This window comes from Mesorhizobium sp. LSHC412B00 (assembly GCF_000503035.1).
Lineage (GTDB): Bacteria > Pseudomonadota > Alphaproteobacteria > Rhizobiales > Rhizobiaceae > Mesorhizobium.
On the sequence record NZ_AYWB01000009.1, the window covers coordinates 1 to 57,671 of the forward strand.

The following is a 57,671-nucleotide window of genomic DNA, read 5'->3' on the forward strand; positions in this document are numbered from 1 at the left end:
CCCCCACTCCGTCGAGCTTCGCTCGACACCTCTCCCCCGATCGACGGGGGAGAGGAAAGGCCCCCTTCCGCAACTGCTGCGGGACGGGCGGGGCAGCGCAAGCTTTCGCAGTTGGCTCGTCATCAGGTACCGGTCGGACGCTTGCCTCCCCCGCCCACACGCGGCATAGATCGGCCATGACAAGCGAACCTTACCGCCCGCGCCGCTCGGTGCTTTACGTCCCCGCCTCCAACGACAAGGCGCTGGCCAAAATCGCGACGCTGGCCTGCGATGCCGTGATCATCGACCTCGAGGACGCCGTTGCGCCCGCCGACAAGGTCGCCGCGCGGGACAAATTGGCCGGCATTTTCGCCAGCCGACCAGTTGCCAATCAGCATGGGCGCCGCTGCGAAATGATCGTGCGCGTCAACGCGCTGTCCAGCGAATGGGGCAACGATGACCTGCTGACCGCGGCGAAATTCGAGCCCGACGGCATCCTGTTGTCCAAGGTCGCCACGCCGCGCGATATCCTCGAAGTCGGCGACGTGCTCGACGACAATTTTGCCCCCGACAGCGTCAAGCTCTGGGCGATGATCGAGACGCCCAAGGCCATGCTCAACATCGGCGCCATTGCCGAACTCGGCCGCGATCGCGCTTCGCGGCTAAATTGTTTCGTTGCCGGAACGAACGATCTGGTCAAGGAAACCGGCATTCTGGCGACGCCTGATCGGCGCTACCTCGTGCCTTGGCTGATGCAGATGGTGCTGGCGGCGCGAGCCGGCGGCATCGACATACTCGACGGCGTCTCCAACGATTTTCGCGACCTCGACGCGTTTGCGCGCGAATGCACCGAAGCCGCCGCCATGGGGTTCGATGGCAAGACGCTGATCCACCCGGCCCAGATCGAAGCCGCCAACCGCGCCCTTGCGCCCGCGCCCGAAGCTCTGGCCGAGGCGCGCGCGGTGAAGGATGCCTTTGCCTTGCCGGAAAATGCCGGCAAGGCGTGATTGCTCTGAACGGCAGGATGGTCGAGCGGCTGCATCTGGCACAGGCCGAAAAACTGCTGGCGAAGGCCGCCGCCATCGGCGCATGATCCGCCCCGAAAAGACGAACTCACGACAGGACCTGACCCATGAGACTTTACCGCTTTCTGTCCGCCCCCGACGATTCAACCTTCTGCCACAAGGTCACCGCGGCGCTGAACAAGGGCTGGCATTTGTACGGCTCACCGACCTACGCCTATGACAAGAAGACCAAATCGATGCGCTGCGGCCAGGCGGTGGTGAAGGATATCGACGGCCAGGAATACGGGCCGGATACGAAGCTGAGTGATTGGTAGGCGAGCTTTGCCAGCCTGTCTAAGACAGCGCTAGGCTGCCTCGGCAATATCAAGACGCACTGTAAGTCCGGCCTGTGTGGCCAGATTGATCAAGGTGTCCAGACTAAAATTCGCGATCCTGCCCCGCAGAAGATCGCTAAGGCGTGGCTGGGTAATCCCGAGCCGGTTGGCTGCTTCGGCTTGGGTAACGTCCCAACTCCGCACCCGCTGTTCGATCGCGATCAGCAAATTGGAGCGCATAGTCATGTTGGCGGACTGAGCCGGGGTGTCTTCCAGCGCATCCCAGACATTTTCAAAGCTTTGACGTTCCATGAGCATGTCTCACTGAATTTGCCTGAACCGCGATGCGGCAAGAGCCAAGTCTCGTTTCGCCGTCTGTTGCGTCTTCTTCTGGAAGGCGTGCAAGACAAAGACGGCGTCACCTATGCTGGCGACGTAAAGCACCCGGAACGCGCCAGCATCGTCTCGGACACGGATTTCCCGTACGCCTAGGCCTATCGTCGTCATCGGCTTCCAATCGCTTGGCTCAAATCCGAGTTGAACCTTGTGCAGCGCCCGTTTCCTTGCGCACCGCCTCTGGAAAAGCCCGGAGCTTGGCAAGAGAATCTCCAAGAAACTCCAGTCGCTTGGTGGGCATACAGACTTTATATCAAAACTTGTATAATTTCACAAGCAGGCTCGCCACCTGAATATCGCACAGCCTTACTCCGCCGCCTCTTCGAGCTTTTCCATATCATCGTCCGACAGGCCGAAATGGTGACCGATCTCGTGGATCAGCACATGGGTGACGATGTCGCCCAGCGTCTCTTCGTTCTCGGCCCAGTAGTCGAGGATGGCGCGGCGGTAGAGGGTGATGCGGTTCGGGCCTTCGCCGGTCTGCGGGTTCCAGCGCTCGGCGATGCCGCGGCCCTCGAACAGGCCAAGCAGGTCGAACGGCGTCTCCAGCGACAGATCGTCCATGATCTCGTCGGTCGGGAATTCGGCGATCATGATGACGATCTCGCCGGTCAGCTTGCGGAAATCGTCGGGCAGATGCGCGTACGCCTCCAGCGCCAGAAACTCCATCTCCTCGATCGAGGGCGAGAGTTCATCGTGCCAGGTGCGGGTCTTGTAGATGCGGGCCATGCTTTGTCCTTTGATCCGGCATATAGGCTTTCCCTCCGGACTCGGCAAATGGACGGGTACCTGGCCAATTCTTTGCGCCGAATGGCTGCGACCAAAGTCCAAGGTTGGCCTCGCCACCTTTGATCAAGGAATAAATTCCTTCTGACTCCGCTTGACTCTTTCGGCACCCTCTGGAATCTATAAGAACATAACAGGAACAATTATGAGAGAAATTGACCGTCATGGCGACATCAGCCGTGGCGCGGGAGACTGTTTTTGCCCTGCGCCGCCAGATCGCGAAGATCGAGGGAACGCTGCCCGAGCGCCTGGCCGCGCCGGCCGGCGAGCGACCTCGTGCGCGCCCTGACAGCGCTATCGGCGGTGCGCCCGAACCTAATGCCGATGTCACCATCATCCGGCGCGGGCTTGCCGTGGCTTCGCCGGATGCTTTCCTGGCCACCGGCGTCGAGCGCCTCGATGCGGCGCTGAGCGGCGGCCTGCCGAAAGCCGCCTTGAACGAAATCCATGGCCTTGAGACCCGCAATGCCGGGGCCGTCGCCGGCTTTGTGCTGTCGCTGGTCAGCCTGATCCTCAGGGGCCAGCCCTTGCCCGTGCTGTGGATCGGCACATCGGAGATTTTTCGCGAGGCCGGCTTTCCCTATGCCAGGGGATTGCAGGGCATGTTCGGTATCGCCCCGGAGCAATTGCTGTTTTCCGAGGCGCCGAAACTCACCGATGCGCTGTGGGTAGCCGAGGAGGCCGCGAAGATGACGGCGCTCGCCGCAATCATCCTCGAAATCCGTGGCAGCCCGCAGCGGCTCGACCTCACCGCGACGCGCCGGCTGCACGCGCGCGCCCAAAACGCCGGCCGGCCGGTGTTCCTGCTGCGCCAGGCCGGCGAAGCCGAGCCGACCGCCGCCCCGGTGCGCCTCATCGTGTCGGCTGCACCAGCGAAATCGCGCCGGACGATCGCCGGGCCGCTTGCCGGCTCGATCGGCCACCCTGCCTTCACCGTCAGCATCGGCAAGAGCCGCACCGCTCTGCCTGGACAATTCACACTGGAGTGGAACCCCGATGAACACGCATTCGAAGAAAGAAAGCCCCGCGAAAAACGGGCAGAGAATTCTGTCGCTGTGGTTCCCGCATCTGGCGGCAGAACGGATCCTGCGCCAGCGCCTGGGACGGTCGTGGCGTTCCCGGCCTTCGGATCATCTGCCGCCATCTCACCCACCGCTCGTGATCAGCCATCGCGACCGCAACGCCCAGCGCATATCGGCCCTCGACGAGCGGGCTGAGGCGCTGCATCTGAAGCCTGGCATGGGCATTGCCGATGCGCGCGCCATGCATCCCTCGATCGACATCGTCGAGGCCGATCCGGACGCCGATCGCCGGCTGCTCGAAGGCCTCGCCGACTGGTGCGATCGCTATACGCCGCTGGTGGCGCTCGACGGTACTGATGGCCTTTATCTCGACGTCACCGGCTGCACGCATCTGTTCGGCGGCGAGCGCGCCATGCTGGACGACATCCTTGCGCGGTTTTTCCAGCAGGGTTTCGATGTCCGCGCCGGGTTGGCCGCGACGCCGGGTGCAGCCTGGGCGGCGGCGCGCTTCTGCGGCAACCGCATCGTTGTCTCCGGCGAGGAGGAAGCGCTGCTCGCCCCCTTGCCGCTGGCGGCACTGCGCATCGAGGCCGATATCCGCGCCAGCTTGGAAAGCGTCGGCCTGCGGACCGCCGGCGCGGTCATGGCAGCGCCGCGCGCGCCGCTCGCCCGTCGCTTCGGCGCGACCTTGCTGTTGCGGCTCGACCAGGCGCTCGGCCGCCTCGACGAGGCGGTATCGCCGCGCCTGCCCGTGGCCCCGCTTTCGGTCGAACGCCACCTGGCCGAGCCGGTCGTGCTGACCGCCGAGATCGAACGGCTGGTGCTCTTGCTGGCGGTGACGCTGAAGGCCGATCTCGAACGCCGCGGCGAGGGCGCAAGGATGCTGGCGCTGCTTTTGTTTCGCGTCGACGGCGCCGTCAGCCGCATCGCTGTCGGTACCTCGCGACCGTTGCGCGAACCCAAGCTTATCCAGCGCCTGTTCCATGAGCGGCTGGCCGCGCTCGAACAGGACATCGATGCCGGCTACGGCTTCGACCTGGTGCGGCTTTCGGTGCTGGCGGCCGCCGGCTTCGACATGCAGCAGGCCGATTTGACCGGCGAGACCGAGGATTACGGCGCCGACATGGCACTCTTTGCCGACCGCATCCGCGCCAGGCTCGGCGACAGTGCGGTGCTGAAGCCGGTCGCCCTCGAGAGCCATCTGCCGGAGCGCGCCATTGCCACCATCCCGTTCTCGGAAGCGCCACAACGCAAAACACCGCTCAGGAAGCCGGGCTCGAAAGACGCGCCGCGCGCAACCATCTTCCCGCCGGAACGGCCGATCCGGCTGTTCCGTTCGCCCGAGCCGATCGAGGTGCCGGCCACCGAAATGCCTGAGGGTCCGCCGATGAATTTCCGCTGGCGCCGCGCGCTCTACCGGGTCGCGCGCGCCGAGGGGCCGGAACGCATCGCGCCGGAATGGTGGCGTGAAACGTCAAGCGATCCGCTCACATCGACGCGTGACTATTTCCGGATCGAGGATGCCGACGGCCGCCGCTACTGGCTCTACCGGCAAGGCCTCTATGGCAACCCGCAGGTGCCGCCGCGCTGGTTCATGCATGGGGTCTTCGCATGAACGCGCTGACCGTCATCCCCTATGCGGAATTCGGCATCCAGTCGAACTTCTCCTTCCTGCGCGGCGCCTCCAAGCCGGAGGAGCTGGTGGTGGCGGCCAAATTCCTCGGCTTTTCCTCGATCGGACTGGCAGACCGCAACACGGTGGCCGGCGTCGTGCGCGCCTGGCAGCAGGCCAAGGTCGAGAAGCTCGCCTATCACCCCGGTTGCCGCCTGGTGTTCGGCGACGGCACGCCGGACATTCTCGCCTATCCGCAGAACCGCAAGGGCTGGGGCCATCTCTGCCGCATGCTGACGCAAGCCAATTTGCGCGATGAAAACGAGAAGGGCGCGACCCTTCTCCAGCGCAGCGACCTGCTCGAATGGGGCCACCTGCTGTCGCTGGCGGTGCTGCCGGATCTCTCGGCGAATGCCGACGATCCCCTGGCATTGGTCCGTCAACTGAAAGACCGTTTCGGCGCTAATTTGCGGCTAGGCATGGCGCCGGATTATCGCGGCAATGACCGTTTCCGCATCGAGCAGGCGGCGGGCATGGCGGACATCGTCGGCGTGCCGCTGATGGCGACCAACGACGTGCTTTATCACAGCGCCGAGCGCCGCTCGCTGCAAGATGTGCTCACCGCCATCCGCCTCAATTTGCCGGTCGCCGAGGTCGGGCTGGAGCTGACGGCCAACGCCGAGCGCCATCTGAAGCCGCCGCTGGAAATGGCCCGTCTCTTCCGCCGCCATCCACGGGCGCTGGCCGAGACGCTGCGCTTTGCCGGCGAACTGACCTTCTCGCTCAGCGACCTCCAGTACAATTATCCCGACGAGCCGACGCAATCAGGGCTTGGGCCGCAGGCCGAGCTAGAGCGTCTGGCCAGGGAGGGGGCCGCCACGCGCTATCCGGCGGGCGTCCCCGCTTCCGTCTTGCAGCGCATCAGTGAGGAGCTCGCTCTGATCGAGCGTCTGAATTATGCGCGCTATTTCCTGACCGTTTACGACATCGTCCAGTTCGCCCGCAATGAGGGCATTCTGTGCCAGGGCAGAGGCTCGGCCGCCAACTCGATCGTCTGCTACTGCATCGGCATCACCGAGGTCGGCCCCGAGCGCATCGACACGTTGTTCGAGCGCTTCATTTCCGAGGAGCGCAACGAGCCGCCCGACATCGACGTCGATTTCGAGCATGAGCGGCGTGAGGAGGTGATCCAGTACATCTACTCCAAATACAGCGCCAAGCGCACCGCGCTGGCTGCCGCCGTCATCAGCTATCGCGGCCGCTCGGCGCTGCGCGAGGTGGCCAAGGCCATGGGCCTGTCGGACGATGTCCGCATTGCGCTCTCCAGTTCGATCTGGGGCTGGTCGACCTCGGAGCTCGGCGAGAAGGAGGCGCATGCCGGCGGCCTCGACCGCAACGAGACCTCGACCCGTCACGTGATCGCCCACGCCAACGAGATCATGGGCTTTCCCCGGCATCTGTCGCAGCATGTCGGCGGCTTCGTCATTACCCGCGACCGGCTCGACGAGATCGTCCCCATCGTCAAGACGGCAATGGACGAGCGCAAGATGGTCGAGTGGGATAAGGACGATCTCGACTCGGTGAAGATCCTGAAGGTCGATATTCTGGCGCTTGGCATGCTGACCTGCCTGAAGCGCGCCTTCACCTTGCTCACCGACCATTATCCGAAGGCCCGGGATGATTACGGCCGACCCTATGTGCTGGCCACCCTGCCGCCGGAAGAGAACGACGTGTACGACATGATCTGCCGCGCCGACACGCTCGGCGTCTTCCAGATCGAATCGCGCGCGCAGATGTCGATGCTGCCGCGTCTACGCCCGCGCGAATTCTACGACCTGGTCATCGAGGTGGCGATCGTGCGGCCCGGCCCGATCCAGGGCGACATGGTGCACCCCTATCTGCGCCGTCGGCAGGGCAAGGAAGCGGCTGAATATCAAAAGCCAGAGCTGGAGGCTATTCTCAAGAAGACACTCGGCGTGCCGCTGTTTCAGGAACAGGCGATGAATATTGCAATCGTCGCCGGTGGTTTCAAACCCGGCGAAGCCGACGAACTACGCCGCGCCATGGCCACCTTCAAGCGCACCGGCACCATCGGCAATTACCGCCAGCGCATGATCGACGGCATGGTCGGCAAGGGATACACCAAGGACTTCGCCGAGCGCTGCTTCAAGCAGATCGAAGGCTTCGGCGAATACGGCTTTCCCGAAAGCCACGCCGCCTCCTTCGCTTTGCTCGTCTATGCCTCCTGCTGGTTCAAGACCTTTTATCCCGACGTGTTCTGCGCCGCGATCCTGAATTCGCAGCCGATGGGGTTTTACCAGCCGGCCCAGCTGGTGCGCGACGCGCGCGACCATGGCGTCGATATCCGCGACGTCGACGTCAATTTTTCCGACTGGGACTGCACCCTGGAGAAAGCCCAATTCGATCCAGGCCGCATCCTGGGGCGCCATGCCGAAATGCGCGGTGTCATCAAGACCCGGTACGCCGTCCGGCTTGGCTTCCGTCAGATCAAGGGCTTGGCCGAGAAGCGTATGGAAGCTTTCACCGCGCGGCGCGGCGCCGGCTATACAAGCGTCAGGGATGTGTGGCTGCGCTCGGGCCTCAATGTCGGCGAAATCGAAAGACTGGCGCAGGCTGACGCCTTCCGCTCGCTCGGCCTCGATCGTCGTGAAGCCTTGTGGGCGGTGCGCGCGCTGGATGGCAAGAGCGCCGCCGAACGTCTGCCGCTGTTCGACCAGCCGGCGATCCGGCTGCGCGAACTCGAGCCCGAGACAAAACTGCCGACAATGCCGCTCGGCGAGCACGTCATCCACGACTACCGCGCGCTCGGCCTGTCGCTGAAGGCGCATCCGGTCGCCTTCCTGCGCGAGCGGCTCGACCGCGCCGGCGTCATTCCCAATGCCAATCTCGGCTCGGTGCGCGACGGCAGGCGGGTCTCGGTCGCCGGCCTGGTGCTGGTGCGGCAGCGGCCCGGCAAGGGCAATGCGATCTTCCTGACGCTGGAAGACGACAAGGCCGTCGCCAACGTCATTTTCTGGGAGCGGACCTTTACCCGTTTCCGGCCCATCGTCATGGGCGCGCGCTTCGTCAAGGTCACCGGCAAGCTGCAGTCGGAATCCGACGTCATCCACATCGTCGCCGAAAAGATCGAGGATTTGACGCCGTGGCTGACGGTGCTGCTGGAAGAGATGACGCCGGCTGCCCGGCCCGACATTGCCACCCTCTCGGACAAAGCTGAAAGGGTCATGCCCAAGGGGCGGAATTTTCAGTAGGCGCAGCTTATTCATCGAATGCGAAGCGACGATGATCCTTCGCGCCCTGCTCTGCCCTGCCGGGCATCTCCCCACACTTGGGGGAGATCGGCGGCTTCGCCATCCAGCCAATTTTTCAACAATAAAGACTGGCGAAGCGGGAGCGACAAGCAATCTCCCTCCTTGTGGGGGAGATGTCCGGCAGGACTTCAGGGCGCTGTCCCGCCAGCCTTCAGCAAACTTCAGCGACGCTCTGATTCAGCCCGGCCCACCCAATCGCGGCGGCGACAGCACGTCTTCCGCCGAAATAGTCCGCGCCTCCGAGGGCAGCATGATCGGGATGCCGTCGCGCACGGGATAAGCGAGCTTGGCAAGCCGCGAGATCAACTCGCCGCGCACCGGGTCCCAGGCCAGCGGCCCCTTGGTCAGCGGGCAGGCCAGCAGCTCCAGCAATTTTGGATCGACATTGACCGACTTGCCGTCACGCCCATCCGCAGCCATTGGATCCCCCTTCAGCCATCGGCTCAGCCCCTATTGCAGGCTGGAACCAAAGTCCTCATTCTCGCGCGCCAGCGCCATTTCGGTGATCGCGATCAGCGTCTCCGCGCGGGCTTTCAGGTCGGGCGCCTCCAGCAGCGCCTGTTTCTCGGCCGGTCCGTAGGGCGCCATCATCGACAGCGCATTGACCAGCATGGTGTTCTCGGCGCGGCTGACGCTTTCCCAATCGGCTTCGAGATCGTTGGCCTGCAGATAAGCGCGAAACGCTTTCAACAGCGCCGGCCGGTCGACCTCGCTTGCCGCCTGGTCTTCGGCAAGATCGGTGAGGAACGGCGCCAGCTTGCATTGCCGGAAAGGCGTCTTCACCGGCAATTCGCTGGTGATGCGGAAACGGCAGACGCCCTGCAGCGAAACCAGATAGCGGCCGTCGCCGCTCTCGGCCATCGAGATGATGCGCCCGGCGCAGCCGACATTGCACAGTTCCGGCTCCCCGTCGGCGCGCAACGCGCCATTGAGGCTGGGCTGGACGATGCCGATCAGCCGCGCGCCGGCGATCGCCTCATCCACCATCTGCAGATAGCGCGGCTCGAAGATGTTGAGCGGCATGCGCCCGCCCGGCAGCAGCAGCGCGCCGGCAAGCGGAAACACCGGAATGGTTGCCGGCAGATCCTTGCCGACCCGGTAAAATGCGTTTCCGACCTGCACCTTCACTCCTCCGACCCGCTTCGGGCGCGATGTTATCGGCCTAATCTGGCGCGGCGGCCGCCGACCGCAAGGCCCGACAGCCACGCCCCGGCAATTTGGCCGGCAAACGGCTCAGGAAAACAGCAGCGACGACAATTTGCGCCGTGCCGCCAGCGTCGCCTCGTCGGTCATGCCCCAGGCCTCGAACAGTTTCAGCAACTGCGCCCTGGCGCCGTCCTCGTTCCACGTCCGGTCGGCTTTTATAATCGCCAGAAGATTGTCGGCCGCCGCATGGCGCTCGCCCTTGGCGTTCTGGATCATGGCGAGGTCGAAACGCGCCTGGTGGTCGCCGGGATTGGCGGCCAGTCGCTGCTCGAATTCAGCTGGATTGCCAAGTGCTGCCGCTTCCGCAGCCAGCGTCATCTTGGCACGCAGCGCGGCAAGTGCCGGCGCATTCTTCTTGGCCTCCGGCGCCGTTGCCAGCAGCGCCTCGGCGCCGTCGCTGTCGCCGGCCTCGAACAGAAGCTCGCCCAGCCCGGCAATCGCCTCGATCGTCTCCGGCGCCTGCGCCAGGATCGCGTCGTAAATGTCGGCTGCGGTCTGCGCATCGCCCGCCGCATGCGCTTCCGCCGCCGCGGCCAGTGCTTCGGCGACGGGCGGCGCGCCATTGCCCTTGCCGCCGACCTTGGTGATGAACTCGGCGATCTGGCTCTCGGGGATGGCGCCCATGAAGCCGTCGACAGGCTGGCCGTCCTTGAAGGCGATGACCGCCGGGATCGATTGGATGCCGAGCTGGCCGGCGATCGAGGGATGATCGTCAATGTTCATCTTGACCAGCTTGACCTTGCCGCCGGCGGCCTTGATCGCCTTTTCCAGAAGCGGCGTGAGCTGCTTGCAGGGCCCGCACCACGGCGCCCAGAAATCGACCAGTACCGGCTGTTTGCGCGATTCCTGGATGACGTCGGCGGCGAAAGTGGCGGTCGTGGTGTCCTTGATCAGCTCGCCAGCGGCAGGTGCTGCGCCGGGTGTCGGGCCAAGTGCCGACTTGGCCGGCTCGGCGCCGCCATATTGCACGGACGTGGTGTACTGGCCAGAATTGCCGCCGAATTGGCCGCCAAACGGATTGTTGTTGTCGCTCATGTCGTCGCCCTTCCGATCGCGCCCAGCGGAGCAGCGCGACGTCCTTAACTAGAGGTCAGTTTTCGCCATCCATGTGGCGATCAAGCCGAGACTTTCAAGATAGCAGCATCATGTCCGGTTGCCTCGACGAATCTGATGAGGTCGGCGGACGCGATCGACGTCGTCGCTTCATTGGTCAGCGGATGCGCGTTGACTGTCGCATGTGCCATCAAATCCTGGTCGAGCACCACCTTGACCCGTCTTTCGGTGTCGTTGATCAGCCCGAACATGGTGACCGCGCCCGGAATGACACCGAGCAGCTCCATCAGCATCTCCGGCTTGCCGAACGACACCCGGCCGGCGGCGCCGATGATCGTGTGGATCTGCTTCAGGTCGACGACCGCCTCCTCGCCGACGCTGACCAGGAAGAAATTGTCCTTCTTGTCCTTGAGAAACAGATTTTTCGTGTGCCCGCCCGGTATCTCGCCGCGCAGCGACTGCGAATCGGCCACCGTATAGAGCGGCGGATGGCGCACGGTCGACACTGATATGCCGAGATCGGCAAGAAAGGCGAAAAGCTCGGCTTCGGTCTTCGGCATTGGTGGTCTTCCCCTGTATCGGCGCGCGGCAAAGCCGTTTACGGCCAATGATGCCGCCGAGACAAGACCGTCATGCGGGAAGTCGATGAACCACCCGCGTGGCCGACAAGGTTCCGCCAAGCGATTTGGCGCGACCAAAAAGCCCGTCATTTCCCTGTTGCAATCGCCGCGCTCTTCAGCCATATAGGCCCGGCTTGCGGCCAAAGGGCCGTGTGAGCGGGTGTAGCTCAGGGGTAGAGCACAACCTTGCCAAGGTTGGGGTCGAGCGTTCGAATCGCTTCACCCGCTCCAGTTTCCTCTAGGGGAATCAAGCGATGAAGAGGCGCCTTTCGGGGCGCCTTTTGCTTTTTCCAGACCGGCGATGTAAGCGCGTTGCGGGACACTTGTTCTCCCTCAGAACCAGGCGCGGGTAGTACGGCGTGGCGCATAATCCCTTGGTTTCCAGTTCGGCGAACGGCGGCAGCGCATCCGAAGCGCTTGCTTGGCTGGCGTTGCGGAACGCCGCGTCCGAATGCGGCTCAGGCTCGCGCTTGGTCGACCCGCAGCCCCTGCGCGCACTCCCGGCGGGACGCAAGTGGGCGCATGAGATTGCCAAGGTAATCTTCGATGGCCTCATGGCAGGAAGCCTGTCGGTGCCGGCACAATTGGCTGCCGGATGGGCGAGGTTCGGCAGCGCAACCACCGCGTTGATCATCGAACTCGGCAAGATCTGGGACAATCCCGCAGCAGCTCGCCGCGTCCAGTACCAGCTTGAGCAAATGCTTCTCGAAGCCGACGATCTTGCCGCGCCGCGCAGGCTGGCGCGAACGCTCGGAGTTCGCGTCGACGCTCGCAATCCGACCGCGACCGAACTGCCGGAAGGCATCGATCAGATCTATGCCCATCTGATGCTGGATGGCCGGATCGAGGCTGTCGTGCAGTTCGGTGCACTCGGGACGGTGACGAGCGATCATTGGATTGAATTGATCCTGGATGTAGTGCCTGCTGAGCGGCTTGCGGGAGGATCGCCTGCACCGCAAAAGGGCGCCGGCGCGACCACGTCAAACACGCCTGCAGCCGAGGTATCGTTTGCCATGGCGGGAAGCGAGCCCGATCAGGACAGCCACTTCGGCAAACTCGCGCAATTGGCTGCACAGGCGCATGACCTGGTTCGGTCGAGCGCTGAACCGTCAGAGCCTGTTACGCCGCGCCGCGCACGGGTCGCGGACAAGCACGACAAGGATCGCACGGCGTTCTGGAACAGCTATTTCGCGACCGAGGATCCCTGGAACTACAGCTCGCTCTATGAGCAGGAAAAATATGAGCGGCAGATCGAGATCCTGCCTGCCGGTCCCATCGGGCGGGCGCTTGAGCTGGCCTGTGCGGAGGGCCATTTCACGCGGCAGCTGGCGCCGCGCGTGGGCCATCTGACCGCAACCGACATCTCCGCCATAGCCATCGAGCGAGCCCGCGCCCGATGCAACAATCAGGCGAATGTCGAGTTCGGCGTACTCGATTTCGCTGCCGACACGCTGCCGGGTGAGATGGATCTGATCTTCTGTTCGGAGGTGCTCTACTATCTGGACGATCTCGCCGAGTTGCGGCGCATCGCCAAGAAATTTGCCGAGGCGTTGGCGCCTGGCGGTAGTTTCATCAGCGCACACGCATTCGTGCTGCGTGACAATGTCGAAAAGACGGGCTTCGACTGGAACACATTCGGTGCCCAGGCGATCTCCGAGACGCTGGCAGCGACCGAAGGCCTGGTGCTCGAGCAATCGATCCAGACCGAGCTCTACCGCATAGACCGCTTCCGCCGCCTATCGCCGGGCGATGTGGCGACGGACCCGGTGATCGATCATGTGCCGATCCGCGCGCCCATCGAAATCGGCGTCGCGCGAAATATCGTCTGGGGTGGGGCGCGAGCCTTGCGCCGCGACGTCGCACGTAACGAGCAGCGCCGGCATATCCCTGTCCTCATGTATCACGGCGTTGCCGATGAAGGTCCGGCCGCGCTCGCTCGCTTTCGGCTCACGCCCGCCGCATTCGCCAGCCAGATGGGATGGCTGCGCGCCAATGGCTTTCACGCCATTGGCTCCGAGCAGCTGGAAGCATCCATCGCCAACCGTCAGCCTTTCGTCGGCCGCCCGGTGCTCATCACTTTCGATGACGGCTTCCAGAACTTCGCCGACCATGCCTGGCCGATCTTGCGCGCCAACGACCTGAACGCGGAAGTGTTCCTGGTGACGGACCTGGTGGGCGAAAGTGCAAAGTGGGACACCGACATCGGTCCGCCGACGCCGCTTATGGGCGCCGGGACGGTGCGACGCCTCGCTGCCGAAGGCGCCTTCTTCGGCAGCCACATGGCGACGCATCGCGCCATAGATGGTCTGTCGAGCGCTGACCTGGCCTCCGAGCTCCTGCGCTCTCGTCTGTTCATCGAACGCTGGACCGGCCGGCCAACCAGGGCGTTCGCGGCCCCCTTCTCCGTCACCGACCGACGGCTTGGCCGGCTGGCTAGGGAGTGCGGCTATCGAGTAGGCTTCGGCCGCAGGCACGGGCCGGCGGACCTCCATAGCGATCTCATCGACCTTCCGCGCATCGAGATTCGCGGCGACCGCTCGCTCGATGACTTTGTCGCCACTGTCGAGGCCGTGCTCGGATAAACGGTGAACTTGTCAGTTCATTATTGGGCGACTTGCGACACGGCTGACATCAGCTCCTTCGGGTTTGGGGCGCCAAACATGTATCGCCCACCCTCCGGGACCTCCGTGAAGCTCCAGCGGACGATCCCCTGCCGGTCCAGCAGGAACTGACCAACCAGTTGTCCGTGTCCCGTGGCCATCATCTGCTCGTCGGCTTCGGTCAGTTCGTAGTGGTCCTTCTTGTCGAGGATTGCGGCGGCTGTCATCGGATCCATGGGACCGGGCAATTCGCCAGGTATGTCGACCCGCATGTCCTGTGCCGCTGCCATCGCGACCTTGTACGGCCAGTTCGTCTCGTTCTCGGTGAATTCGAGATTGGGCAGTCCAAAAGCACGATGTGAAGCGCGTTCCGGGTCCGACGCCGCAAGCAGGTTCGGCATTGGATGGTAGCGGAAATAGAGCCGCGCCCGTTCGATCGGCGTGTTGACCACCGTCAGGCTCTCCACGCCCTTTTCGCGCAGCTCCGGATCGAGACGCGCCTGAGCGGCGATGTGGCGCCGGCAAAACGCACAATGCAGACCTCGAAACAGGCCGACCAGCACCGGTTTTTGCCCGCGAAAGTCGTCAAGCGCAATCTTGCCTTCCTGGGTAATGGCGTCGAGTATCAGGTTCGGCGCCCGGTCGCCCGGTTGAAGCGGTATCAATCCACTAGGCGCGGACATGTCCAACCCCCTATCCCGGCTAGTCGAGAAAAGGCAGCACCACAAGCGCTTCCGGGTCGAGCCCGTGCTGGGCGCATATACCCTGCGCCAGGGAAAAGTAGCGTTCGGCCTCGGCCAGATTGTCGAGGTCGAGATTAAGCGTTGCGAGTCCATCATAGCACGGAAACAGCAGTTGGGGCTCGCCCGTTTCGCGGGCTACCTCCAGTGCTTCGTGGAACAAGCCGATCGCCAGTTCCGGATGGCCGTTGCACTGGTGGATCTGCCCAAGCACGATCAACGGCACTGGCAGGTGCTCGCGCTGGTCGAGCGCCCGGTCAATCTCGATGGCCTTCTCGGCAGCAGGCACGCCCTCCGTTGGACAGCGATCCGTGAAAGTACAACAAGCTACCGCCAGATTGGCGAGGAGGCGCGCCTGGAAACCCAAATCGCCAATACGGCGCGCCACTTCAAGACCGCGCCGACAGACCTCCATCGCCTTCGCCGGATCGATGGTCGTGTAGAGCACCCCGAGATTGGTGTAGCCGCGGCAGGCCGCGCCCAGCAGACCGGCGGCTTCGGCCAATTCAATGCTGCGCTCAACCTCACGCACGGCTTCATGGTTTCGCCCAAGGCGAGCCAGCGCAACAGCCTTGGTATTAAGTGCCTCGGCGGTCACGAGGGTGGCATCATCGGAGACATGTTCCGTTGTCAGAGAGCGTACGCAATCCAGCGCCGCGTCTGCCCATTTTGCCGCGAGAGTGTGATCTCCGCTGCGGAACGCCTGTCGGCCACGTTCTTGCCAGAGATGCGCCTGCTCGATCGGGGCATCCGCTCCATCGAGGAGCGCTGCCGCTTCAGCGTAGCGCGATTCCGCGTCGTCCCGCTTGCCCACGTCCCAAAACAGCCGACCGATCTTGCGCAAAACGCGCGCCGCCGCGACACGATCGGCTGACTCGCGATAGGCCTGCAGCACCGCCTCGTAGTGGCGGTGTGCAATCTCGCGGCGGCCTGCCGGGCCGCTCAAATCGGCAATGCGCTCTGCAATTGCCAGTTTGAGCGGTGTTTGCCCGATCGCGCCCAACGCAGTCAGTGCTCGCTCGTAGAAACGAAGGGCGTCGTCATTGGCGTATATCATGCGAGCGCGATCTCCCGCCGCCTGCAGGTAATGCGCGCCCCTCTCCCGCTCGGCGCTCTGAGCGAAATGATGACCGAGCACGGCCAGATCCTCGAACCGTTCCGGCTTGTCGCCGCACAGTTGCTCCAGGGCGGCACCTACCCGGCGGTGGATGTCGGTCCGGCGTTGCAGGAGCAGATTCTGGTAGATCACGTCCTGCAGCAATGTTTGCGTAAAGCGGTAGCTTTGCGACGAGACCGAGCCTGATCCGGCAACTTCCTCGATGATTTCCGCATCGCAAAGCAGTTCGCAGCCCGCTTCCAGTCGGCCGGGGTCGGCTGCCACGGCTTTCAGAAGCGTGGCATCGAAGCGCGGGCCGATTACCGCGGCTTCCTGGGCCAACCGGCGCACCTCTTGCGGCAGCCGGTCGACGCGAGCAAGCAACATTGCCTGGATCGTGGCGGGGATGCCGGTTGCGACTTCGCCTGCCACGGTCCGCCATTGCTGGCCCTCGCGCACCAATACACCGCGATCGATAAGGCCGCGAACGATCTCCTCCAAGAAAAGCGGGTTGCCGCCCGCGCGCTCGAGGATCTGGTCGAGAAGCCCTCCTGCGGCGTTTACCCAGCTCTCGCCGAAAAGCGCCGCCACCAGGCGGCGTCCGTCATCGCTGTCGAGCGGCGAAAGCCTGAGCGCTGTGTGGCTGACCCGACTTGAGTCGAGTTGGTCGTTGTCCGACGCCGGACGATGCGTGACCAGCAACATCAGCCGCGTGCGTTCCAGTCTGTCCATCACGAAACGCAGTGCCTCGAGCGAGACGGAGTCGGCCCAGTGCAGGTCTTCGACGACAATCAACAGCGGCGACAACGCAAGCCGCCGTTCCATGATTGTGCGGACCGCGTAGAGAATTTGCCGCCGCAGCTGCTCGGGCTCGACATGCTGCAAGGTGGCATCGGGGTCGCCGAGGCCAAGCACATGGTAGAGCAAAGGCATCAGCCGCTTCGCCTCCTCGCCCTGCAGGCCGAGATCGGCAAGCAAGGCTGCGAGCTTGCCCCGCATTTCGTCCCCATTGTCGTTTTGCATCATCCCGGCAGCGCTGCGCACCACTGCACCCAGGGCGCCAAATGATTGTTCACCCAGCGGTGAGCACGTGGCCTGCCGCACGGCGACGTTGCGAAAACGATCCTCGTCGCCGACGCGGGCGACGAACTCCTTCACCAACCGCGACTTCCCGATACCGGCTTCGCCGACGAGGCGGACAAGCTGGGCCGAGCCGCCGCACGCCAAGTCAAGGCTCGCCAGCATTCTGTTGAGCTCCGCATCACGACCTATTATGGGCGCACTGAGGCCGAGCGCCTCGAGCCCGCGCGCTGCACGCGGCGCCGCAAGCGGTGCATCCAGTCGGTGGACGAGCACACTGCCAGCCTTGCCGCGAAAGACGACATCGCCCAGCGACTCGTACGAGAAGGCATGCCGGGTCAGCCTGTGCGTGAGTTCGCCCACCAGCACCTCACCCGGTGCAGCCAGCGATTGCAGGCGTTGCGCCGTATTCACCGTGTCGCCGGTCACCGAATAGGATTTGGCGGTGCCGATGCCCAATCCGCCAGTAACGACCGGACCCGTGTTTATGCCTATGTGGAGCAGCAGCGGCGAGCCGGAGTGGCGGGTGCTTTCACCGAGCCGCGCCGTCCGGGCGATCATGTCGAGAGCGGCTCGAAGCGCACGTTCCGGATCGTCCTCATGCGCGACCGGCGCACCGAATAAGGCGAGCAGAGCGTCGCCGATGAATTTGTCGACGAAACCACCAAAGCCTTGCACGGCCGCCGTCAATTCCTTGAACAGTTCGTTCTGCAGCGCCTGCATGACCTCGGGGTCGAGCTGCTCGCTGAGTGTCGTGAAGCCGCAGAGATCGGCGAACAGCACCGTTACCGTTCGTCGATCGGCGTCGGAGACGGAATGCGGCCCCTCTTCGCTTTCGATGTTCGGCGATGGAGCTCGAGAGGGCTGCGCAATGGTGCGGCTTGGTGTCGGAGCAGGCCGTTCGGCAGCTTTTGCGGACGCACCGACGCTTGCCCCACATTTAGGACAGAACTCGAAATCAGGTGCGCAGGCGTAGCCGCAACTGGCGCATGGCACGGGCTGGCGGCGGCCACACTTCGGACAGAAGGCGTAACCGCCCTCGATCTCGAAACCGCAGCCCGAGCAGTTCATGGACACCTCACCAGAGCATGATGCCGAAGAGTGTGAAGCGGTTTTCGGACGACATCATGCTCTATCTCTTTGACCTTGGGCCATGACGCGTGATCTCGCCACGCTCGTCACGGCCGGGGTATTCACAAGGATGAACCGATAGTCGTCAACCGGCAAGCGGCAGCGCAAATGGGCATCGGTCTGGGTTCGGCGGTGGAGCACTGCCGATACGGGCGGCTGCGTGGCCGTGATTTGCGAAAATTTCCTCGTCCCGCCGTCTTCCTGCTATGATGGAGATGAGGAGGCGACCCATGAGCGAGAACCGTAAGCTGGCCGCAATCCTGGCTGCAGATGTGGTCGGATACAGCCGGCTCGCGAGCGCGGACGAAGATCGTACCTTGGCGCGGTTGCGGGCACTGCGCAGCGACCTGATCGATCCGATCATTGCAGTGCACCACGGGCGGGTTATCAAGCGTACCGGAGATGGGGCACTGGTTGAGTTTCGCAGTGTGGTCGATGCCGTGCGCTGCGCCGTTGAGATTCAAAACGGTATGGTTGAGCGCAATGCCGGCGTACCGCAGGAGCGCCGCATCGAGTTCAGGATAGGCATCCATCTGGGCGACGTGGTCGAAGAGAGCGATGGCGACCTGATGGGTGACGGCGTCAACATCGCCTCGCGTCTGGAGGGCGTTGCGGCGCCCGGCGCCATCTGCCTGTCCGAGGATGCCTATCGCCAGGTCAAGGCCAGGCTTGACCTCTCGGTCAGCGATCTCGGCAGCACACAGCTCAAGAACATCGCCGAGCCGATCCGGGTGTATTCGCTGCAGGTCGGCGCCGGGGCCAAGGTGGCCGTGACCTCGCAAACCCCGACGAGCCCTCCGGCTGCGGCAGCGCCGCCGAAACTGTCGATCGCCGTGCTGCCGTTCGCCAATATGAGCGGTGATGCCGAACAGGACTACTTCGCCGACGGCATCTCCGAAGACATCATCACGGCGCTGTCCAAACTGTCACAGCTCTTCGTCATCGCTCGCAATTCGTCGTTCATCTTCAAGGGCCAGAACGTCCATGTGCAGGATGTCGGCACGAAGCTCGGCGTGCGCTATGTCCTTGAAGGCAGCGTACGCAAGTCGGGGAACAAGGTACGCATCACCGCGCAGCTCATCGATGCAATCTCAGGCGGCCATCTTTGGGCGGAGCGGTTCGATCGCGATCTGACTGACATATTCGCCGTGCAGGATGACGTGACGCAGCACATCGTCGGTGCGCTGGCGCTCAATCTGACCGAGGATGACCGTCTGCGGCTGGCGCCCGAACACCAGCGCAACCCGGAGGCGTATGACTGTTTCCTGCGGGGCCGGGAGCTGTGGCACCGGCTGACGAAGGACACGAACGTCGCGGCCCGCGAGCTCTTGCAGCGGGCCATCGAACTGGACCCGAAATTTGCCTCTGCCCACGCTTTCCTAGCCCTCACGTACGGGCTCGATTACCTCAACAGGTGGGGTGCGTCGGACTCGATGGCGCAAGCGGAAGAGGCAGCAACGCGAGCGGTAACGCTGGATGACAGCGATCCCTGGGCGCACTGGGCGCTGGCATCGGCCAAGCTTTACACACGGCGGCACGATGAAGCCATCGGCGAGGTCGAGCGCGCGATAGCCCTCAATCCGAACTTCGCCGAAGCGCACGTCGCCCGCGGCGAGGCGCTGTATTATTCGGGTAGACCCGCGGAGGCGCTAGAGAGTTTCGCCCGGGGAAAGACCTTGAATCCATACTTTCCGGATGTGCTTCTGCACTTCCAGGCTTTGACATCGTTTCAACTGGGAAGGTACGAAGAGGCCGTCGACCTCTTGCTGCAACGGCTGGCTCGCAACGCTGTCACCGACGTCTCGCGTGCGCTTCTGGCCGCATGCTACGGCCATCTGGGCCGTTTGGAGGAGGCCCATACGGCATGGCAGGACCTGCTTCGCGTCAATCCCGCCTATTCGCTGGAACACCGTCGCAAGGTCTTGCCTTACAAGAACCCTGCCGATTTCGAACTGATGGTAGAGGGGCTCCGCAAGGCCGGCGTGGTGCAATGACGGGCTAAAGCCCGGCCGGATCAGAGGCCCGAGGCCCGGCCGATCTTGCGCCATCGGGCGTTTTCGCGAACCAGTTTCAGGTCATCGGTCGTCTCGGCAAATGTCCGCAACCGGTATTGCCGCAGCAGGTCCGGGAACAGCGCCCCTTCCGGCAGTCCGGCAAGCTGCTCGCGGACCGAGATCTTTTCATCGATGACCCGCATGCCCCAGGCATTTTCCCGAACCTGCAGCTCGGCGGCCAGATCGCGCTCTTCTGGCGCGTTTTCATCAAGCGCAGCCAGCAGGATCGAGTGGAAAAGCGCGACATAGCCAATCTGTCTCAGGCCGCCCACAACCCGCACGCGCGGCAATATGGCAAGGGCAAGGAACATCAGGAACAAGTCCGGCAAAAGCAGGCCGTCCAGCAGTGCCTGCTGGAGATGCGGCCGCTCGAACGGGATGGAAAGACCATGCGGCCTGTCAGGCTCGATCAGCCGCCCGTTCTCGAGGACGAGCTTGCGCACGCGCTGCTCGCGGATGCCCCAGAAATAGTCCGTGGCATTGGGCAGGAACCTGCCAAATGGGCCCGATGCGGCTTCTTGCAAGGCATGGTCGAGACGCCGGCGCCTTGCGGGCTCGAGGAGCAGCCTGGAAAGAAGGCTGCCTTCATCTTCCAGATGCCGCGACACGACAGTCGCGGCCAGCCTATCATCGATGAAAACCGGCCGAGCCATGCCGGAACGATCCCAATCGGCGACCAGATCCTCGTTGAGTTCTGTCAGCGCATCGGCGGCGGTTGCAAACACCTTGTCCTGGCTGGCAAGCAGCGTGCCCAGCCAGCTTCTGGCATCCGTCTCATTGCCCACCGTTTCGAGCGCGCGCCCGTTGAGGGCGACGGGACCGGCCGCGCAGGCGCTTTTGCGGCACAGTTTGTGGCGCCCCATGCCAAACAAATTGACCTTGTCGTCGCCGACATCGAGCCATCCCGGCCCTTCCCGGCCGGTTGTCTCCATGGTCATGGTCGTTCCCATGAAGCAGAAAAAAGCCGACAGCCCGTTTTCGACCGCGCCGAGCCAGGCAAGCAGCAGGGCATCGAAGGTGATGCGATCCATCAGAAGCAGGCAGTGCAGGCCGGACTGGATAACCGGTCTGTGGTCGAATTCGTCGAGGGCCTTGCCGATCGCTTCAGGCTGCACGATCGCACCGAGGCGCTGCTGCAGGACGTCGCGCAGGATCGAGCGGGCAGCAATCGACGGGGCCGATCCAGGCCTTGCCACCGGCCGCCACAGATGGCGGGCATAATCGGAAACCGGTGCATTCCAGTTCTGCTCGATGTCACGCACGACCTCCGGGCAGAGCAGCGACAGCACGGCCAAAATGTCCACCGGAGGGGCAAGGGCAGGGACGGCGGTCATCAGAACCGCAGCCGGGCCATGCTCAGGAGGTCGTGGTACTGCCCGTCGGTAAAACCGGCCTTCACATGCCGGCCTTCGACCTCGAAGCCATGGCTTGTGTAGAGACGGATGGCCGGTTCGTTGTCGGCATAGACAGTCAATTCGACCCGCTTAAGGGCGCGCCAATTGTCGGCCACGTCAAGCAGCGCGCCTAGGATGGCAGAGCCGATGCCTCTGCCGACAAAACCATCGTCAAGGCCGATATTGATCTCGCCGATATGCGAGCGGCGCGGCGAACCCTGCGCGACCAGGCTGCCGTGGCCGACAACCTTGCCGTCCAACTCGGCAACGATCCAGGTGGTTTCCGGGCCGGACTTGGCGATGCGCCGCTCCACCTGCTCCACCATCTCGAACGGCATCCTGAGCGTGCCCCAGCGGAAGCCCGGCATATTGAAGATAGCGCACAGCGCCTCGGCATCGCTTGGCCGGACAGCCCGGAGCTGCGGCTGGATTTTCTCGGATAAGGAGGTCGTGCTGGTCATGGCTTTTCCGGCTACAGCAATTCCAGGAAAAGTGTGAGCGGTTTTCCGTCCGGAATTGCGTCAGAACAAAGGACAGAGGCAATATGCCCGGCACGATGCACCGGACGTCACCTGAAAATCCAGCCGTCTCTGCGACCTATGCCGATTGCGCGGCAAAATGCCGGGGGGCGGCGTAGAGTTTGAGGATACCGCTGACGCCGATCCAGCCGAAAAGGGCGAGCCAGCACAATGTCCCGGCCGCCGTCCAGTCGATCCGGTGCACGGCGGCGTCGGTGATGACGAGGCCAAGGACGGCAAGCAGGCCAACCAGAAACTGCGCCAGGCCGAGCACCAGCAATTCCTCACGCGGCGCACTTCTCCAGACGAGATAGGTGCCGCCTGCACCCGCGAGGAAGATGGCGCTGTAGACCTGGGCGTGGAAGGCATCGATCGGCCATGGCCAGAAGCCACCGAATGTCAGGGGAAACAGCAACAGGCCGACGCCGTAGGCCCCGAGGATCGTCATTTCCACCGGTAGGTAGGCGCGCCATGCGGGGTTCAAGATCACGCCTTTTGCAGAAGGGCGGGCCCTTGCCCGCCACAGGAACAGCCCGGATACCGCGGCTGACGCAAGATAGACCAGAAACCAGAGCCAGGGGGCTTTGCGCTCGAAGTTGAAATAACCGAGATTGATGAACGAAGCCGCCGACACGATGACGGTGAAGATGAAGGCCATGACCAGCACGAGCCTGCCGGGCGACCAGCGATTCCAGACCAGCAGCGCCGCCATCACTGCCATTTCGGCGGTGTAGAAGCCGCCGAGGAAGCGGGCATTGAACGGCGTGACGGCCCAGGGCCAGCGCGGCTTGACCAGCGCAGGCGCGAAAAACAGGCCGGCCCCGACGATCAGGACGATGATGACCCCCGCCGAGAAAAGGCGCAGGGCCGCCGGAAATGGCGGGTTGTCGCGTGTCGGCATGGAGAAACCCCAGAGATGAATGCCCCATGGGCTATCATAGTTTGGAATTCAACAAATGGAAATTGACCTGTCACCAGGCTTGTCCATTCGAATGGCCGTCCGGTCCGTTTAGCAGTATGATGGAGCGTTCGGGTCGAAGATCGGTCCGGCCAACACGCCTAGAGCCGGATGATTTCAGGTCTGTCCGACCTGAAATCTGAATCCGCCTCTGAATCAGGAAGAGCATGATGTCGTCCGAAAACCGCTTCACACTTTTCGGCATCATGCTCTAGCGGCGCAATTTCCGGAGCCTGCACGATGACCGAAGCTCAGGATCTGTTCTCGCTTCTGCGGCAATCGACCGATGTCGATCCGCAGGCAATCGACGCAATCCGGCAAACCATCGCCGAGGGCAAGGACCGCGAACTTTGCCGCATCAATGCGCTCGCCTTCGCCAGCAAGCATGGCCTCGACGAGGAACGCACCATAAGCGCCTTTCTCCATGCGGCGCGGGTGGGCATCTTCGACATTTCCTGGAATGTTCTGTGCCCCGGCTGTGGCGGCGTGCTCGACACCAACGCCACGCTGAAAACCATGCAGAAGGACGAATACACCTGCGCGCTGTGCTCCCAGGGCTATTCGCCGACACTCGACGAGATGGTCGAGGTGACATTCACCGTCAGTCCCCGTGTGCGCAGGATTGCCGCCCACAATCCACACGAACTGCCGTTGGTGGAATATTACCGCCAGATCTACTGGGCGTCCGGGGCCGATCTGCCGGACGAGGATCTGGCGGAAAAGATGGAAGCGTTCTCGCTGGAAGATATCGAGCTTGCGCCCGGTGAAAAGGCGGTTCTGCACATCCAGCTTCCGCCCCAATTCATCATCGTCTTCGAGCCGGTCACACATTCGGCCCAGTTCATCGACGCGAAGGGCGAACCGGCAAAAGAGCGGCGAAACCTCTCTCTGGCCTTCGACCGCGACCATGTCCAGAGCCAGACGCTGGAGATGCAGCCCGGCCCATTGCGCATTTCGCTGGAAAACAGGACCGACACGCGCGTGCTGCCGACGGTCTTCATCGCCTGCCCGGTATTGCATGATTTCCTGGGCAAGCGCCGGCCCTTCGTGACCGCCAAGCGCCTGCTCACCAACCAGACGTTCCGGGATCTCTATCGCACGGATACGCTCGACATCAACCAGCGCCTGAAGATCACCAGCCTGACCTTCCTGTTCACCGATTTGCGCGGATCGACCGAGCTTTACGAGCGGGTGGGCGATCTTTCAGCCTTCGATCTCGTGCGCGAGCATTTCCAGGTTCTGCACGAGATCGTCGCGGCGGAGGCAGGCGCGGTTGTGAAGACGATCGGCGATGCGGTGATGGCGACCTTCGCGACGCCTGACCGTGCGATTGCCGCGGCGCTGCGGATGCGCGACGCCATGCGGGCGCTCAATGACAAAAGCGGGCGCGAGGACCTTCTGCTCAAGATCGGTGTTCATGCCGGCCCCTGCATAGCCGTGTCCATGAACGAGCGGCAGGATTATTTCGGCCAGACGGTCAACATTGCTTCGCGGGTCCAGAACCTCGCCAACGCACAGGCGATCTTCGCCACGCGTGCGGTGGTCGACGACAATCTCACTGCCGATTTGTTGCACAGGAACGCGCTGACGCCCGTGCCGCACGAGGTCTCGCTGCGCGGCATCGAGCGGGAGATTGCGGTTTATACGATCCCCTGAAGAGTTCTCTACCGCTCACACGCGCTTGCAGAGGAAATAACGGTCGGCGGGCTCCGAAGTGGGCGCCGGGAGCTGTTGCAGCAGCGGGTGATCGAGCGGCGTGCCACTGACCGCGAAGCCGCCGACGCGAAGCAGGCTCGCAATCAGATCGGGAAGCCAGGTAGCGGTCACTGCATCGCGATCGTCATAGCCGGTGCCGATGTCGGCATGAACAAGGGCGGCTTCGATGCCAATGAACTTGCGGCCCGTCTCGCGTATTTCGCCGAGCACGAGGTTTTCAGCTTCGGGAATTGAGCTAGTGTGCGCGCCAACTTCGCGGTCGAACACCACGATCCGGCGCCCGGGCAGAAGCTCGCGCAGATGGTGGAATGTCCGGCCATTGCCGAGGCCGAGCTCAAGCACAAGCCCCTCCATCTTCGCCACCTCGGGGCAGATTCGATTGAGAATGTCGCGCTGCGCGGTCATCCTGCTGATGAAATTATCGAGGCGACTCATATGCGATTGTGTGTCCTGAACCAGATCAAGAGATCGGTAACGCCCGCGACAAGAATTGTTCACGGGTGAATCCCGAAGCTGACGCGCTAAGCTCGATTGCGAGTCGGCACATATAGGGGCGGACAATAAACAGTGCAACAACCGTACAGGAGGCCGGCAAGCGACATTCCGGGTGGCGTCGGCGGCACTATGCGTGGCGGAATGGCGATCTCACTTGTAGGGGTCCGCGGCGTCCCGCAAGCCGTCGCCGAGGAAGTTGAACGCCATGATGACGAGGATGACGGGCAGCATCGGCAAAAGCAGCCATGGATAGAACGCGATCACGCTGACGCTGCGCGCCTCTGTGAGCAGGATGCCCCAGCTGGTGATCGGCGCTCTCAGGCCGAGCCCGAGGAAGCTCAGCGCCGTTTCGCCCAGGATCATGCCAGGGATGGAGAGCGTCGCCGTCGCGATCAGATGCGACATGAAGCCGGGAATGAGATGCCGCCTGATGATGCGGCTGCTTCCGGCGCCCATCAATTGCGCCGCCAGAACGTAATCCTCCTCGCGCAAGGCCAGAAGCTTTGAACGCACGGCGCGCGCCAGTCCGGTCCAGTCGAGCAGCCCGAGGATGACGGTGATGCCGAAATAGATCAGGATCGGACTCCAGGTTATCGGCATGATCGCCGCCAGGGCCAGCCATAGCGGAATGCTGGGAATCGATTGCAGGACTTCGATTATCCGTTGGACGATCAGGTCGAAGATACCGCCGTGATAGCCGGCCAGTCCGCCGATGACGATGCCGAGCAGGAAGCTGAAACTGATGCCGACGAGGCCGATAGTCAGTGAAATGCGTGCGCCATAGATCATGCGCGAGAGCACGTCGCGCCCCAGCCTGTCGGTGCCGGCCAGAAACAGCTGCCCGTTTTCGGCAGGACAGACAAAATGCCTGTCACCTTCGATCAGGCCCCAGAACCGATAAGTGTCGCCCTGGCAGAAGAAACGGAGCCGCTGAACTTCGTCGTGGTTCTCGATGTAGTTCCGCTTGAGCGTGTCCATATCCAGCGTCATCTGGCGGCCATAGACGAACGGCCCGACGAACTCGCCATTGTGGAACAGATGCACGTGCTGCGGGGGCGCATAGATGTAGTCCATGTTGCGCGAGTGCAGATTGTAGGGCGCCAGGAACTCGCAGATCAGTATCCCGGAATACAGCACTGCCAGGAATATGCCGGATATAAGTGCAAGCCGGTGTTTGCGGAATTTCCACCACATCAGCCGCAACTGCGATGCCTGAAAGACCTTCGATTGCTCCGGCGTCATCGCCTCGACCGACTGCAGGTCGAAGGGCGCGCCGGAAATGTAGTGTTGCAGTGGAGCACCCGGAGCGGGCAGCGGCGAGTCCTGCTTCATTTGGTGCTGCCACCCTGCAAACGAATTCGTGGATCAAGCAGCGCCAGCGCCAGGTCGGAAATCAGCACGCCGATAACCGTCAGGAAGGCGAGGAACATCAGGAATGACCCTGCCAGATACATATCCTGGCTTTGCAGCGCCTTGATCAGCATCGGCCCGGTCGTTTCCAAAGACAGAACGATAGCCGTGATCTCAGCGCCGGAGATGATGGCCGGCAGGATCGAGCCGATGTCGGAAATGAAGAAGTTGAGTGCCATGCGCAGCGGATATTTGACCAGCGCCTTGAACGGATGAAGGCCTTTGGCGCGCGCCGTCACGACATATTGCTTGTGCAGTTCGTCGAGCAGATTGGCGCGCAGCCGCCGGATCATGCTCGCCGTGCCGCCGGTGCCGATGATCAGGACCGGGATCCAGAGATGGGCGAGGATCGACTTCGCCTTGGCCCAGCTCATCGGCTCGCCGAGATATTGCTGGTCCATGAGATGGCCGATGGAGGTGCCGAACCAGATGTTGGCGAAATACATCAGGATCAGCGCCAGCATGAAATTCGGAATGGCAAGGCCGAGAAGGCCGAAGAAAGTCAGGCCGTAGTCGCCCCAGCTGTATTGATGCGTGGCGGAGTACATGCCTATCGGAAAGGCGATGAGCCAGGTGAAGATGATCGTGACGAAGGAAACCAGCACGGTCAGCCACATTCGGTCGCCGACGACGTCGCGAACCGGCAGCTCATATTCGAAGGAATAGCCGAAATCGCCGTGCAGCATCCCGCCCACCCAGTAGAAGTAGCGAATGACCGGCGGCTGGTCGAAACCATATTCCTTGCGCATCATCTGGATGCGGTCGGAATCTACCGCTTCGCCCTGGGCCCGAAGCTCGGCGACATAGCTGTCGAAATAGTCGCCCGGTGGAAGTTCGATGATGGTGAACACCAGCGCCGATATGACCAGCAGCGTTGGAACCATCACGGCGATGCGCCAGACAAGATATCGAAGCACGCTCAGGAGCCTCCAAGCCAGAATGTGTCCAGCAAATAGACACCGAAATAGGAGGTCGGGTCGTAGCCGTAGAGTGCTTTGTCAGGCAGGTTGCGCAGCCGCGACGATACCAGAATCGGCTGAAGTGTTTCGTTCACCGTACCGATAGAGAACACCTGATCGGTGTAGATCGACAGCATCGAGTTCCAGATTTCGGCGCGCTCGCTGGATTCGGTCGACCCGTTCCAGCGCTTGAGCAAAGCCATTAACTCAACGACTTCAGGAACATCGGGTGCCTCACCCATCTTGCCATGCGACAGATAGTAAGCGCCCCAGAGCGGCCATTGCAGCTGGTCGTCGATGGTGGGGGCCAGCTGGTATGGATTCATGTCGGCGGTCGGCACGCCATTGTCGATGCCCGACGACATCGACATCAGGATCTGGCCGCCAAGCGCACGGCTGCGGAAGATGTCGCGCTGCGAAGTCCGGATGAACAAAGCGATGCCGATCTTGCGCCAGTGATCGGTGATGAGTTCGAGCGCATCGGTTTCCAGCGTGCTTTCGCCGGCCGTTTCCACGATGATCTGCGCCGGGCGTCCATCGGGAAGTAGCCGCAGGCCGTCATCGTCACGGGCCTGAAGCCCGACCTCGTCAAGCAGTGCATTGGCCTGGTCGGGATCGTGGGCGACCCAGGCTTTCGCGAATTCCGGCCGGTAGAGCGGGCTCTCCGGCAAGACCGTATCGGCGCTTTCCTGCGCCAATCCGTAGAAGACGGCCATGTTGATCTCGCGCCGGTCCACAGCGAGCGAAAGTGCGCGGCGCACGCGCACGTCACGCAAAAGGCCACGCCACACCGGGTCGGCACAATTCAGATTGGGCATGAGCGCCAGCCGCGAACCCTGTGTGCGTTTCCACAGATGCATCTTCACCGGGTAGCGCTTCTCCGCGTCCTTCAGGAAGGAGTAATCGCTGAAGTCGATTCCCATGCATTGCAGGTCGCTCTCGCCCGCACCGGTCTTGGCGGAGATGATCGCCGACGAGCTGACATTCATGATGATCCGGTCGACATAGGGCAGTTGCCGGCCGTTCTCGTCTGTTCGATGAAAGAACGGGTTGCGCTCGAAGATGAACTGCTCGGCCGGCGGCTTGGTCCGGTTCTGCCAGGGGTCGAGTGTCGGCAGATCCGGGTTCTCCGGGCGATACTGCCGCGACATGCGGATGTGCAGCAGCGTCCATTTTGCGGTCCGGTTCTCCTTCATCAGGCCGGCGAGCCGGAATGGATCCTGATATTTCTTGTGGAACTGCTTGAGATAGGCGGCTGGCAAAACAAGCGGTGTCGGCGAAGCAGCGGCAAGTTTGGGCAGGAAGTCGGGATTGGGCGCGTCCCAACTGTAGCGCACCGTCAACGGATCGACGATCTCGAAACGTGGCGGCTTGCCGTCCGCCAGCAGGGCAGGGGCGAGCCCCCCTTGCGAAAGCTCATCGTTCAGCCAGACATCTTCCCAGCAATAACGAAAATCCTCCGGCGTCAGCAGGCTGCCGTCTGACCATTTATGGCCTTCACGAATCTTGAACGTGAAGACGCGATCATCCTTTACGTCGAAACTTTCGAGAATGTCGGCCTGAAAGTTAAGCTTTTCGTCATAGCCGACCAGCCGGGAATACCCGTAGATCGTCATCATCCGGATATCTTTCTGGCTGCCGATGATCGTACGCAGCGTGCCGCCATACTGGCCGGGCTGCCGGCCCATCGCCGCGAGGTTCAACGCGCGCGGGCTTTTGGGCAGGCGCTCCGCGAGTGGCGGCAGAGCCCTGGCTTTCAGCTGCGGCTGAAGAAAATCCGGCTCCAGATCGCCGGCGCGCGCCGTGCCCGGCAGAAATGCCGAAGCCATGAGACCAAGGACAGTGCGGCGGCTGATCAATGGCGTAACTCGCTGACATCGGCCGAACGTCGGGCCAGCACGAGATGGCCGCCGCCGAGATCGAGCGGCGACAGCATATCCTCTTCGCCCTCGTCGCGGAATTGCGGGCCCCATGCGCTGGTGTCGGAAGCGCCGCCGAGCTTCAGCGTCTTGAAATCCATCGGCCGGTCGAGATCGGGGAAGGGGACTGCGGCGAGCAGCGAGCGCGTGTAGGGGTGGATCGGTTTCCTGAGCAGAATTTCGCGCGGTGCAAGCTCGACGATACGCCCGCCGCACATCACCGCGATGCGGTCCGCCATGTAGTCCACCACCGCGAGATTGTGGGATATGAACAGGTAGGTCAGGCCCAGTTCCTTCTGCAGGTCCTTCAGAAGGTTCAGGATCTGCGCCTGCACGGAGACATCGAGCGCCGAAACCGGCTCGTCGCAGATCAGCAGTTCAGGCCCCAGCGCCAAGGCGCGCGCAATGCCGATACGCTGACGCTGCCCGCCGGAGAAGCTGTGGGGATAACGCTGGATGAAGCGCGGATCGAGCCCGATTGCCTGCATCAGGCTCTTGACTGTGGCTAGCCGGGACGCGGCATTGCCACGTTGATGGATTTCCAGCGGCTCGCTCAAGATGTTTTCCACGGTCATGCGAGGCGAGAGCGACGAGACCGGATCCTGGAAAACCATCTGGAGTTTCGCCCGCAGCAAGCGCAGGGCGTCTCCCTCGGCTTCCAGGACGTCGATCGGTCCGTCGCGGCCGTTGAAGATCACGGAGCCGCCGGTAGGGGTGACGGCCCGCATCAGGATCTTGCTGACGGTGGTTTTGCCGCAGCCGCTTTCGCCAACCAGGCCCAGGCACTCACCTCGCCTGATGTCGAAGCTGACGCCGTCCACGGCGCGAACTGAGGTCTGATGGCTCCCGCCGAACCATCCGGAGTTGCGGATGGTGTAGACCTTTTTCAGATCCCTGACCGACAGCAGAATGTCGTCCGGCCCCTTCGCTTCCGGCGCCGTCTGCTTGCCCAGCAGGGTCCCGACATTCACCGGCACCTCGCGGAGCGCCTTCAGCCTTTCGCCAGGTTTCAGGTCGAAATGCGGGACGGCTGCCATCAGGCCCTTCAGGTAAGGGTGGCCTGGCCGGCGGAATATTGCCTCCACAGGGCCCGCTTCCATGATCTCGCCATGGTACATGACCACCACCTCGTCGGCGACATTGGCAACCACGCCGAGGTCGTGTGTGATCAGCAGCATTGCCATGTTGAGCTTGGTCTGGAGTCCACGAAGCAATTGCAGGATTTGCGCCTGGATGGTGACGTCCAACGCCGTTGTCGGCTCATCGGCGATCAACAGAGCGGGCCGGCAGATAAGCGCCATGGCGATCATGGCGCGTTGCCGCAATCCTCCCGAAAGTTCGAACGGATACATGTCGTAGGCGTGCTTGGGATTGGGAAACCCGACGAGGCCGAGCATTTCCTCGGTCCGTGCCTTGCGCTCCGTCCGGTCCATGTGCGTATGAATCTGCAGGGATTCGCTGACCTGGTTGCCGATCGTGTGCAGCGGCGACAGCGATGTCATCGGCTCCTGAAAGATCTTGCCGATGCGGCTGCCTCTCAACGCCCGGATTTCGGGTCCGTCTCGCGGCATCTGCAGGATATCCTGCGTCGTGCCGGGCTTTTTGGGATCGGAAAACAGGATACGGCCGCGAACATGGGCCGTGTTCGGCAAGATGCCCATCACGGCCTGGCTGAGAACCGATTTTCCGGAACCGGACTCACCGACAAGCGCGGTGACCTTGCCGGGCAGGACGCGAAGATTTGCCCGCCTGACGGCATGCAACGGTCCCCCGACAATGGCAAAAGAGATGCCAACATCCTCGATCCGCAGCAGATCAACGCCTGCATCCATTCCCACACCAGCCCCAATCTGGCGCCTCCCGACCGGCCCCAAAAAGCAAGACTAGCGCATTGTCAGCGCAGAGCAACGTGGATTCGAAACGAATTCCCCGGCGACCGGCGGCCGGACAGCATACCAGGGCGTCCAGATCGGATGGTGGTGACTACTGGAGCTTCCTCCGGTCGCCCGCCGACAGCCGCGCGGCATCGCGATGAAGCAGCATGACCTGCTCGGCGTCCGATATCCGATCGTGAAACGGCTGCAGCGCAGCGTCTTCATCGAGTGCGAGAGCACCCGACAGATCGGGTGAAAGCACCGTCAGCTTCTGCTTGCTGCCCGCCAGTTCCTCCTCGCCGAGCGTCAGCCAGCTGTTGGCCCCGCAATAGCCGGCGAAGTCCTTGCTGGCGAGAACGCTGTGCGGATATTTCTTAGTCAGGGTCTGGAGACGCTGGACCTCGTTTACAGCCGAGCCGAAGACGGAGAATGTGAGTCGGTCGGTAAGCCCGACATTGCCGAACATCACATTGCCGACATGAAGGCCGATACCAAATTTTATGTCGCCCAGTCCTTGCTCTTTTCTGCGCAGATTGAGCTCCATCATGCGCATGCTGGCCTTGTGCGCAGCCGCAAGAGCAGCCTGGCAGGCGATCTCTGACTGCGCCCGGTGCCTTTCGCAGGGGTAGACGGCAATGAATCCATCCCCCAGGAAACTCATGATCTGCCCGCCTTTGCGATTGAAAGGTGCTGCGATGGCATCGAAAAACTGGTTCAGCGTATCGATATAGACTTCGCGGCCGGAGGTTTCGGCGAGCCTTGTCGACCCGCGCATATCGCCCATCACCAGCGCGGCCCGGATTGTGTCGCCCTCGCCGCGCTTGATCTGGCCGTCCAGCACGCGCCTGCCGGCGTCACCGCCGAGATACGTGGTCATCATGTTGTCGGCGAGCTTGGTGAGCACCGCCATCTTGCTTGCTATAGCGAGATGGTTCTGGATCCGCAGCAGCGCCGAAATCATGCTGTCGCTGAAGCCTGAAGCACTGTCGGTGGACCAGGACCCCAACATGCCCTGACTTGTATCGCCGTTGAAGGGATGGACGAAAGCCATGTAATCGGTGACGCCCATAAGCCTGAGCTCATCGAAAACAGGAAACTCCGACCGCACCGACGGGTCGAGCCGGCGCCGCAGATGGTCGAGCTTGTTGCTGAGCAGATGGTAGTATGGGCTGGTCAGGAATCTGTCGGAATGGACGCCGTTCTCACTCCGGAAGCCTTCCACTTCCAGGCCTTGGCCGCGAATCCAGGTGAAACCGAGCGCGTCATAAAGCGGATGCAGCATCGAAAAGCTCAAATGCACCCGCTTCAGCGGCAGGCCGGCAGCAGCCAGCCGTTCACAAAAACCCTTGACCAATGTTTCCAGGTCGTCGCCCGCCAGCGCCGATTGGGTCAGCCAATCGGCAACCTTATCCATGAGAATGTTGGAAATTTCTGTTTGCGCTGTGCTCATGCTATCTCGAAACCCGTCGAAGACGAGCCATCTCCTTTGATCCGCAAAATTCTCGAAGTCAATGAAGCCGGCTTCGGGGGCAGAAGCCGGCGAAGAATATCCCGAATGACTGTCCTTGCAGGAAGCAAGCAGACGTCGACCGCACAAATCACCTGCAACACTATGTGGCGAGGCTGCCGGCGAAGTGCAATCCCGATCCTGACATCGCGCAAATAATTGGTCGGCTCAGGCACCGTCGGGCTCGCCGGGTCCCAAGAACCATGGCCGCGGCGCATTGCGGAAAATCGATTCCCCAAGCCGTCATCAGACCGGCGCCTTCGCCTTCAGGCTTGCGGCAGCCATTGCATAGCCGCCGGCGGCGCCATCGATGAAGTGAACATGATCGCGCTGCAGCGGCGAGATGACGAGGCATGTCATCAAGGCCGACTTCTGGCGGTGCAGGCCATAGTTGCAGATGCCGGCCTCTTCCGCTTGTTTCAGCCGGTTCTCGATCCGCTGCAACACATCCGCGTCGACGTCGATGGTCATCTTCAAGCCGTCGTCGAACTTGCGGAAATCCGAATTGCTGGCCACCTCGCGCTTGTAGACCTTCGGGTCGAAACCGCCGATCGTCCAGCCCAATTTGTCGGTGACGGCCGTAAGCGTCATCAGGAAGGTCACCCACAGCTTGGCCAGCCACCGCCGCCCCGGCGGCGCCGTGGCCCGTGCCTCGACATCGAGACCGGCGGGCAAGAGACTATAGGCCGGACCGTCCACCGGCACCGGGTGGCCATCGCGCTCCTGCCTGCCGGCAAGGGCGATGATGTCGGAAGCCAGAAACTGGAAACCACGCAAGTCGCGCGATGCCCCGGGCACGGCTATGATCGAGACAATTTCGCCATGCCGGGCTTCGATCGGGTTCCAGCGGCAGGAGAGGCCGGTCAGATCCGGCCGCGCGCCGGCCGGGGCGGGGTCGACGCGGTAGCGCCCGGCTTTCATTTCGGCTTCCGCCCAACTGCCGCCGCCGCCGGCGAACATGGCATAGAAGGCTGCTTCGGAGGCCTGGAACCTCGCCACGCGAACGTCGAGGCCTTGCGCTCTTATGTCCTTTATCGGCACGATTGCGGCACGCAAGGTCAGGTCCAGTTCGTCCGCCACCCATCTCTGGACAGAAGCCAGCGCGTTACGGGCGATCTCCAGCGCCGAGCCGGGAAACGCCACGAGCGCGCCGTCGCCGCCGAAGACGAAGGGAAGATCTTGCCGGCCCAGTGCATTGAGCAGCGCCGAAATGACGCTGGCGCCGGCCATATTGACGGTTTTGTAGCGCCCGGCTTCGATCGCCTTGGTCGAGCCGACGATGTCGGCGGTGGCCAGCGCCCAGCCATCGGGGAGAGGCCGATAGTTGTCGATATCGGCAACGCTTTCGAACTTTGCGAAGACCGGCAAAGAAGCGACGAACGGGTCGGACGCGACAGCTGTTTCCATAAGCATCAGATAGCACATTCCAGCGCTTGAAGGTGAAGTCGATCATGCCTCGAAATTGACTTGGGCAGGCTTTGCGATGATAGGATCGCGCGATGCGAATTGCCTTCTACGCCCCGCTGAAGTCGCCCAATCATCCCGTTGTCTCCGGCGACCGCCAGATGGCACGGATGCTGGTCCAGGCGCTGCAGCATGGCGGGCATAGCGTCGAACTGGCATCGGAGTTGCGCTTCTATCTACGCCAGCCGGAACCGAAAAGTTTCGATGCGCTCATGATCGAGGCCCGGGACGAAGCCGCGCGACTGACAAGGCTTTGGGACCGTGACGGCAAGCCCGATCTCTGGTTCTCCTATCATCCCTACTACAAGGCGCCCGACCTGATCGGGCCCGAGCTGGCGTTGGCCTTTGCCGTCCCCTATGTGACGGCCGAAGCCTCCTATTCCGAACGGCGCAACGCCGGTTCGTGGGCCGATAGCCAAGCATTGGTCGCGCGAGCCATCGAACAGGCGGCGCTGAACATCTGCTTCACGCAAAGGGATCGCCAGGGGCTGGCGGATGCTGTCCCCCACGCCGCTCTCGGTATGCTTTCACCCTTCATCGACACATCGGCATTCCACGAAATGCCGGTACTGGATTATCCGACGCGCCTCGTGACCGTCGCCATGATGCGCCCGGGCGACAAGGTCTTGAGCTATCGCATGCTGGCGCAGGCGCTCGGGTTGATCGGCCATCTCCCCTGGACGCTATCGGTCGTCGGGGACGGACCTGCCCGTGACGAGGTAAAGGCGCAATTCGCCGGCTTGCCCGCCGACCGTATCGAATGGCTTGGCGCCATCGAGCCTGCCGCCGTGCCGGATGTCCTTTATCGCGGGGGAATCTACGTCTGGCCGGGTTACGGCGAGGCCTATGGCATTGCCTATCTTGAAGCACAGGCCGCCGGCCTTCCGGTGGTGGCTCAGGACATTGCCGGCGTGCCGGAGGTCGTGCGGCATGGCCAGACCGGGTTTCTCACCCCGCCGGGCAATGTGGGGGCGTTCGCTTCGGCCATCGCAAGGCTTCTGGCCAATAATGACGAAAGAACCATCATGGCTGCAGAGGCCAGACGTTTCGTTCTCGAAGAACGCTCTCTCGGTGCTGCAAAGGCCCGTCTGGCGGAACTTCTCAAGATGATCCCGTTGTCATGACGTCCGACCCGATTTGGCAGCCTCTGGTGGACGAGCTGGCGCATCGGCAACGGTGGGGCCGCAAGGCAGAGTTCTGGCTGCGCGACGACGACGCCGTGGATCCGACGCCGGCGCTCGATCGGTTGCTCGACCTCACCGGTGACTTCGCGGTTCCGGTCACTCTGGCCGTCATTCCGGCCCAGACCGACGGGAAGCTTGTCGTCCGGCTTGACGCCGCGCCGCATGCCACGGTCGCCATTCATGGCTGGGCGCACCGAAATCATGCGCCCGAGGGTCAAAAAAAGCAGGAGCTCGGCGCGCATCGGCCACGCGAGGTGGTGCTGGATGAGCTGGCCGGCGGGCTGTCGCGTGTAACCGGCCTGCACGGCGCACGTGCGGTTCCGATGCTGGTGCCGCCCTGGAACCGGATCGACGCCGGCCTGGTACCCGACCTCGGATCGATAGGATTTGCGGCATTGTCGGTGTTCGGGCCGCCAAGGCCGGCTTCCTTGGCGGTCATCAACAGCAATGTCGACATCATGGATTGGCATGGCACGCGCGGCTGCCGCGATCATGGTCTGTTGGTTCAGGCCATCGTCGCGCAATTGCAGCGTGCATTCGACGGCGGCGAACCGGTCGGCCTGCTCACCCACCATCTCGTCCATGATGAATCGGCATGGCTTTTCCTCGAACGGCTGTTCACGATCACCGCGCGGACCGAAGCCTGCGCATGGCTTCCGATCAGCACATTGACCGAACGCAGCGCCGGAAAATAGCTCAGCGCTTTTTGTTCACTGAAGTTGGGAATGTGAGCGTCTGGCCATCCCGCGCCGCAAAAGCGCCGGCAAACCTGTCCTTGGCCAGTTTCTCCATCTCGTCCAGCTCATCGTCGGTGCGTGCCGGATCGTGGTGAAACAGCGCAAGCCCGCGCGCGCCGGCCGCCTCGCAGAGCTTGACGCCCTGTTGCCATGTCGAGTGCCCGTTGCCGCGGTAGCGCTCCATTTCCTCCTCGGTGTAGGTGCAGTCGTAAATGACGAGGTCGGCATCTCTGATCAGGCCGAGCACCGCCTGGTCGAGTTTGCCCGGCTCGTGCTCGGTGTCTGTGATGACCGCCACGACGCGGCCCCCCCATTCGACCCGGTAGCCGATGCAGCCGCCCGGATGGGTAAGACTACCGGTTCGTACAACAACTCCTTCGCGTGGCCGAAGCAGGTCTCCGGATGCGAAATCGCGGCAGTCGAGGCTCGCCTTGCAGACACCGAGTGTCACCGGAAACCATGGCGGCCGAATGAATTCATCGACCATCTGCCGCGTCGTCATGCGTCCAGCCAGATGCCCGGACCAAAGCGTAACTTTGATGCCTCGTTCATAAATAGGCTTGAAAGCCGGCAGCCCGATGATGTGATCGTAATGGCAATGGGTGAAAAACAGGTCGAAATCGGTGACGCCCGCCGCCCGAAGCGTCCTGCCGGCAGGCCGCAAGCCGGAGCCCGCGTCGAACAGAAGCGTATGCTTGCCGCATTGCATCTCGATGCAGATCGTGTTGCCGCCATAGCGAGCAAATTCTGGCCCCGACACCGCAATGCTGCCGCGCACGCCCCAAAACCTGACAAGGAAGAAATCGTCGTCCATGCACCCTTTCGCCCATCGTAGCCAACCAACTGCTGCCAGAGTCGTTCCAGGAAAGGTGTGACACGGTTCCGGAAACTGCATCAAAACAAAGAAACAGAGCGGCTCGCCGCTTTAGTGCAACTGTGAATCGCTCTCGGCCGTTCGTGCGTCGATCAGGTCCGCGGTCGTACTGCTTAGCCTATCGGCAAGAACCCGCAATATCTCGATGGTCATTTCGGGAAACTCCTTCATAAGCCTCAGGAAATGGTCCTTGCGGATTCTCAAGGCCTCCAGCTCACTTGCCGCTTTGACGGTGGCAGTACGGGAGCTGTTGCACAATATGGCAATCTCGCCAACGATCGAATTTGGCAGCAATTCAGCAACTTTGATCGGCCCATTGTCGGAATCGACCAGAATATCCGCGCTGCCCGAAAGGATGACATAGGCGGCGTCTGCCTCGTCGCCCTGCCGGAAAAGAATCTGGCCGGCACTGTAGTTCACGCGATCGGACGTGAACGCGAGCAGCTTGAGCTTTGTCGGCTCGATGCCAGAGAACAAGGGAACGCGTTGCAGCATTCCAACTTCATCCTTGAGCAGCATTGTCGCAAACCTTCCTGAATTCGCGTTTGCCAGACTATGACACAAGTTCCTTGAAGATACCGTTTCCCGCCAAGAGTGTCTCGTGTGTTCCGTCTTCCACCAATTGGCCTGAGTCAAAGACCACAACCCGATCGAACATCGCCGCCATTGCCGGATTCGTCACCACCCACACAATTGCCGGCGAATGGCCGTCGCGTCTGGCTTCGTCGAGCACATTCCGCAACACTTTGTCCTGCACGCGCTGGTCGAGCGCCGACAGCGGCCGATTGAGAATGAGGAAATCGGGACGCTTGAGCAAGGCGCGGGCAACATCGAGCTTCTGTCGCTGTCCGCCGGTCAGCCGCCTGCCGGCGGCGCCGACGTTGAAGTCCAGGCCGACATCCAGAAGCTCGGCATAAAGTCCCAGTTCGTCAAGAATATCATAGACGATGGAGCGAATACGGTCCGGCGCGTCGGGATGGTTGTTGCCGACACGCCCGAACAGGACGTTGTCCATGACGGTGGCCGCGGCGATGTATTTGGCAGGATCAAACCGTTCGACAGCTTTCTCCAGCTCGGCCGGCAGGTTTTCATAGAACTGGTTGCGTGCAGCGATGATCTTGCTCATCAGCTCGTCGGTCAACAGGCCGAAGCGATGCCGGGGCTCGATATAGGCAAAGCTTAAGGTGACCATCATGGCGCGGTCGTTCTCCGAAACCGCATCGTAGGGGCGATTCTTGAGCCGTTGCAGCAAGGTTTCGTAGGCGGGTATCTCCTCGGCGCTCATGAAGGCGAGCTGCTGGAAGAACTGGTGTTCGGGCGGCAGGTCGGCAAACAGCTCGATCGCCTGTTCGGCGATCTCCATGCCCATTTCGTAGAGCGTGCGGTCGAGGCCGGCTTGCTTCAGCACGGAAGCAAAATAGGGATTGGACGCCAGTGCCTTGTGAGCCAGTTCGGGGCCGGCCGCAGCGCCGAAGAGCAGGTTCTGGCCGATCGTCGCTTCCTTGTTGTAGGCGCCCGGTTCAAAAGGAACCACCAGCGCGCTCAGGCCTTCTTCCTCCAACCGGGTTCGCAGCGCCGCACGCAGTTCGACGATCCGCCCGGCGAGCTTCGTGTGGCGCTTGAGGTCGGCCGAAGAGCGCAAGCCAAGATCCAGAATGTCGCGCGACAGAAGAACCGCGTCGAGCACCCGGCGCACGGCTTCAAAGAGGTCGTGCGGGCCGGTGGCGCCGGCGGAGGCATAGTTGATCCAGTCGCTGCGGATATCGAGATCCGGATTGCCCGACCGGCGCGCCTCGTCGATATTCCAACGGTGCTGGTCCGCCGCGGCGCCGTCATATGTCACCGATGTCAGCGGCGCATGCTTCAACCCGTAGAGCAAATTGTCGCGCAGGCTTGCCTGGAACAGGAAAACATCCGACGAAGCGTAGGACATGCGCCGGCCGGTCACGGCTTCGGGGAGATCGAGCAAGTCATCGGAGCCCGAAACGATCCTTCCGCTATCCGGCCAGGTCAGCCGCGCAAAGGCTTCCGCAAGCGCCTCCGCTCCCCCTGTTGCGGTGCTGACCAGCGCCACCGTCTCACCCGGCTTGACCTCGAGCGAGATGCGATTGAGGAGCATTGCGCCGCCATCGTCGGCTATCGACAGGCTGATCGCCGACAGCGGCTTGGTCATCGGATCGGGATCGTCGATCGTCAGTGCTCCGATTTCCGGCGCGATGATATTCTCGACGGTGAACTGTTCGACGACCTGCTGATATTTGACCTGGACATCCTGCCGGTCCTGATCCCAGTCGATCAGTTCCTTCATCGGTCCGGGCAAGTCCTTGTAGGCGCCAATCACGGCCACGAGCTGGCCGACATCCAGCCGCCCCTGGATGACCAGATAGCCACCGATCATGTAGAACAGAAAGGGCGTGAGCTGCGCGAGAAAATTGTTGAGGAACTTTACCATGAATTTCCATTGGTAAAGATCGAAGCGGATTTTGAAGATGAGCCCGAGCCGGGCTGCTATGTCGGCGCGCTCGTAGTTCGACGTATCGTGGACGTGAACCGCGCCGATGCCGTCGACGATTTCGCCAACCCGGCCTGAAAGCGCGCGCGCCGTCAACTGCCGCTGGCGCCCGAGCACGAGCAGCCGCCGCCGCATTCGCGGGATAAGCACGATCTGGATCGCCACGATCACGACCGCTATCATTCCGAGCCAGACGTTCTGGACCATGATGAACAGCATGGCCGTCAGCGCCTGGCCGCCGAGCAGCACCGGCTGCAGGAAGGCATCGCCAATGAAGCCGCCCAGCGGCTCCACCTCGTCCTTCACCATGGTCGCCACTTCGGCGGATTTCACCCGCTTGAAGTAAACCGGCGGAAACCGCAGCACACGATCGACCAGATCGAAACGAATACGCCGCAGCATGCGTTCGCCGAGCCGGCCCTTGTAAGTGTTGATGTAGAGCTTGAACAAGCCGTTGATGACGACCAGCAAGAGGAACACAAGGCTGAGCGCAAGCAGGGTGGAGGTGCGGTCCAGTTGAAAACCGGAGAAGAACTGGACCTCGCCGATGAACGGCAGGTTATAGTGCAACCGCATGAATGGCAGGGTCGCGCCCGGTTGCTCGAACCCCTTGCCCTGGATCGGGCCGTTGACGATCAGCTTCGGCAGGTCGAACGACATGAAATACGGGACCATCGAAAGCACGACGATCATCAATATCCAGAGCTGCTGCTTCCTGGTGTGCGTCCAGATATAGCGGGCTAGGCTGGTTTCCATATGCGATTGTCAGTTTGAAGGATGCGGAATGTAAAGGCACCTGCTGGCAAATGGTGTATCGGCCATGTCTTCGCCGCCAACGACGAGCTCAAAGCGGCAGCTGCGCGCCAGGCGGATGGGCGCCGATGGTCCGGACAAATGCAATCGGCCTCCTCCGGTCAATGGCGAAACGGGTTGCGGCACAGTCGCGTCCGCAAGTCGAACAGGCTTGCAAGAGGCAAGATTGCGTTGTGTCGCCCGAAATCCCAACATAGAAGACGAATATGATGGATGTCACGCAACCACGCAATGCCGGCATGGGTGGGCATGAGCAAGCCCTGGACCTCACGCGGGGAATTGCCGCCTATGTCGACCACCCTCTCGTGGCCGGGCTGGCGCGCGTCATCGCCAAGCATCCGCAGGCCGATATCGCCAATGCCTTCAACCACAAGCAGGTCGCCTGCAAGATGTGGGCGCTCGACAGGCTGTTCGAAAGCGACGGCGGCCGGTTCGAACGCATATGGGTTCTGGGTGGATGGTACGGCGTATTGCCGGCGATGCTTTTCAACGACGCCCGCTTCGACATCGGGGCGATCGACAGCATCGACATCGATCCCGAAGTCGGCGCGGTCGCCCGGACACTCAACCGGCAAGCCGGCGAGCGGTTTCAAGCACTGACGGCAGATATGTACGCACTCGACTATGGCGCCGGCCGACCCGACCTGGTGGTCAATACGAGCTGCGAACACATAGCCGATCTCAGCGCCTGGCTTGCCCTGCTTCCGCGGGGTACGAACGTGCTGCTGCAGTCGAACGACTATTTCAGCGAGCCGACGCACATCAACTGCGTGGCGTCACTTGCAGCCTTCGAAGCAATGGCGGCGCTGCGGCAGATCAGGTTCTCCGGCGAATTGCCGACAAAAAATTATACACGCTTCATGCTGATTGGAACTGTTTGAAGCGCTCGCGCAGGATTTGCGCCGAGCGCCGCGCCCCTTCCAGATCGAGACGATGCGAGGCTGGCGGCGGTCCCGCAAGCGCCTGCTCGATCGCATGCGCCAGACCTTCAGGCGTCAGGTCCTGTTCCGTCAGCACCGTTGCAAGACCGAGCTCTTCGAGCATCAGAGCGCGACGCGTCTGCTCGGTTTCCCCGCCGGCTGCAAATGGAACGAGCAGCGAGCGACACCCCGCGCGCATGACATCGCAGACCGTGTTGTAACCCGCCTGCGAGACCGACAGGCGGGCGCCGGTCAGCAGGCTGGCGAAATCCTCGCGGAACCGGAAGATGGACAGGCGTGGGGAGGCATCGCGTGAAATCGCGTCAAACTCGTCCTTCGGCAGGTTTGGGCCGGTGATCAAACACCATGTCCAGGCGTTGTCGGCATTTCGCGCCGCCGCGACGGTGGATCTGACAAGGCTCTTTCCGGCCGCCCCGCCGCCAACCGACACCAGAACGTCGAAGCGCTCTGAGGCCGCTTGCGCCGGCGGCGCAGCAACGAGCCCGGTGTAGGCGACCTCGGCCCTGATCGCCCCAGCCAGCGGAAATGTCTTGTCGATGGTTGCGAAAGCCGGATCGCCATGGACCATGACAAGATCGAAATGCCTGTTGACGAGATCGACCGTTTCTTCGTTTCGGCTCGGCTTCACGCGCTCCTGAAGGATGTCGCGGACGGACGCCGCCAGCAGCGGTCTGGGCGATGTCGCTTCGATGGCCTCGATCAGTGGCAAGAGTTCGAAACGCATCTGCCGGCGTCCAAAGGGAAACGCCTCGATAATGACGATGTCGGGCCTGTAATCCCGGAAAGCCTGCAGCAGCATCTCTGAGCGCCGCCTCTTGAAATCATCGTCGATGGCTTTGCCCTGCAGGTCGACAAGTCCGGAAAATCCTTCGTCACCGGAGGTGACAGGCGGCAGGGTCACGGATTTTACACCCGATCCCGGAAATCCCGCGATCGGCGCTCCGCCGGTCACGACGGTGACGTCGAACCCGTCATCGACCAGAGCCGCCGCAATGCGGCTGGCGCGCGCGAGATGGCCGATGCCGAGCAGGTGCTGAACATAGAAGAAAGCGCGCAGCCGCTTCATTCGGCGGCCCGCCACTCCCGCTCGAACAGTTCCTTGAGCTGTCCAATGCCTGCCACATGGTCGAAATTGCTTCGCACGCGCCGCTCCGCGGCGTCGCCGAGGCGGGCGCGCAGGACGGGATCGCGGATCAGGCGCTCCAGCGCCTGTGCCAGGGCAGTCGGGTTTTCCGAGGGAATCAGCAGCCCGGTTTCATCCGACGACAAAAGTTCCGGCACGCCGGAAATATCGGTCGACACGCAGGCAAGCCGCTGGCTGGCCGCCTCCACCAGAACATTCGGCAGGCCGTCCCGGTCGCCGTCCGCGGTGATCCTGCAGGCCAAAGCGAAGATGTCGGCGCTGCGGTAGTGCTCAAGCACCTCCTCCTGCGCCAGCGCGCCTTTCCAGGAGACGCGCCCCTCCAGCCCGAGCCTTTGCGCCAGCGCCTTCAGCCGGTTCAGTTCCTCGCCGCCACCGATATGCTCGAAACACCACGCCAGATCGCCAGGCAAGAGGGCAAGAGCCTCCAGCAACGTATCATAGCCTTTCTTTTCAACGGCGCGTCCGACACTCAAGATCATGACCGGTTCGGCCGGCGCCGAGCCGTCACGCTGTTTTCGCGCCTCGCCGAAACTGCCGAAGCGGTCAAGGTCGAGCCCATGATAGCTCAGATGCACGGACGAACTGCCGTTGGCGAGTTTTTTCAGATGGTCGAAGCCGGTTTTCGTGCACGTGACCGTCCAGCGCGCCGAGGAAAGCTTGCCGGCCAGATCCCAGTCCGCCGACGTCCAGATGTCCTTGGCATGGGCTGAGCAGCTCCAGGGCAAGCCACGAAGCTGGCTGGCATAGCGCGTCACCGATGCCGGCGTGTGCGCGAAATGGGCATGCAGCCATCCGGCATCTTGCGGCCATTCGGCCGCCAGCACCAGCGCTTGCCCGAAGCGGCGCGCGCGATTGCGCGTAAAGTCGCGGCGGATATCGGCAGCGAGCGATTTGAGCGCGCGCCAGAAGCCAGGCCGCGGCAGACAGGCAAACAGCGATCGAACCACGCGCAGCGGCTCTCTGTGCAGATATTCCGGCAGATAATGGACGGGGGCCTTGATCTCGTCATGCACGGGATGACGTTTTGCGTCGGTCGGCCGCCTGAGCGCGAAAAGTATCAGGTCCAACCCCGCACGCTCCAGACCGAGCAGCTCCTGCGCGATGAAGGTTTCCGACAGCCGCGGGTAGCCCTTCAGAACCACGACGATCTTGCGGTGTTGCAACTCAGTTCATGCCTTCAATGACCGAAAGGTGATGGCCGGCCCGCCGGTCGAGCAGTTCCGCGACGATTTCGGAAATATGAGGCAGCCCTTCCAGCGTCAGATGCGCATTGCTCTGCGATGGGCGGGGCCGGCCCGGCAAAACCTGCAGCGCATCGGCAAACCGCTGGGCATCCTCGGCTTCCTCAGGCAAAAGCATCTCGATGAGGCCGAGTTCGGCTGCGCGCCGTGCCCGGATCAGCTGTTCCTCGCGCGGCGTGACGCGCGGCACGATCAGCGCCGGCTTGTCGAAAGACAGTATCTCGCAATAGGTGTTGTAACCGCCCATCGCCACCACCGCCTTGGCGCCGGCAATCAGCTCTTCCATCCGGTTGTCGAATTCGATGATCTTGACATAGGGGATCTTGGCCCCCTTCCGGACCAGCTTGTTGCGCTTGCGCGCCGGCATGTAGGGCCCAAGCACGATCAGCGCCCGGTGCTGCAATCGCGGATCCTGCTGATAGGCCTCGATGACGTTGTGGATCAGGTCGGCGCCGTCACCGCCGCCACCGGTGGTAACCAGGATATAGTCGCCCTCGGGCCGGTGGCCGGGCAACTGGTTCTGCTGCAGGCTCCGTTGCAGGAAACCGACGAACTTCATCTTTGCCCTGACCGCCGGCGGCACCTCCAGGCCGGTCAGCGGATCGTAGAAATCCGGCGGGCCATAGACCCAGACCTTGTCGTAGAACAGGCCGATCTTGCGCATCACATCCCTGCGTGCCCACTCCGCTTCGAGCAAATGCGGCGCGTCCATCACCTCGCGCAGGCCAAGCACGAGCGTGGTGCCCCGCGTCTTGAGGTAGGACAGCGTATCCTCAATCTCTCCGCGCAGCCCCAGCGGTTCCTTGTCGACGATGAAGATATCCGGCCGGAAGCTCTCGGCCGTGTGGCGGATAATCGACTGCCGCATCCTTAGCGTCTCGTGCAGATCGATGTCCTTTTCCAGCGAGGTGTATTCGCCGTTTCGCAGCTTGATGACGCTGGGGATCTTCACGAAGTCGACGCGGGCGCGGTAGTCGAAGGCGCCGGCGATGGTGGCGCCCGAAATGATTAGCACCTGAAGTCCGCGGAAATCCCCGACCAGCGAATGCGCGATCGTTCGGCAACGCTGCAAATGGCCGAGCCCGAACGTGTCGTGGCTGTACATGAGAATTCGTGCGTCTTTTGCGTGCTGTGTCATTGTGAACGTCTTTTAGAATTCTCGCCGGACCGTGGGCAACCCCGCAGGCTTCGAAACCATTCTCGCGGGTCTATCGACCTGTTTTGAAACATGGGGGCGAGAGGTACGCAACGGCATTCTTCACCAGGTCACGAATGCCAGGGGCGCTGATTGTGGCGCCATGCCTTGTCTTCGCCGACGATAGACGGCCCGAGCACAAATCTCTGTCATGAGGCTTGACCCCGTGGAATTAAATGCCCTGCGGCCTGAGGCAGGCAAAGCGCACATTGCGAAAAATCAAGGGCGACCAAGGCGAAACGAGGCTGCCGCACATTGTGAGGAGAACCCGCACCTTGGGAAAATGCTTCATAATCCATCGAAACACAACGGCCGCCAGAGGCCGCACGTTGCGGCCTTTTATCCTGCCATCAGCCTTGGCCTGTGGCAAGCGTCCGGTCCTTGCACCGTTGAAGCTGGTGCAATCTCGCGTCATGCCGGCTTCCTCCGTCATGTGGAGGATAGCTGCGGCCCCAATGAGATTCGTCAGCCAGGCGACCCATTCGCCAGATCCGTCACAAAGCTTTGCGTGAACACGCCGGCCGGAAGGACGGCTACGCCAACCTTGCCCTTGTCGTCCTCGGCGTTGCCAGCAGCAGACTTGTCTCGCTGCCGGTTATCCCCGGGATGAGCCGTATCCGCCTAAGCACCGCGTCGAAATCGGTGAGCGACGCCGTTCCGAGTTCGACCACCAGGTCCCAGCGGCCATTGGTGGTGTGAATGGTCGAAACCTCGGCGAGGCCGCCGAGCGCCCGGACCACGCGGTCGGCGGCATGGCCCTCGATCTCGATCATCATCACGCCGCGTATCCGCTGGTCGACCGCGTCGGCGCGCAGCACCACCGTGTAGCCGATGATCTCGCCCGTTTTTTCCAGCCGCTCCATGCGCGCCCTGACCGTGGCGCGCGACACCCCGAGATCGACCGCGAGATCGGAGATGCTGCGCCGGGCATCATGCCTGAGCAGCGTGACCAGCCTTTCGTCGAGCAAGTCCATGATTCTATCCACTTTGACCAAGCTGACTTATCGGATTGATAAATCATTCTTCTCGAAATGCCAATTTCGCCTGTTCATTCTGCCGGGCCGGGATGGTTCATTCCACGCATCAACCGCCCAATCAATTTACAAGGACAACAAGAACCATGCGCTGCAGGATCGTTGGCGCGCCGGTGCAGGACGGCGCCGGCAGGATGGGATGCGAGATGGGGCCGAGCGCGCTGCGCACGGCCGGGCTTGCCTCGGTGCTGTCGGAACTCGGCCACGAGGTCGAGGACTGGGGCGCGGTGCAACCGGCCGCCGTGCGCGCAATCGTCCACGGCAATCTCGCGCTGAAGGCCCTGCCGGAGATTTCCGCCTGGACGGCGGCAATTGCCGAGACCGCCTATGCGGCTTCGCGAGACGCCATGCCGATCTTCCTTGGCGGCGACCACGCGATATCGGCCGGCACGGTGTCGGGCATAGCCCGCCGCGCCGCCGAACGCGGCCGGCCGCTCTTCGTGCTGTGGCTCGACGCACATCCCGATTTCCACACGCTCGATACCACCGTCAGCGGCAATCTGCACGGCGTGCCGCTCGCCTATGCCAGCGGCCGGCCGGGCTTCAACGGTTATTTCCCGGACCTGCCTGTCGCCGTCGACCCTGCCCACATCTGCGTCATGGGCCTGCGCAGCGTCGATCCGGCGGAGCGCCGGGCGCTGAGCGAAGCGGGGGTTACCGTGCACGACATGCGCACCATTGACGAGCACGGCGTTGCACCTTTGCTGCGCGCCTTCCTGGCCATCGTCGAAAAGGAAAACGGCCTGCTGCATGTCAGCCTCGACGTCGACTTCCTCGACCCCTCCATCGCGCCGGCCGTCGGCACCACCGTGCCCGGCGGCGCCACCTTCCGCGAGGCGCATCTGGTGATGGAGATGCTGTCCGACAGCGGCCTGGTCTCCAGCCTCGATCTGGTCGAGCTCAACCCGTTCCTCGACGAGCGCGGCCGCACCGCCACGCTGATGGTCGACCTCGCCGCCAGCCTGATGGGCCGCCGCATCATGGACCGCCCGACCCGCAGCCATTCCGGAAGCATTGCATGACCCAGCCTTCCCGCCTTGCCATCGTCCCCTTCGTCAGCGTCGACCGCATGATGAAGCTGGTGCTGACCATCGGCGTCGAGCGGTTCCTCACCGAACTCGCCGCCTATATCGAGGAGGATTTTCGCCGCTGGGAGCTGTTCGACAAGACGCCGCGCATCGCCTCGCACAGCCATGACGGCGTCATCGAACTGATGCCGACCAGCGACGGCCGGCTATACGGCTTCAAATATGTCAACGGCCATCCCAAGAACATGCGCGAGGGGCGCCAGACCGTCACCGCCTTCGGCGTGCTCGCCGATGTCGGCTCCGGCTATCCGATGCTGCTCACCGAAATGACGATCCTGACGGCGCTGCGCACCGCGGCGACCTCCGCTGTCGCGGCCAAATATCTGGCGCCGAAAGGCGCGCGCTCGATGGCCATCATCGGCAATGGCGCCCAGTCCGAATTCCAGGCTGTCGCCTTCAAAGCGCTGCTCGGCATCGACCGGCTGCGGCTCTACGACATCGACCGCTCGGCTTCGGAAAAATGCGCCCGCAACCTCGCCGGCAAAGGCTTTGACATCACCATCTGCGCCACCGGCCAGGATGCTGTGGAAGGAGTCGACATCATCACCACGGTGACCGCCGACAAGCTGTCCGCCACCATTCTGACCGACAACATGGTCGGTTCCGGCGTGCACATCAACGCGGTCGGCGGCGACTGCCCCGGCAAGACGGAACTGCACCGCGACATCCTTTTGCGCTCCGACATCTTCGTCGAGTTCTCGCCGCAGACGCGCATCGAGGGCGAAATCCAGCAGCTCCACGCCGACCATCCGGTGACCGAGTTGTGGCAGGTGATGACCGGCAAGGCGGAAGGCCGCAAGACGGCGGAACAGATCACCTTGTTCGATTCCGTCGGCTTCGCCACCGAGGATTTTTCCGCACTGCGCTATATCAGAGACCAGCTTCAGGCCACCGGCCTCTACGAGGAGCTCGACCTGCTCGCCGATCCCGACGAGCCGCGCGACCTCTTCGGCATGCTGCTCAGGGCAGCGCTGCAGCCGGCAGCCGCCTGAGGGGCTTCAGCCGCGCAACGGCGCGCAGCTCTCCCGTTCGACGAGCACCGGGGTGAGCACTTCGCGGCGCGAATGCGCCGCCGGCTCGGCAACCCGCTCGAGCAGCAGGCTGACGGCGCGGGTGCCGATCTTCTCGACCGGCTGTGCGATCGTCGTCAGTGGCGGCCAGGTGGTGACGGCATAGGGTATGTCGTCGAAGCCGATCATCGACATGTCGCCGGGGACCCGCAATCCGCGCCCGCGCAGCACTGTCAGCGCGCCCATGGCCATCAGATCGTTACAGGCAAACAGCGCCGTGATCCCCGGCGCCTGCGCCATCAGCCGCTCCATCGCCGTGCGGCCGCCGGCGAAGTGGTAGTCGGAATCCACCACCGAGGCCGGCGGCAGGTCGAGGCCCGCTTCCTGCAGCGCCCTGGCGAAGCCGCGCAGGCGGGCGGGGCTGGAGCTGGAATCGCGCGGGCCGCCGATGACGCCGATCTTCTCGTGACCGAGCCCGGCCAGATAGCGGCCGGCGAGATAGCCGCCATAATCGTGATCGACCAGCACGGAATCGACATTGACCGAATGGATCTCGCGGTCGATCAGCACCGCCGGGACGCCGGGCAGAAGGCTGGAGAACACCCGCGCATGATCGGACGAGCCGGCAAAGATCAGCCCGTCGATCTGCTTGGCCATCAGCACCTGGAGGTAGCGCTCCTCCTTCTCGGCGCTGCCGTCGGAGTTGCACAGGATCACCGTATAGCCGGCAAGGAAGCCGGCATCCTCGATCTGGCGTGCCACGCCGGCGAAGAACGGATTGGAATTGTCCGGCAGCAGCAGGCCGATGGTCTTGGTCTCGCCGCGCCTCAGGCTGCGCGCCAGCGTGTTCGGACTGTAGCGCAAGGCGGCGATGGCCGAATGCACGCGCTCGGCCGTCTCCGGCTCGACATGGCGCGTGCGGTTCATCACATGCGAGACGGTTGCGACCGACACTCCGGCATGGCGCGCGACATCGGCAATCGTCGTCATTTCTTGTCCCCTGACTCGATTAGCCTAATTGATTGGGTAACCGGATGTGTCGCACGCTAGAGCGCAGCTTTCGAGTGTCAATGTTCCTTTGAGCAACCTGCTGAGCGGAGCGATCTGCCGCCAAGAAAAAGCCGCAAGGCTGGGTGCTTGGTGGTCGACCTGTTGTCGCAACCGGATAAGGTTCGAGAGCCGCGAACTGCTCAATCGCCAACCATCGGAACAACGATGCGACTTCTCCTTGTCGAGGACGACCCACGCACCGCCGACTATGTCGTCAAGGGCCTTGGCGAGGCAGGCCATATCTGCGACCTCAGGCGCGATGGCCGCGACGCGCTGTTTGCCGCGACACGCGATGCCTATGACGTGATCGTCGTCGACCGCATGCTGCCCGGCCTCGACGGCCTGTCGATGATCAAGGCGGTGCGGGCAGCGGGCGTGCGCACGCCGGCGATCTTTCTCACCTCGGTCGGCGGCGTCGACGATCGCGTCGAGGGGCTCGAGGCCGGCGGCGACGACTATCTCGTCAAGCCATTCGCCTTTTCCGAACTGCTCGCCCGCATCAACGCGCTCGGCCGTCGCCCTGCGGCGCAGGAGCTGAAGACGACGCTGCGCATCGCAGACCTCGAAATGGACCTGATCCAGCGCCGCGTCACCAGGCAGGGCCAGGCGATCGACCTGCAGCCGCGCGAATTCAGCCTGCTCGAAGTGCTGATGCGCGGCGAGGGCCGCGTCATCACCCGCACCATGCTTCTGGAACGGGTCTGGGATTTTCACTTCGACCCCAAGACCAGCGTCGTCGAAACCCATATCAGCCGGCTGCGCGCCAAGATCGACAGGCCGTTCGAAGCCACGTTGATCCACACCGTGCGCAACACTGGCTACAGTGTTCACGACTGAGGCGCGGCATGACAGAAACTTGCCATGACTGAAGCTTGCCATGACTGAAACGCACTATGACTGAGACAGGCTCTCGCCTGCTGCGCAGCACGCCGTTTCGGCTGGCCCTGACCTTCGCCTTGCTGTTCGTGCTCGCCTTCATCCTGTCAGGCGCCATCGTCTACCAGCTGATGAGCGCGGATCTTGCCGAGCAGCTCGACCAGTCGGTCAAGGAGACCTATTCGGGCGTGGCGGTGACCTATGCCGGAAACGACCGGGAGGATCTGGTTTCGGCAGTCGACAGCCACGCCGCGCTCAGCCCGAGCAAGGAACAGCTGTTCTCGCTCACCGATCCCGCCGGCAATCGCCTGGCCGGGAATTTCACCGCCGCCGACCTTCCCGATGGCTTTTCGGATTTTGCCGCTTCCCTGCCTGGCGTTGCGCCGGACACTATGTACCGCGCCTGGACCGGTTCGGTCGGGCCCAACAGCCTGACAATCGCCTTCTCGCTCTCCGAAACCGAGGAGCTGGAACGCATCGTTTTGATGAGCTTCGGCTGGGCCACCCTGATCATTTCAGGGCTGGCGGTGGCTGGCGGCGCCTTGCTGGCGGCGCGCGTGCAGCGCCGCCTCGACGGCATTGCCACCACCATGGACGATGTCTCCAACGGCCGGCTCGACGCCCGCATTCCACTGCTCGGCAATGGCGACGACATTGACGGCGTCTCGCGCCAGGTCAACGCCGCGCTGGAGCGGCTGGCGGCGCTGGTGGACGGCATGCGCCAGGTCAGCGCCGACATCGCGCATGATCTGAAGACGCCGCTCAACCGGCTGCAGATGATTTTGGAAGCTGCGGCCGACAGGACCGCGCAGGGTGAGGCCGTTGCCGATGAGCTGGCGGAGGCACGTGGGGAAAGCCTGCAGATCAACGATACTTTCGATGCGCTGTTGCGTATTGCCCAGATCGAGGCCGGCGCTCGCAAGGCGCGCTTTGTCGATCTCGACCTCAACGGCGTCATCGATGCCATTGCCGAAATCTACGCCGGTGTCGCCGAGGATGACGGCAAGTCGCTGTCGGCCACGATCGTCCACGGCACCCCATGCCTGGTCCACGGCGACCGCGACCTGCTGACGCAATTGTTTGCCAATTTGGTTGAGAACGCGCTGCGGCATTGCCCCGATGGCACGGCAATCCTTCTATCGGTGCGGCGGCAAGGCGACCGGATTCTGGCTGAGGTCGCCGACAATGGCCCCGGCATCCCTGCGCAGGAGCGCGAAAAAGTGTTCCAGCGGCTCTACCGGCTCGACTCCAGCCGCACCACGCCCGGCAGCGGCCTTGGCCTCAGCCTGGTGCGGGCAATTGCCGACCTGCATGGTGCAACGATTGCGCTGGAGGATCGCCGGCCTGGGCTGGCGGTAATTGTCGGGTTTCCTCGGGCGGAGGGCACCGGTCCCGGCTTGAAATGACAACGCCAGAGCCAGGTCGACCCCACTCCGTCGAGCGAAGCAGCGACGGAGTGGGGGAAGGCGCTCATGAAACGCGAAGTCGCTGACAATTCTCCAAGTTGATGATCGCAGTCGACAAAGGTGGTCGCGATTAGCCTTGCACATGTTTCCACCCGAACGGCTGCGGGTTGATCAAGACGACCGTTGAACCTACCGGCCCACCGCACCCCGGCGAAAATCCGAGGGCGACATCCCCGCCAGCTTGCGGAAGGATTTGTTGAAGGCGCTGAGCGAGCCGAAGCCTGAATCCATGGCGACGCGCAGCACATTGGCGTCTTCATGCATCAAAAGCGCCTGCGCATAGCTCAGCCGCAGCAGGTTCATATATTCGTTGAGCGTCATGCCGGTCGACTTCTTGAAAATGCTCATGGCGTATTTGGGATGGATGTCGGCCGCCGCCGCGATGTCGACGCAGTCTATGTCGTAGAGGAAATTCTCGGCGATGAAGTCGCACATGCGACCGACATTGCGCAGCGATTGCTGGTCGAACGGGCCGCCGGGTTCCTGGCCGATGGCGGTTTCCGGCACCAGCCGGTAGGGCTCGAAGCGCACCCGCTCCAACCGCAGCAGCAGCTCGTTCACGGCGTGCTCGGTTATCGCCGGATCGCCCGAGCGGAAATAGCGGTTCCAGCGTTCGAAATTGTGATGATCGGCCTGGTCGGTCGCCGATGTCACCAGCGTGGCGCCCGTCATCAGCCGGTGGCGGACATCCGTCGGCAGGTGCAGGCGGAAGAAATGCACCAGCGGCAGATGCGCGCCGGCATAGATGGCGTCGTCGGAGAGATCGTCCATCTGGTGCGGCAGCCCGCCCCAGAACAGGCACATGTCGCCCGCCGTGAGCGCGATCTCGTGCTCGTTCATGCGGTAGTGCACGCTGCCGCGGACGATGAAATTGACCTCGACCTGGGCATGCCAATGCGGCTTCAGCATCACCAGCGGATGGTTGTGAAACATCTGCAAAGCCATCGGCAGGCCTTCGACGCTGCTGGCGCCAGGCTGGTAAAACGGCCGTTCCGGCATCTTACTTTCCGCCCATCTTTTATTCCCGTTGTCAGGGACAAGCCTTCCGCGCCGCCTAGTCTAGCCATGCTCGCGAAGAGAGAGCAAATGAAATGGGAGGATTTCAATGCGCACGACACTGATCTGTGCCGCGCTGGCGCTTGGCCTGGGCTCAGCCCCGGCTTTGGCGCAGTCCGGCGAAATTACGATCTGGAGCTGGAATATCGCCGCTTCGTCGCTGAAGGCTACGGTGGCCGGCTTCAACAAACAGTATCCCGACGTCAAGGTCACCGTTCAGGATCTCGGCAACCAGCCGACCTATGACAAGTCGATCGCCGGCTGTGCGGCCGGCGGCGTCGGCCTGCCCGATATCGTCTCGATCGAAAACGGCGAGGCCGAGAACTACTGGAGCCAGTTCCCCGATTGCTTCGTCGATTTGCACACGCTGGGCTACACCGCCGACGACCAGAAGAAATTCCCGGACTTCAAGCGCACCGAACTGGAGGTCGGCGACAAGGCCTATGCCATGCCGTGGGATTCCGGCCCGGTAGCCGCCTTCTACCGCCGCGACTTCTACGAGAAGGCCGGCGTCGATCCGGCCTCGATCAAGACCTGGGACGATTTCATCGCCGCCGGCAAGAAGGTCCAGGCCGCCAATCCCGGCGTCACCATGACCAATGCCGATTTCAACGGCGACACCGAATTCTTCCGCATGATTTCCAACGAACAGGGCTGCGGCTATTTCGCCGCCGATGGGCAGTCGATCACCGTCAACCAGCCGAAATGCGTCGACACGCTGGCCAAGATCAAGGACATGAAGGACGCCGGCATCATCTCGTCGGCCGACTGGGGCACCAAGATCACCAACAACACCGCCGGCACCGTCGCCACCCAGGTCTATGGCGGCTGGTATGAGGGCACCATCCGCACCGAATCCGCCGGCGAAAACGGCAAATGGGGTGTCTACCTAATGCCGAGCCTGACCGCCGACGGCCCCCGCGCGGCCAATCTCGGAGGCTCGTCGCTCGCCATCACCTCAGCCTCGAAGAACAAGGAGGCCGCCTACGCCTATCTGAAATACACGCTCGAGACCAATGAAGGCCAGATCACCATGCTCAGGGATTTCGGCCTAGTGCCGTCACTGATCTCGGCCCTCGACGACCCCTACGTCTCGCAGGGCCTGCCCTATTGGGGCGGCCAGGCAGTGTGGAAGGACATTCTCGCCACGCTGCCCAAGGTGGTGCCGAGCCGCGGCACGCCGTTCCAGAGCGACGCCGAAATCATCATGCGCGCCGTGCAGACCAAATATCTCGGCGGCGGCTATCCCGATGCCAAGGCCGCCCTCGACGACGCCGCCAGCCAGATCGCTTCGGCGACGGGACTGCCGATCAAGTGACCAAGGCGGTGATGCTGGCGGGCCAGATATAGGGCAATTTGCCGGACTGTTGGCGCTGCCCCTCACCTGCCTGCCGGCATCCTCTCCCCGTATAGTGGCGGGGAAAGGGACGCTCTCGCCCAACAGATCGCCAATTGCCGGCGGCGTCCGCCGGCTAACAACACGCCGGATATCAGCCGGGAAAGAGGAAGGAGGAGGAACCATGCGCTACCAGAACGCCACGGCCTATCGCTTCCTCACGCCCTACCTCCTGATCTTCGCCATCTTCTGGGTGTGGCCGATCATCTCCTCGTTCATGATTTCCTTCCAGGCGACGCGCACGGTGCCCTGGCGCTTTGCGCCGACATTCAACTGGGGCCGCCTGATCGGCGACCCCGCTTTCTTCAACGCGCTGAAGAACACGCTGCTCATCCTCGTCATCCAGGTGCCGGTGATGATCTCGCTGGCGATCGTCATGGCGGTGCTGCTGAACTCGCCGCTGCTGAAAGCACGTGGCCTCTACCGCTTCGCCTTCTTCGCTCCGGTGGTGGTCGGCGAGGTCGCCTATTCCGCCGTGTTCCGCCTGATGTTCAATCTCGATTTCGGCATCATCAACAAGCTGCTCGCCGGCATCGGCCTGGCCAAGATCGACTGGTTCTCCAACGTCACCCCGGCCATGGCGCTGATCATGATCGCGGTGACCTGGCGCTGGGCCGGCTACAACGCCATCATCCTGCTCGCCGGCCTGCAGTCGATCCCCGAGGATGTCTATGAGGCGGCGACGCTCGACCGCGTCAGCAAGCTCAAGCAGTTCTTCTACATAACGCTGCCGCTGCTCAAGCCGGTCATCGTGTTTTGCGCCGTGCTGTCGATCATCGGCACCATGCAGCTTTTCACCGAACCGTTCCTGATCACCGAGCGCGGCGGTCCCGGCGGCGGCACCGAGACGCTTGGCCTGCTGCTCTACCGCCAGGGTTTTCGCTCGCTCAATTTCGGCTACGCCTCGGCCGTGGCCTACACGATGGCGGGGCTGGCCATCGCCATCACGCTGGTGCAGCTGTGGCTGACAAGAGAGCCGAAATGAGTTCGCTGTCGCAACGCCGGCTCGGCCGCAGCGTCCTGCTGCATCTGGTCCTGACACCGCTGGCGGTGATCTGGCTGTTTCCGCTGTGGATGATGGTGGTGTTTTCGACCATGCCCGACAACGGCATTTTCAGCCCCGGCATCGAGCTTCTGCCGCACGGCAATTTCGTCGACAATTTCAACAACCTGCAGCGCGACACCAATTTCGTCGGCGCTATCGGTATTTCGGTGGCGGTGGCGGTGACCTACACCTTCTTCTCGGTGCTGCTGACCTCGATGGCCGGCTGGGCGCTCGCCCGCTATCAGTTCTTCGGCAAGGGCGCGGTGGTGGCGATCATCCTCGGCACCATCACGCTGCCCTATGCGGTGGTGCTGATCCCGCAATTCATCATGGTGGCGCGCGACTTCCAGCTCGCCAACACCTGGATTGCGCTGATCGTGCCACCCTTGTTCAATTCGCTGGGCGTGCTGTTCATGCGCCAGGCTTTCTCGATGATGCCGGCCGACCTTTTCGACGCGGCACGTGTCGAGGGCGTCAAGGAATGGCGTATCTTCCTGTTCGTCGCTTTGCCGCTGGCGCGGCCGATGCTGGCGGCGCTCGCCATCATCCTGTTCCTCGCCTCGTGGAACAATTATCTCTGGCCGCTTTTGATCAACAGCCAGCCCGGCGCGATGACGGCCCCTGTGGCGCTCGGCACGCTGATCGGCCTGACCAAGGTCTCATGGGGCGGCATCATGGCCGGCGCCGTCATGCTGACCGTACCGATGCTGGTCGTCTTCGTGCTGCTGCAGCGCCATTTCATCGCCGGCATCGCCGCCGGTGCCGTCAAGTAGGGACAACAGCGATATGGCGGCAGTCACCCTCACCAATGTCGTAAAACGCTTCGGCGTCTATGAGATCATCCATGGCGCCAACATCGATATCGCCGATGGCGAGTTCGTCGTCTTTGTCGGCCCGTCGGGTTGTGGAAAATCGACGCTGCTCAGGATGATCGCCGGGCTGGAGGATATCAGCGGCGGCGAGATCGCCATTGGCGGCAAGGTGATGAACGATGTCGAGCCGGCCGAGCGCGGCATCGCCATGGTGTTCCAGTCCTACGCGCTCTACCCGCACATGAGCGTGGAGCAGAATCTGAGCTTTGGCCTCAGGATGACCGGCAACCCCAAGGAGGACACCGAGCGGCGGGTGAAGCGGGCCTCCGAAATCCTGCGCATCACAGAGTTGATGGCGCGGCGGCCGAGGCAATTGTCCGGCGGCCAGCGCCAGCGCGTCGCCATCGGCCGCGCCATCGTGCGCGAACCGCAAGTCTTCCTGTTCGACGAGCCGTTGAGCAATCTCGACGCCGAGCTGCGCGTCCAGATGCGGGTCGAGATCTCGCGCCTGCACAAGGAGCTCGGCACGACGATGATCTATGTCACCCACGACCAGACCGAGGCGATGACGCTGGCCGACCGGATCGTGGTGCTGCGCGGTGGCCATGTCGAGCAGATCGGCCGGCCGCTCGATCTCTACGACAATCCCGACAACCAGTTCGTCGCCGGCTTTGTCGGCTCGCCGAAGATGAATTTCATCAAGGGCCGCGTCGTCGGGCGCAACACGAGCAGCGTCACCGTCGAGCTGGTGGGCGAGGAAAAGACCCGCATTATGCAACCATTGACCGGCGCCGTGCCGCAAACAGGAGCCAAGGTCATTGTCGGCGTGCGGCCCGAACATTTCGGCAATGGCGGCGAAGGCGACGCCGACCTCACCGTCGGCATCGACGTGGTCGAGCATCTCGGCGGCACCAGCTTCATCTATGCCAGGACCGCCCATGGCGAAGACCTGGTGATCCAGCGCGACGCGGCAAAGGTCCCCGACACCCAGGAGATCACCGTGTCCATCCGCAAATCCTATCTGTTCGATGAAAACGGCCAGCGGCTGCGCTGAGCGCTTCCAGCCTTGCAAGGAGAATGACCATGACTGCAACCGCGCCCATCCGTTGGGGGATACTCGGGCCCGGCGACATCGCCAAAGCGTTCGCCCGCGGCGTGGCAGGCTCGCGCACCGGCACGATCGTGGCGCTCGGCGCCCGCAATCCCGGCAAGGCAGGCTTGGCCGAGACGTTTCCCGGCGCCCGCATCCTCGACGGTTACGACGCGCTGCTCGCCGACCCCGAGGTCGATGCCGTCTATATCGCCATCCCGCATCCCGGCCATGCCGAATGGGCAATCAAGGCGGCGGAAGCCGGCAAGCATGTGCTGTGCGAAAAGCCGCTGGCGCTGACCGCCTTCGAGGCCGACGCCATGATCCATGCCGCGCGCAAGGCCGGCACCTTCCTCGGCGAAGCGTTCATGTACCGGCTGCACCCGCAGACGGCGAAGCTGGTGGAACTCATCAAGTCGGGCGTCATCGGTGATGTCAGGCTGATCAAGTCGAGCTTCGGCTTCGCCATGCCGGGCTTCATGCCCGAGCACCGGCTCTACGCCAACGATCTCGCCGGCGGCGGCATCCTCGATGTCGGCGGCTATCCCGTCTCGATGGTGCGGCTGATTGCCGGGGCTGCGACTGGAAAACCCTTCGCCGAGCCGGACAAGGTTGTCGGCACCGCCCATCTCGGCAAGTCCGGCGTCGACGAATGGGCCTCGGCGCTGCTGCATTTTCCCGGTGGCATCGTCGCCGAGGTATCCTGCAGCATCTCGCTCAAACAGGAAAATGTGCTGCGCATCCTCGGCACCAAGGGCCGCATCGAGGTGCCGGATTTCTGGTTCGCCGGCGGCGGCAACCGCGATGGCGGCCCTGGCCGGATCGATGTAATCCTCGCCGACGACAC

The 57,671-nt window shown here is 62.8% G+C and carries 46 protein-coding genes, 1 tRNA gene and 2 pseudogenes (1 of these 49 running past the window's edge); 21 read left to right on the top strand and 28 right to left on the bottom strand.

Features of this window, described 5'->3' with window-relative positions; translation table 11 throughout:
- Window positions 1-176: 176 nt before the first annotated feature.
- Window positions 177-1,072 (top strand): annotated as a pseudogene (locus X757_RS01000000164930) (CoA ester lyase).
- Window positions 1,073-1,111: 39 nt separating this feature from the next.
- A complete protein-coding gene (locus X757_RS147470; RefSeq protein ID WP_023673921.1) occupies window positions 1,112-1,318 on the top strand; it encodes a DUF1737 domain-containing protein in 207 nt (68 codons plus the stop codon).
- Between the two features lie 30 nt (window positions 1,319-1,348).
- Here the strand turns inward: X757_RS147470 and X757_RS147465 are convergent, their stop codons facing one another.
- The 3 genes and pseudogenes from X757_RS147465 to X757_RS147460 form a co-directional block, all read right to left on the bottom strand.
- A complete protein-coding gene (locus X757_RS147465) occupies window positions 1,349-1,630 on the bottom strand; it encodes a helix-turn-helix domain-containing protein (protein ID WP_023673920.1) in 282 nt (93 codons plus the stop codon).
- Between the two features lie 9 nt (window positions 1,631-1,639).
- Window positions 1,640-1,955: pseudogene (locus X757_RS01000000164935) on the bottom strand (type II toxin-antitoxin system RelE/ParE family toxin).
- A gap of 65 nt (window positions 1,956-2,020) precedes the next feature.
- On the bottom strand, window positions 2,021-2,443 hold the full coding sequence (locus X757_RS147460; RefSeq protein ID WP_023699282.1) for a metallopeptidase family protein: 423 nt from the start codon (window positions 2,441-2,443) through the stop codon (window positions 2,021-2,023).
- Between the two features lie 221 nt (window positions 2,444-2,664).
- Here X757_RS147460 and X757_RS1000000169000 point away from each other — a divergent pair, with 221 nt between their 5' ends.
- From X757_RS1000000169000 to X757_RS147445, 3 genes are read left to right on the top strand one after another with little or no spacing between them, the layout of a single operon-like run.
- Complete coding sequence (locus X757_RS1000000169000) at window positions 2,665-3,717, top strand: ImuA family protein (protein WP_023726694.1); 1,053 nt, start codon at window positions 2,665-2,667, stop codon at window positions 3,715-3,717.
- Complete coding sequence (locus X757_RS147450) at window positions 3,659-5,137, top strand: DUF6504 family protein (protein ID WP_023726695.1); 1,479 nt, start codon at window positions 3,659-3,661, stop codon at window positions 5,135-5,137. Before X757_RS1000000169000 ends, X757_RS147450 begins: the two co-directional genes overlap by 59 nt.
- Window positions 5,134-8,406, top strand: a complete 3,273-nt coding sequence (locus tag X757_RS147445) for an error-prone DNA polymerase (RefSeq protein WP_023726696.1) — start codon at window positions 5,134-5,136, stop codon at window positions 8,404-8,406. Before X757_RS147450 ends, X757_RS147445 begins: the two co-directional genes overlap by 4 nt.
- Window positions 8,407-8,643: 237 nt before the next feature.
- Here X757_RS147445 and X757_RS147440 read toward each other — a convergent pair whose 3' ends face one another.
- The 4 genes from X757_RS147440 to X757_RS147425 all read right to left on the bottom strand — a co-directional run bounded on the left by X757_RS147440 (window position 8,644) and on the right by X757_RS147425 (window position 11,285).
- Window positions 8,644-8,886 carry a Trm112 family protein gene (locus tag X757_RS147440; protein ID WP_023672122.1) on the bottom strand — a complete coding sequence of 81 codons (243 nt, stop codon included), beginning with the start codon at window positions 8,884-8,886 and terminating at the stop codon, window positions 8,644-8,646.
- Between the two features lie 30 nt (window positions 8,887-8,916).
- Window positions 8,917-9,588 carry an LON peptidase substrate-binding domain-containing protein gene (locus X757_RS147435; RefSeq protein ID WP_023685086.1) on the bottom strand — a complete coding sequence of 224 codons (672 nt, stop codon included), beginning with the start codon at window positions 9,586-9,588 and terminating at the stop codon, window positions 8,917-8,919.
- Between the two features lie 111 nt (window positions 9,589-9,699).
- Window positions 9,700-10,707, bottom strand: coding sequence for a thioredoxin (trxA, locus tag X757_RS147430; protein ID WP_023698125.1), 1,008 nt, complete (start codon window positions 10,705-10,707; stop codon window positions 9,700-9,702).
- 80 nt (window positions 10,708-10,787) lie between these two features.
- Entirely contained in the window at window positions 10,788-11,285 is a 498-nt protein-coding gene (locus X757_RS147425) for a prolyl-tRNA synthetase associated domain-containing protein (RefSeq protein ID WP_023698124.1), read from the bottom strand.
- A 216-nt stretch (window positions 11,286-11,501) separates the two neighbouring features.
- On the opposite strand from X757_RS147425, the gene X757_RS147420 reads away from it, so the two are divergent.
- Window positions 11,502-11,576 (top strand) — tRNA-Gly (locus tag X757_RS147420).
- A gap of 323 nt (window positions 11,577-11,899) precedes the next feature.
- Complete coding sequence (locus X757_RS1000000165780) at window positions 11,900-13,927, top strand: SAM-dependent methyltransferase (protein WP_245272153.1); 2,028 nt, start codon at window positions 11,900-11,902, stop codon at window positions 13,925-13,927.
- Window positions 13,928-13,947: 20 nt separating this feature from the next.
- Here the strand turns inward: X757_RS1000000165780 and X757_RS147415 are convergent, their stop codons facing one another.
- Both X757_RS147415 and X757_RS147410 read right to left on the bottom strand, forming a co-directional pair.
- Window positions 13,948-14,628, bottom strand: coding sequence for a redoxin domain-containing protein (locus tag X757_RS147415; protein WP_023672127.1), 681 nt, complete (start codon window positions 14,626-14,628; stop codon window positions 13,948-13,950).
- Between the two features lie 19 nt (window positions 14,629-14,647).
- Window positions 14,648-17,932, bottom strand: coding sequence for an adenylate/guanylate cyclase domain-containing protein (locus X757_RS147410; RefSeq protein WP_023672128.1), 3,285 nt, complete (start codon window positions 17,930-17,932; stop codon window positions 14,648-14,650).
- A gap of 290 nt (window positions 17,933-18,222) precedes the next feature.
- Here X757_RS147410 and X757_RS147405 point away from each other — a divergent pair, with 290 nt between their 5' ends.
- Window positions 18,223-19,986: an adenylate/guanylate cyclase domain-containing protein gene (locus tag X757_RS147405; RefSeq protein ID WP_023687631.1), complete on the top strand. Its 1,764-nt coding sequence runs from the start codon at window positions 18,223-18,225 to the stop codon at window positions 19,984-19,986.
- A 20-nt stretch (window positions 19,987-20,006) separates the two neighbouring features.
- Here X757_RS147405 and X757_RS147400 read toward each other — a convergent pair whose 3' ends face one another.
- From X757_RS147400 to X757_RS147390, 3 genes are all read right to left on the bottom strand, one after another.
- Window positions 20,007-21,380: a hypothetical protein gene (locus X757_RS147400; RefSeq protein ID WP_031251360.1), complete on the bottom strand. Its 1,374-nt coding sequence runs from the start codon at window positions 21,378-21,380 to the stop codon at window positions 20,007-20,009.
- Window positions 21,380-21,901, bottom strand: a complete 522-nt coding sequence (locus X757_RS147395; RefSeq protein WP_023685080.1) for a GNAT family N-acetyltransferase — start codon at window positions 21,899-21,901, stop codon at window positions 21,380-21,382. Before X757_RS147395 ends, X757_RS147400 begins: the two co-directional genes overlap by 1 nt.
- A gap of 136 nt (window positions 21,902-22,037) precedes the next feature.
- Window positions 22,038-22,859 carry a hypothetical protein gene (locus X757_RS147390; protein WP_023706798.1) on the bottom strand — a complete coding sequence of 274 codons (822 nt, stop codon included), beginning with the start codon at window positions 22,857-22,859 and terminating at the stop codon, window positions 22,038-22,040.
- 297 nt (window positions 22,860-23,156) lie between these two features.
- Here X757_RS147390 and X757_RS147385 point away from each other — a divergent pair, with 297 nt between their 5' ends.
- Window positions 23,157-24,572 carry an adenylate/guanylate cyclase domain-containing protein gene (locus tag X757_RS147385; protein ID WP_023685078.1) on the top strand — a complete coding sequence of 472 codons (1,416 nt, stop codon included), beginning with the start codon at window positions 23,157-23,159 and terminating at the stop codon, window positions 24,570-24,572.
- A 15-nt stretch (window positions 24,573-24,587) separates the two neighbouring features.
- On the opposite strand, the gene X757_RS147380 is transcribed toward X757_RS147385, so the two are convergent.
- The 7 genes from X757_RS147380 to X757_RS147350 all read right to left on the bottom strand — a co-directional run bounded on the left by X757_RS147380 (window position 24,588) and on the right by X757_RS147350 (window position 34,221).
- A complete protein-coding gene (locus X757_RS147380; RefSeq protein ID WP_023726700.1) occupies window positions 24,588-25,067 on the bottom strand; it encodes a class I SAM-dependent methyltransferase in 480 nt (159 codons plus the stop codon).
- 210 nt (window positions 25,068-25,277) lie between these two features.
- Window positions 25,278-26,459 carry an ABC transporter permease gene (locus X757_RS147375; protein WP_031249370.1) on the bottom strand — a complete coding sequence of 394 codons (1,182 nt, stop codon included), beginning with the start codon at window positions 26,457-26,459 and terminating at the stop codon, window positions 25,278-25,280.
- Window positions 26,456-27,454: an ABC transporter permease gene (locus tag X757_RS147370; protein ID WP_023672136.1), complete on the bottom strand. Its 999-nt coding sequence runs from the start codon at window positions 27,452-27,454 to the stop codon at window positions 26,456-26,458. Before X757_RS147370 ends, X757_RS147375 begins: the two co-directional genes overlap by 4 nt.
- A 2-nt stretch (window positions 27,455-27,456) precedes the next feature.
- The gene (locus tag X757_RS147365) at window positions 27,457-29,355 is read right to left on the bottom strand and encodes an ABC transporter substrate-binding protein (protein ID WP_023672137.1); all 1,899 of its coding nucleotides are present in this window, start codon (window positions 29,353-29,355) and stop codon (window positions 27,457-27,459) included.
- Window positions 29,352-31,247 carry an ABC transporter ATP-binding protein gene (locus X757_RS147360; RefSeq protein ID WP_023726702.1) on the bottom strand — a complete coding sequence of 632 codons (1,896 nt, stop codon included), beginning with the start codon at window positions 31,245-31,247 and terminating at the stop codon, window positions 29,352-29,354. Before X757_RS147360 ends, X757_RS147365 begins: the two co-directional genes overlap by 4 nt.
- A 151-nt stretch (window positions 31,248-31,398) precedes the next feature.
- Window positions 31,399-32,739 (bottom strand): adenylate/guanylate cyclase domain-containing protein, encoded by a 1,341-nt coding sequence (locus X757_RS147355; RefSeq protein ID WP_023726703.1) that lies wholly within the window; start codon window positions 32,737-32,739, stop codon window positions 31,399-31,401.
- A 303-nt stretch (window positions 32,740-33,042) separates the two neighbouring features.
- Window positions 33,043-34,221 (bottom strand): DUF3095 domain-containing protein, encoded by a 1,179-nt coding sequence (locus X757_RS147350; protein WP_031251362.1) that lies wholly within the window; start codon window positions 34,219-34,221, stop codon window positions 33,043-33,045.
- Window positions 34,222-34,295: 74 nt separating this feature from the next.
- On the opposite strand from X757_RS147350, the gene X757_RS147345 reads away from it, so the two are divergent.
- Both X757_RS147345 and X757_RS147340 read left to right on the top strand, forming a co-directional pair.
- On the top strand, window positions 34,296-35,384 hold the full coding sequence (locus X757_RS147345; protein ID WP_023726705.1) for a glycosyltransferase family 4 protein: 1,089 nt from the start codon (window positions 34,296-34,298) through the stop codon (window positions 35,382-35,384).
- Window positions 35,381-36,139, top strand: a complete 759-nt coding sequence (locus tag X757_RS147340) for a polysaccharide deacetylase family protein (protein WP_023685073.1) — start codon at window positions 35,381-35,383, stop codon at window positions 36,137-36,139. Before X757_RS147345 ends, X757_RS147340 begins: the two co-directional genes overlap by 4 nt.
- Before the next feature lies 1 nt (window position 36,140).
- Here the strand turns inward: X757_RS147340 and X757_RS147335 are convergent, their stop codons facing one another.
- The 3 genes from X757_RS147335 to X757_RS147325 all read right to left on the bottom strand — a co-directional run bounded on the left by X757_RS147335 (window position 36,141) and on the right by X757_RS147325 (window position 40,323).
- On the bottom strand, window positions 36,141-36,995 hold the full coding sequence (locus X757_RS147335; protein WP_023692895.1) for an MBL fold metallo-hydrolase: 855 nt from the start codon (window positions 36,993-36,995) through the stop codon (window positions 36,141-36,143).
- A 111-nt stretch (window positions 36,996-37,106) separates the two neighbouring features.
- Window positions 37,107-37,574, bottom strand: coding sequence for a cyclic nucleotide-binding domain-containing protein (locus X757_RS147330; protein ID WP_023672144.1), 468 nt, complete (start codon window positions 37,572-37,574; stop codon window positions 37,107-37,109).
- Window positions 37,575-37,608: 34 nt separating this feature from the next.
- Window positions 37,609-40,323, bottom strand: coding sequence for an ABC transporter ATP-binding protein (locus X757_RS147325; protein ID WP_023672145.1), 2,715 nt, complete (start codon window positions 40,321-40,323; stop codon window positions 37,609-37,611).
- Between the two features lie 266 nt (window positions 40,324-40,589).
- Here X757_RS147325 and X757_RS147320 point away from each other — a divergent pair, with 266 nt between their 5' ends.
- Window positions 40,590-41,261: a class I SAM-dependent methyltransferase gene (locus X757_RS147320; RefSeq protein WP_081725482.1), complete on the top strand. Its 672-nt coding sequence runs from the start codon at window positions 40,590-40,592 to the stop codon at window positions 41,259-41,261.
- Here the strand turns inward: X757_RS147320 and X757_RS147315 are convergent.
- The 4 genes from X757_RS147315 to X757_RS147295 all read right to left on the bottom strand — a co-directional run bounded on the left by X757_RS147315 (window position 41,239) and on the right by X757_RS147295 (window position 45,875).
- Window positions 41,239-42,387 carry a glycosyltransferase family protein gene (locus tag X757_RS147315; RefSeq protein ID WP_023706791.1) on the bottom strand — a complete coding sequence of 383 codons (1,149 nt, stop codon included), beginning with the start codon at window positions 42,385-42,387 and terminating at the stop codon, window positions 41,239-41,241. The two genes, X757_RS147320 and X757_RS147315, sit on opposite strands and share 23 nt — an antisense overlap.
- Window positions 42,384-43,628: a glycosyltransferase gene (locus X757_RS147310; RefSeq protein ID WP_023706790.1), complete on the bottom strand. Its 1,245-nt coding sequence runs from the start codon at window positions 43,626-43,628 to the stop codon at window positions 42,384-42,386. Before X757_RS147310 ends, X757_RS147315 begins: the two co-directional genes overlap by 4 nt.
- A gap of 1 nt (window position 43,629) precedes the next feature.
- Window positions 43,630-44,844 carry a glycosyltransferase family protein gene (locus tag X757_RS147305; protein WP_023672150.1) on the bottom strand — a complete coding sequence of 405 codons (1,215 nt, stop codon included), beginning with the start codon at window positions 44,842-44,844 and terminating at the stop codon, window positions 43,630-43,632.
- Between the two features lie 590 nt (window positions 44,845-45,434).
- On the bottom strand, window positions 45,435-45,875 hold the full coding sequence (locus tag X757_RS147295; protein ID WP_023685065.1) for an Lrp/AsnC family transcriptional regulator: 441 nt from the start codon (window positions 45,873-45,875) through the stop codon (window positions 45,435-45,437).
- 146 nt (window positions 45,876-46,021) lie between these two features.
- Here X757_RS147295 and rocF point away from each other — a divergent pair, with 146 nt between their 5' ends.
- The gene (gene rocF / locus X757_RS147290; protein ID WP_023706789.1) at window positions 46,022-46,957 is read left to right on the top strand and encodes an arginase; all 936 of its coding nucleotides are present in this window, start codon (window positions 46,022-46,024) and stop codon (window positions 46,955-46,957) included.
- Window positions 46,954-48,015, top strand: a complete 1,062-nt coding sequence (locus X757_RS147285; protein WP_023692901.1) for an ornithine cyclodeaminase — start codon at window positions 46,954-46,956, stop codon at window positions 48,013-48,015. The genes rocF and X757_RS147285 overlap by 4 nt, the downstream gene beginning before the upstream one ends.
- Window positions 48,016-48,021: 6 nt before the next feature.
- Here X757_RS147285 and X757_RS147280 read toward each other — a convergent pair whose 3' ends face one another.
- Window positions 48,022-49,023 (bottom strand): LacI family DNA-binding transcriptional regulator, encoded by a 1,002-nt coding sequence (locus X757_RS147280; protein ID WP_023726706.1) that lies wholly within the window; start codon window positions 49,021-49,023, stop codon window positions 48,022-48,024.
- Between the two features lie 225 nt (window positions 49,024-49,248).
- On the opposite strand from X757_RS147280, the gene X757_RS147275 reads away from it, so the two are divergent.
- A complete protein-coding gene (locus tag X757_RS147275) occupies window positions 49,249-49,920 on the top strand; it encodes a winged helix-turn-helix domain-containing protein (protein ID WP_023726707.1) in 672 nt (223 codons plus the stop codon).
- A 56-nt stretch (window positions 49,921-49,976) separates the two neighbouring features.
- Window positions 49,977-51,365 carry an ATP-binding protein gene (locus X757_RS147270; protein WP_023726708.1) on the top strand — a complete coding sequence of 463 codons (1,389 nt, stop codon included), beginning with the start codon at window positions 49,977-49,979 and terminating at the stop codon, window positions 51,363-51,365.
- A 189-nt stretch (window positions 51,366-51,554) separates the two neighbouring features.
- On the opposite strand, the gene X757_RS147265 is transcribed toward X757_RS147270, so the two are convergent.
- Entirely contained in the window at window positions 51,555-52,424 is an 870-nt protein-coding gene (locus X757_RS147265; protein WP_023706782.1) for a helix-turn-helix domain-containing protein, read from the bottom strand.
- A 106-nt stretch (window positions 52,425-52,530) separates the two neighbouring features.
- Here X757_RS147265 and X757_RS147260 point away from each other — a divergent pair, with 106 nt between their 5' ends.
- The 5 genes from X757_RS147260 to X757_RS147240 all read left to right on the top strand — a co-directional run.
- Entirely contained in the window at window positions 52,531-53,799 is a 1,269-nt protein-coding gene (locus X757_RS147260) for an ABC transporter substrate-binding protein (RefSeq protein WP_023726709.1), read from the top strand.
- 202 nt (window positions 53,800-54,001) lie between these two features.
- Window positions 54,002-54,862, top strand: a complete 861-nt coding sequence (locus X757_RS147255) for a carbohydrate ABC transporter permease (protein WP_023726710.1) — start codon at window positions 54,002-54,004, stop codon at window positions 54,860-54,862.
- A complete protein-coding gene (locus tag X757_RS147250; protein ID WP_023672164.1) occupies window positions 54,859-55,695 on the top strand; it encodes a carbohydrate ABC transporter permease in 837 nt (278 codons plus the stop codon). Before X757_RS147255 ends, X757_RS147250 begins: the two co-directional genes overlap by 4 nt.
- 13 nt (window positions 55,696-55,708) lie before the next feature.
- The gene (locus X757_RS147245; protein WP_023726711.1) at window positions 55,709-56,788 is read left to right on the top strand and encodes an ABC transporter ATP-binding protein; all 1,080 of its coding nucleotides are present in this window, start codon (window positions 55,709-55,711) and stop codon (window positions 56,786-56,788) included.
- A 29-nt stretch (window positions 56,789-56,817) separates the two neighbouring features.
- Window positions 56,818-57,671, top strand: partial view of an aldo/keto reductase gene (locus X757_RS147240; protein ID WP_023726712.1) — the start only. The gene runs 1,180 nt beyond the window's last position; 854 of the gene's 2,034 nt are visible here — the first part of the coding sequence; the start codon lies at window positions 56,818-56,820; the stop codon falls past the right edge of the window.

What these genes read in the sequence shown, in the direction of transcription:
- X757_RS147470 (WP_023673921.1), top strand. Translation starts at nt 1,112, where the DNA reads ATGAGACTTTACCGCTTTCTGTCCGCCCCCGACGATTCAACCTTCTGC.
- X757_RS147465 (WP_023673920.1), bottom strand. Translation starts at nt 1,630, where the DNA reads ATGGAACGTCAAAGCTTTGAAAATGTCTGGGATGCGCTGGAAGACACC.
- X757_RS147460 (WP_023699282.1), bottom strand. Translation starts at nt 2,443, where the DNA reads ATGGCCCGCATCTACAAGACCCGCACCTGGCACGATGAACTCTCGCCC.
- X757_RS1000000169000 (WP_023726694.1), top strand. Translation starts at nt 2,665, where the DNA reads ATGGCGACATCAGCCGTGGCGCGGGAGACTGTTTTTGCCCTGCGCCGC.
- X757_RS147445 (WP_023726696.1), top strand. Translation starts at nt 5,134, where the DNA reads ATGAACGCGCTGACCGTCATCCCCTATGCGGAATTCGGCATCCAGTCG.
- X757_RS147440 (WP_023672122.1), bottom strand. Translation starts at nt 8,886, where the DNA reads ATGGCTGCGGATGGGCGTGACGGCAAGTCGGTCAATGTCGATCCAAAA.
- trxA (WP_023698125.1), bottom strand. Translation starts at nt 10,707, where the DNA reads ATGAGCGACAACAACAATCCGTTTGGCGGCCAATTCGGCGGCAATTCT.
- X757_RS147425 (WP_023698124.1), bottom strand. Translation starts at nt 11,285, where the DNA reads ATGCCGAAGACCGAAGCCGAGCTTTTCGCCTTTCTTGCCGATCTCGGC.
- X757_RS1000000165780 (WP_245272153.1), top strand. Translation starts at nt 11,900, where the DNA reads ATGGCAGGAAGCCTGTCGGTGCCGGCACAATTGGCTGCCGGATGGGCG.
- X757_RS147415 (WP_023672127.1), bottom strand. Translation starts at nt 14,628, where the DNA reads ATGTCCGCGCCTAGTGGATTGATACCGCTTCAACCGGGCGACCGGGCG.
- X757_RS147410 (WP_023672128.1), bottom strand. Translation starts at nt 17,932, where the DNA reads ATGAACTGCTCGGGCTGCGGTTTCGAGATCGAGGGCGGTTACGCCTTC.
- X757_RS147405 (WP_023687631.1), top strand. Translation starts at nt 18,223, where the DNA reads ATGAGCGAGAACCGTAAGCTGGCCGCAATCCTGGCTGCAGATGTGGTC.
- X757_RS147400 (WP_031251360.1), bottom strand. Translation starts at nt 21,380, where the DNA reads ATGACCGCCGTCCCTGCCCTTGCCCCTCCGGTGGACATTTTGGCCGTG.
- X757_RS147395 (WP_023685080.1), bottom strand. Translation starts at nt 21,901, where the DNA reads ATGACCAGCACGACCTCCTTATCCGAGAAAATCCAGCCGCAGCTCCGG.
- X757_RS147390 (WP_023706798.1), bottom strand. Translation starts at nt 22,859, where the DNA reads ATGCCGACACGCGACAACCCGCCATTTCCGGCGGCCCTGCGCCTTTTC.
- X757_RS147385 (WP_023685078.1), top strand. Translation starts at nt 23,157, where the DNA reads ATGACCGAAGCTCAGGATCTGTTCTCGCTTCTGCGGCAATCGACCGAT.
- X757_RS147380 (WP_023726700.1), bottom strand. Translation starts at nt 25,067, where the DNA reads ATGAGTCGCCTCGATAATTTCATCAGCAGGATGACCGCGCAGCGCGAC.
- X757_RS147375 (WP_031249370.1), bottom strand. Translation starts at nt 26,459, where the DNA reads ATGAAGCAGGACTCGCCGCTGCCCGCTCCGGGTGCTCCACTGCAACAC.
- X757_RS147360 (WP_023726702.1), bottom strand. Translation starts at nt 31,247, where the DNA reads ATGGATGCAGGCGTTGATCTGCTGCGGATCGAGGATGTTGGCATCTCT.
- X757_RS147355 (WP_023726703.1), bottom strand. Translation starts at nt 32,739, where the DNA reads ATGAGCACAGCGCAAACAGAAATTTCCAACATTCTCATGGATAAGGTT.
- X757_RS147350 (WP_031251362.1), bottom strand. Translation starts at nt 34,221, where the DNA reads ATGTGCTATCTGATGCTTATGGAAACAGCTGTCGCGTCCGACCCGTTC.
- X757_RS147345 (WP_023726705.1), top strand. Translation starts at nt 34,296, where the DNA reads ATGCGAATTGCCTTCTACGCCCCGCTGAAGTCGCCCAATCATCCCGTT.
- X757_RS147340 (WP_023685073.1), top strand. Translation starts at nt 35,381, where the DNA reads ATGACGTCCGACCCGATTTGGCAGCCTCTGGTGGACGAGCTGGCGCAT.
- X757_RS147335 (WP_023692895.1), bottom strand. Translation starts at nt 36,995, where the DNA reads ATGGACGACGATTTCTTCCTTGTCAGGTTTTGGGGCGTGCGCGGCAGC.
- X757_RS147330 (WP_023672144.1), bottom strand. Translation starts at nt 37,574, where the DNA reads ATGCTGCTCAAGGATGAAGTTGGAATGCTGCAACGCGTTCCCTTGTTC.
- X757_RS147325 (WP_023672145.1), bottom strand. Translation starts at nt 40,323, where the DNA reads ATGGAAACCAGCCTAGCCCGCTATATCTGGACGCACACCAGGAAGCAG.
- X757_RS147320 (WP_081725482.1), top strand. Translation starts at nt 40,590, where the DNA reads ATGGATGTCACGCAACCACGCAATGCCGGCATGGGTGGGCATGAGCAA.
- X757_RS147315 (WP_023706791.1), bottom strand. Translation starts at nt 42,387, where the DNA reads ATGAAGCGGCTGCGCGCTTTCTTCTATGTTCAGCACCTGCTCGGCATC.
- X757_RS147305 (WP_023672150.1), bottom strand. Translation starts at nt 44,844, where the DNA reads ATGACACAGCACGCAAAAGACGCACGAATTCTCATGTACAGCCACGAC.
- X757_RS147295 (WP_023685065.1), bottom strand. Translation starts at nt 45,875, where the DNA reads ATGGACTTGCTCGACGAAAGGCTGGTCACGCTGCTCAGGCATGATGCC.
- rocF (WP_023706789.1), top strand. Translation starts at nt 46,022, where the DNA reads ATGCGCTGCAGGATCGTTGGCGCGCCGGTGCAGGACGGCGCCGGCAGG.
- X757_RS147285 (WP_023692901.1), top strand. Translation starts at nt 46,954, where the DNA reads ATGACCCAGCCTTCCCGCCTTGCCATCGTCCCCTTCGTCAGCGTCGAC.
- X757_RS147280 (WP_023726706.1), bottom strand. Translation starts at nt 49,023, where the DNA reads ATGACGACGATTGCCGATGTCGCGCGCCATGCCGGAGTGTCGGTCGCA.
- X757_RS147275 (WP_023726707.1), top strand. Translation starts at nt 49,249, where the DNA reads ATGCGACTTCTCCTTGTCGAGGACGACCCACGCACCGCCGACTATGTC.
- X757_RS147270 (WP_023726708.1), top strand. Translation starts at nt 49,977, where the DNA reads ATGACTGAGACAGGCTCTCGCCTGCTGCGCAGCACGCCGTTTCGGCTG.
- X757_RS147265 (WP_023706782.1), bottom strand. Translation starts at nt 52,424, where the DNA reads ATGCCGGAACGGCCGTTTTACCAGCCTGGCGCCAGCAGCGTCGAAGGC.
- X757_RS147260 (WP_023726709.1), top strand. Translation starts at nt 52,531, where the DNA reads ATGCGCACGACACTGATCTGTGCCGCGCTGGCGCTTGGCCTGGGCTCA.
- X757_RS147255 (WP_023726710.1), top strand. Translation starts at nt 54,002, where the DNA reads ATGCGCTACCAGAACGCCACGGCCTATCGCTTCCTCACGCCCTACCTC.
- X757_RS147250 (WP_023672164.1), top strand. Translation starts at nt 54,859, where the DNA reads ATGAGTTCGCTGTCGCAACGCCGGCTCGGCCGCAGCGTCCTGCTGCAT.
- X757_RS147245 (WP_023726711.1), top strand. Translation starts at nt 55,709, where the DNA reads ATGGCGGCAGTCACCCTCACCAATGTCGTAAAACGCTTCGGCGTCTAT.